The sequence below is a fragment of the Streptomyces sp. CNZ287 genome (assembly GCF_007827615.1).
Genome location: NZ_VISV01000032.1, coordinates 1 through 50,746, shown reverse-complemented (window position 1 = coordinate 50,746; position 50,746 = coordinate 1). Strand labels below are relative to the sequence as shown.

Here is a 50,746-nt window from a genome sequence, read left to right as displayed (position 1 = left end):
CCTCAACTCGGCGTTCTCCTTGCGGAGTTGTTTCAGCTCCTCGCGCTCGGCCGTGGTCGGACGGTCGTCGCGGTCACCGCCGTCCGCCTCGGCCTGGCGGACCCACAGCCGCAGGGCTTCCTTATGGATGCCCAGGTCCTTCGCGACGTGCGCGACTGGGCGTCCGCTGGTGCGGACCTCGCGGACGGCGCGCTCGCGGAGCTCGTCGGGGTACTTCCGTGGTGCTGGCACTTGCTCGTGTGTCTCCTTACGCCAAGATCATAGACCTGGCTTCAGGGACGCTACGAAACAGGGTGCAGCTCAAGTTCACCGTCGTGCTCCAGCCAGGCCGAACGGTGGGTCAGCCTCGGGTGGACCCGGTCCCATGCCTGGGCTTCGGCCTTGCCGTAGTTGGCGGTGTCGGTGATGGTGGTGATCGCCGCCTCGGGCCAGGTCTCGGGTTTAGCGAAGCGGAACTCCTTGCCGTGCTTCGGCGGTCGCCCGCCCTGGGGATAGGCCAGGGAGTACTCCTCGGGCGAGGGCTTCGGCAGCCGCATCACCCGGTCACTGCGGATCCGTCCGACCAGCTCGACAGGAAGATCCCGCAGGACCCAGGCCAGGCGGGTGACGTCGTAACCCGCGTCCATGACGATCGTGATGTCCGGGTCACCGGGCGTCCACTGGCCAGCTGAGATGAGCCGCTCGGCCACGGCACGGAGCTGGGCGGCGGTGACGGCGGTCGCATCGTCTTCGGGCCCGAGCCGGACCACGTCCAGGATCGATGTCCACGAGGTGGCTCCCGGTTCGAGGACGGCGACGAAGGAGTACGGCCAGCCCGGGATGAACTGGGACGCGGACTTCGCCCGGCCATAGACGTGGCAGAACAACCGGTCTGCCGAGCACGGCGCGTCCGAGCGCAGCCACGGCGACACGTCGACCGCCAGCACCAGGCGCCCGCTCTCGAACCGGGGCAACGGCAGCCCGGCGAGCAGGGTCCGCAGCCTCTCAACGTCGATCCCGCCCCTGTTGAGAGCTCCGTACAACGCGCCGTGCCCACGCCGGTGCTCGGGCACCATCGTCAGATCCACCGGCGAGGTGACCGGCCCGTCGACACACAGCAGCGCGTCGGTGAGTTCGAACAACTCATCCCGCCGGGCAGTCGGACACTCGTAGAACTCGCCCCGGAAGCGTGACGCTTCCGCGAACGCTTCACGCCGGACATCGCGGCACACCACACTCATGACAACGGCCTTCGGTTGATCCCGTATCTCTGTGACGGAGCACAGGATCAAGCGAAGGCCGCCCTCACGTCCGACGAATGCCCAGGTGAGCGACGCAGTTCGAGCCGCCGTTCGAGGGTGGAAGAAAAAGAACAAGCTCAGGACGTCGGCAGGGCGTCGAGCGCGAGCTGCTCGTCGTCCTGGTCGACGATGTCGACGGGGGTGGCCTCTCGGCGCCGAGCCACCGGCCGACGATGCCTCGAACACACTGACAGTGGCCGAAGCGTGACGGACGCGGATGCGGTCTGCGCAGGACTACTCGGCGTCGGTAGCTGCGGGCACCGGCAGGTGGTGCACCTGAGCCAGCGGCAAGTCCTCGATGTCGGCCACCGCCAGGTTCATCACCTTCGGCCCGGCCTTGTAGAAGCTCACGCTGCCCACGGTGTACGCGACCTGCAGCCATCCGTCGACGAGCAGGCGCTTGATGCTCTTCGACACGCTGCCGGGTGAAAGCTTCAGCTCCTGCGCGATCTCCTTGGCGGTCCGCCGGATCGTGTTCCCCAGCGGGGCCGCGGTCACGTAGTACGTCAGCACGCGGAAGTCCGCACCGGGCCGCTCGGCGGTCTGCGTAAGCATCTCGTGCATCAGCGCGGCCGTGACCGGCAGTTCCATCTGCTCATCAGCGGGAGAGGTCACGATGCCTTCCTTGTCGACTTCCTTCTGGGCGCGGCCGGCGCGGGGACCACCGGGTGGCGCGCGACCTTCGTGGCTTCCACCTGGGAGGTCGCCGAGCCGTCGAAGGCGGCCCTGGGGTTCACCGCGAAGAACCGGACCCGGCCGATCTTCTCCTTCTCCAGCAGCAGGCCGCCAGCGTGCAGGCGCTCAACCGACTTGCGTACGGTGTCCTGCCGGAGACCCAGGAGCTGACTGATCTCCTTGAACGTCATGCGCAGCGGGTCGCTGGCTTCCGGTGCGTGCGCCAGGAAGAAGCCGAGAATGTCCCGGTCGTTCTGGGTGTAGCCGCTGTCCTTGTGCCAGACCCGCGCCATCAGCGCTTTCGCTACGTTGACGTGCCGCCCCGGGTAGGGCCGCCAGTCGTATCGCACTGCAACAGGCGGCTTGCTGAGCGCGCCCAGCGCGTCTTCGCCCAACAGCTCCAGTTGCAGGACTTCGCCCGTCCGTACGTCCGCCACGCTGTGCCGTGCTGGCCTCCGTCGCTCCATTTCCCTCCTCTCCACGTCACCCGGTTGCCTATAGGCAACCGGAGTGTCACCACCCTACTCACCGATTGCCTATAGGCAAGTCACGTCGGCAACGTGTCGCGCTCCAACCCCAGCAACCAGTTGCCTATAGGCAATCGCAGTGAGCAAATCCGTAACTCCAATCACGCTTTCGTCCACTCCATACAGCGCCTGACCTGCGCAAACACCAATCTCCTCTCTATACAGGGTCCAGAAGCACCCACGGGCTGCGGCAGCGTCTCGTCGGCCCCAGGGGGCCGAACCGCCGCCCTGCGGGCGGCGTCGGGGGCTCCTCGCCCCCGAACCCCTCGCCAGCGCCCCGGCAGCGCTGGACCTGCCGCGCTGCCGCCTGCCCTCAAGTGCTCGACCGCTTCGCGGCCTGCGCGCTTGACCGGTCGGGCCCCGGAGGGCCCTCCCTGGGCAGTTGCCCCCGGATGGGGCCTACCGCAGGTAAGCGAGGCGACCGTAATGAGCAAGCCGTGAGGTGCATCCCCCCGGTACTGCTGCCGGGGTGTACCCGGGGTTGGCCAGGTCGGCGGGCGTCGGTCAGGTGGGAGGGTGTCCTGGGCAGCGTCTACGTAGTGGGCGATGTCTGTGCCGTAGCAGGTGCTGCCGTGGGCGAAGGTCGGGGTGAAGGCGGTGCGGCTACGCGCGGGAAGTCGGCTCGGCGGTACGCCTTGGGTTGATCGTCGCTGAGGAGTGGGCCTCGGCGACTTTGCCGGTGTCGTCGACGAGCACGAGCAGCACCAGGCGCTGGCGGCCGGTGAGGTGGAAGCGGTCGGCGGCTTTGGTGGCGGCGTCGGTGGGCAGCCCGGTGTCGTAGGTGGCTAGCAGCCGTACGGCGTCGATGAGCGGGTCGCCGTGCTCGGCCGGGGGCCCGGCGGGGCGTCAGGGCGGACAGACGCCAGCAGGGCACCATGCCGTCGTCGACGACCTCGTCCTTCCTCCAGCGTGCGGTGATACCGGACCGTGCCGCCCGTGAGGCCGCGCTCGTTGCTGCGGCCGAAGGCCAGCCGTTCGTTGGAGTCGCAGCGTGCCGTCGAGGGCGGTGTCAGCGTGCCGTTGGAGAATGCGTGCGGGACGGCGTCAGAGGGAGTTGATCTTGGCAGTACAGCCTCGCCCCGGTCAGATGATCAGCCTGGAGCCGGACGCGGCGCATGCGCCCGGCACGCCAGGCGCGGCAACCGTCCTGGACGGCACGCTGCAGGAAGCGGTGCTGGCCGGGCCTGATGCGGCCCTGGTGCACCAGGTGCGAGGCCAGGCCGAAGCCGGTGAGTTGTCGACCCGCCAGTTGCGACTGGTGCTCTTGGTCGTCGGCGACGGCGACCGCCACTGGCGCTCGTTGCGCGAGGCGGTCCTGACCGGCACGGTGGCGGAGCGGATTCCCCTCGCCCGCGAGATCCTGACGCTGCACACGCAGTTGGAGCGGTGGCCGGCCCTGGCGTTCCGCGAGGTGGACGTCGCTTCGACGGCAGCGGTGTTCGAGGCCTGCGCGCGGATCGGTCTGCCGGGCTGGGAGGTGCAGGGTCCGACGCGACGTGGCCGGTCGAAGCGCGAGGCGCGCGAGCGGGCATCCTTGAGCCTGCTAGCGCACCTCGCGGGCGTGGCGGATCCGCTGAGCCGCGGGACCTCTGCGCTGCCCTTGCCGCGGGCCGGCGGGCGCGGCGGTCCCGGGCTGGGCGTCGAGGCGTTCTCCGCGTTGCTGCAGCGGCGCCTTCAAGAGGCGGAGCCGGGGCCGCAGTTGGAGACGGAACTGCTGGGCCGGGCGGAGCGCGCGCAGTTGAACGCCACGCACCAGCGGCTCGTGCTGTGCGCAGCGACCGGCCCGGGGTGGACTCGCGTGCAGCAGGCTGTGCTCGCCGACGTCGCGCGCATCCGCGGCGCGCCGGCCGGATTGCTGGCGCGGCTGGCGGACAGTGGCGGGGGCGGGCCGCTGCGCTACACGCGGGATGATTTCGACGCCGCCTCGGGGCAGCACACCGTGGTCGCGGAGTGGCAGGCTGGCGGGCGGCTGGTCACCGGGGGCCCGCAGGTGGCCCGGGGCCGGAAGACCGCCCGCCACAACGCGGCGGCCTCCGTGCTGGCCCGGCTGCTGGGGTTGGAGGAGCCGGCGCCGCAGGTTGCCGACGAGCCGGATTCCCCGCCACGCCCTGTGGACCTGACATCCGGGAAGAACCCGCTGCAGGTGATCAACGAGCTGAAGATGCGGGAGATCATCACGGATCCGTTGTGGGAGGTCACAGGGCTTCCCCCGCGCAGCAAAGCAGGGCACGCCGGCTTCTCCTGCGAGGCCAGTTGCCGCGTGGACGGCGAAGAAGTGGTCACCGCGCACGGGCGGGGGAAGTCGAAGGCCGACGCCCGGGTTCAGGCCTCGGCGGCGCTGCTGAACAAACTGCAGCCGCGGCTGCAGTCCGCGCTGTCCGCGGCGGGTTTACGGCGGCAGGCGCCGGAGGGGGCCGCGCTGTCGGCTCCGTCACCGGATCGCGTGCCTGCCTCACGGCGCGCTGTGTCCGCCCGTACGGGCGGCGAAGCCCCGCCGGCCCCGGCACCGCGCCCTGCCCCGGCGCCAGCGGTGAGTCCGGTGCCAGGCGTGCGGCCCGCGCCGGCGGTGGAGACGGTGGCGGGGATGGCGGCGGCCGCGGAGGCGGTAGCGGGCGGATGCGCGGTCACCTACCGTCCGGGCACCGGCGGCGGGCCCGGGCGCATGCTGCTGTACCGGCCGGAAGGCGCGTCGCCCGGCGCGCACGCGGCGCCGCCGCTGCGGCCCGCGCGGTGGGATCTTGCCGTCGACGGCCCGCAGCACGGGGTGCGGGCGGCGGCACTTGCCGGGTGGGAGCTCGACGAGGTCCTCGTAGCGGGCCGGTTGCTGCTGTCGGCGCCGGTGGAGGGGATGCACCCGTCGGCGGTCGCGTGGCGGGCGGTTGCACGCCGCGGCCTGGAGCTGATCGCGGCCGGGGGCCTGGTCCCGGGGCTGGGCCAGGACGGGTGTGACCGGTGGCTGCTGCGGGCGCCGGCCGGGGAAGTTGCGCGGATGGCCGCGGCGCTGCCGCCGCAGGCGCATAACGTGCTCCTCGACCGCGGGGCGCTGACGGTCCCGGCCGCCGCTGACGCGGTGGCCGGGCTGTGGAACGACCTGGCCGACGCACTCGGCCGCTCCTCCGGCGCCGCCGCGCTGTTCGGCGACACGGCGTACGCCGCCGCCCCCCGGCCGGCGCACGTGCTGCAGCCGTGGTGCGACCGGGTGGCCGACGCGCTGGAGTCCGGGCCGCCGCCCGAACTGGTCCTGGCGGTGGTGCTGCCGGGCGACGAGGAGGGGGTCTGGGACGGGCTCCTCGGCGTCGAGCTCCTCGTGCGGCACAGATGGGACGGGCCTGCGGTGCCGGCCGGCGCCCCGGGCGTTGATCCCGGGGAGACGGCGCGGGTGCGGCGGATGCTGCGCCAGGCGGCCGAGGCCTGGGCGCCGCTGGCCCGGCTCGCCGCCGCCCCGGTACCGAACCGGCTGGACCTCACCTTGGGGGAGGCGGCCGGGCTGCTCGACGAGGACACGGTGGACGAGCTGGTCGCACGGCGCCTGACGGTGCGCTGGCCGAAGGGCCTGGGCCGTGCGATCACCTGCGGCACCGTCGTCGGCACCCACACCACGATCGACGGCCGCCTCGGTCTCGACCAGCTCATCGACTTCCGCTGGCAGATGGCGATCGACGGGGTGGCGCTCGACGAGGAAGAGCTGAACCGGCTCGCCGAGGCCGCCCGGCCGCTGATCCGCATGCGCGGCCGGTGGATGCTGGTCGACCAGGCGACCGCCGCCCGCGCCCGCCACACCGGTCTGGACGGCCTGTCGGCGCCGCAGGCCCTGGCCGCCGCGCTGACCGGCACCGTCACCGTCGACGGACACAGCTATCCCTGCCGCGCCGAAGGGCAACTGGCCTCCACCCTCGACCAACTGCGCACCGGCCAGGCTCGTACGGTGCCTGTACCGGCGGGGCTGAAGGCCGAGCTGCGGGACTACCAGCACCGCGGGCTGGCGTGGCTGGCGAGCCTCACCGATCTCGGGTTCGGCGCGGTCCTCGCCGACGACATGGGCCTGGGCAAAACGATCACGGCGATCGCGCTGCACCTCCACCGCCGCCCCGCCGCCGACCGGCCGACGCTGGTGGTGTGCCCCGCCTCCCTGGTCACCAACTGGGCCAGGGAGATCGCCCGCTTCTCCCCCACCACCCCCGTGATCCGCTACCACGGCCCCGGCCGCACCCTTGACGGCCTCACCCCCGACACCATGGTGATCACCACCTATCAGCTCCTGCAGCGCGACGCTGCGACGCTGACCGGCACCGGCTGGGACCTGGTGCTCGCTGATGAGGCGCAGCACGCGAAGAACCCGCGCACCGCAGCCGCCCGCCGGCTGCGCGAGCTTCCCGCCGCCACCCGCGTGGCGATCACCGGCACGCCGGTGGAGAACGGCCTTGGCGACCTGTGGGCTCTGCTGGACTGGACGAACCCGGGCCTGTTCGGCACCCCCGCCGGCTTCCGGACCCGCTACGCCCGCGCCGCCGAGAAGGACACCGCGAGCGCCGCCGCCCGCCAGCTCGCCGCGCTGACCGCACCGTTCGTGCTGCGCCGGTCCAAGTCCGACCCGGCGATCGCCCCCGAGTTGCCCGACAAGCTGCTCCACGAGCGGATCGTGCAGCTCACCCCCGAGCAGACCGGCCTGTATGAGGCGGCCGCGCGCGAGACTATGGCCGCTATCGCGGACGCGTCCGGCATCGCCCGCCGCGGCCTGGTCGTCAAGCTCCTCACCGCGCTGCGGCAGATCTGCAACCACCCCGACCACTACACCAAGCAGCCCCACCCCGGCCCCGGCGGCGCGGCCCGGTTCGCCGCGCGCTCCGCGAAGCTGACGGCCCTGGACGAACTCATGGCCGCCATCACCGCCCGCGACGAGGCCGCTCTGATCTTCACCAGCTACGTCGAGATGGGCGAGCTGCTCACCGCGCACCTGACGGCCCGCGGCCACGACCCGCTGTTCCTGCGGGGTAAGACACCCACCGCGCAGCGCACCGCGATGATCGACGCCTTCCAGTCGGGCCGCAGCCGCTGTTTCGTGCTGTCCATCCGGGCCGGCGGCACCGGGCTGAACCTCACCCGCGCCAGCCACGTCATCCACTACGACCGCCCCTGGAACCCCGCCATCGAGGACCAGGCCACCGACCGCGCCCACCGCATCGGCCAGCGGCACACCGTCAACGTCCACCAGCTCGCCACCGAGAACACCGTCGAGGACCGGATCGCCGCGCTGCTGGCCGCGAAACGTGCCCTGGGCCAGGCCGTGCTCACCACCGGCGAAGCGGCACTGGGCGACCTCACCGACACCGAACTCGCCGACCTCATCTCTTTGGGGAGCCTGTCCTGATGGCCCTGCCCTCCGCCGCCGGCACCCCGCGCACCGACGATGGCTGGGCCGCGGCCTTCACCACGGCCTTCGAGCAGTTCGTCACCGACCGCGAACTCCTCACCGCCGGACGCGCCTTGCTAGCCTCCGGCGCGCTCGAACGGCCCACCGTCCACGCCTCGCTGGCCTCGACCCGCATCTCCCTGCCCACCTCCACCTCAGTCATCCGCCCCACACTCAGCACCCCGACCCTGACCCCCACCCAATGGCAGCAGGCGGCCACGGCGCTCGCCGGGACGAAGCTGGCCGAGGAGGTCCTCGACGGCCGACTCCCCGCACCGCTCGCTGATCCGAGCCGCACCGGGGGCGTGCCGCTCCTCCCCCAAGCCGACCAGCTCACCGTCAACTGCACCTGCCCGAGCGCCGGCCGCTGCGCCCACACCGCCGCCCTCGGCTACGCCCTGGCCGAACACGCGAAGACCACCCCCGGCGTTCTGCTCACCTACCGCGGCCGCACCCAGCGCCGCTTCCGCACCCAAGTGCGCCTGGCCGCCCACGCCCTCGTACCCGGAGCTCTCGAACCGCCCTCTGCGCCGAGCACCACCGAGCCGTCGGCCCCGCCCCCCGCCGCCGCGGAACACCCCGCCGGGCAGCCGCCCGTAGCGGTCGACAGCATCACCGGGGAGGCGACCGCGGGTGTGCCGGCGCAGCAGGTCTTCGACAACTGGGCCGCCAACGGACACCGGCCGCCGCCGAAGCTCGCGCCGCCGGTCCGGCGCCCGCTGCTCACCGAACTCGACGAACCCCCCTCCCCCGCACCGCCGGCACCGGCCCTGCGGCTGCTCGCCGAGGACGCCGCCGCCCGCGCCGCGGCCCTCCTCGACGACCCCGCCGCGCCCCCGGGCGAGCACGGCGATCCGCTCATCGACGCCGTACGGCTGCTCGCCACCTACGACACCGGGCTGCCCGCCGACGCCGCCACCGAAGCCGCCGGCCGCTTCCACCTGACCGGCCGCCAGCTACGCCATCTCATCGTCGCGTTCCAGCACGGCGGCCCCGAGGGCGCCTACGTCACCGCCTACGACCAGCCCACCGACCCCGACGTCCTGGCCGCCGCCGAGCAGGCGATCCAACCGCTGCGCCCCGCCCCCACCGCCCCGCTGGAGCGCGACCACCACCGGCTCACCGACGCCGCCGCCCGCGTCCAGCTCCGCCACAGCCCCTCCGGCCACTGGTACCCCTACACCTTCTGGCTGGAGGACTGGCAACCCGTCCCCGGCCACGCCCCCAACCCCGCCACCAGCTACAAAGCCGCACTCCGCGCCCGCCGCTGAACCGGTCACCGCACGAGCCCGGAGTACCAAGGGCGAGACCAGACCCCCGACGCGGCACTATAGTGTCACTATGGCGACGGATAACACGACGATCCAGACGACCAGGGCGACCCGCGACCGGCTACGGAAGCTGGCCGCCGAGCGGGGCATGACGATGGGTGAGCTGGTCGAGGAACTGGCTGGCGCGACGCTGACCGAAGCGGAACTGGAAGAGCGAGCTCACCGGGCCAAGGCGGACCTGGAGTCGACGCTCGGGGTCACCGTGACACCGGAGGACCAGGCCGCCGGCCGGGCGCTGTGGGAGCGCATCGCTGCTCACCCCGGTGCCGGACAGCGGGGCGCTGCTGCGTGAACGTCGCCGTCGTCCTGGACCACACGGCGCTGCTCGCTCTGCACCAGGCCCACCCCGTTCTGCTCGGGCTGTACGTCGAAGCCGGCCGCGGGCACGGCAGTCTGCATGTGCCGGCGCTGTCGCTGTACGCCGCCCAACGCGACCGCCGCGGCGTCGGGGATTACATCCGCTCGCGTGAGCTGTTCACCATCGAACCGTTCGGCGCGGACGAGGCGCTCGCAGCCGGGGCCGTGTCCCGCGACTGGCGGATCGGCCAGGCTGTCGCCATGAGCCTGCCCTCGGGTCCCTGGCCGGACGGCAGGCCCGTGCTGTCCCTGGAACCCGGCCTGTACGACACCACCCCGATCACCCCGATCGATCCCGGCCCTCCCTCGTAGGCGTGGCGCTGTGCTGGGCGGTGTGAGCCGCCCGGTGTACAGACGCTTTCAGGCCGAGCGTCCCAGGCGTAGCCGTGAGCATCGCTTGACCGGGGCGGCCCGGTTCGCGGTCACCGAGCCCATCCCACCCGCCTCAGGCATGAAGCCGTGGTACTCGGGGCTACTCCTCGAACCACACGGCCAGGCGGACGTTCCGGTCGCCGTGGACATCGGCGAGGGTGCGCATGACGGTCCACACCGGCTGCCACAAGCCGTCGGCGGGTACGGCATCGCGCCGCCGTGCGCGTTCGACGCGGAAGACCAAGGTGCCGACATCCCATTCCGTGCCCTCGTCCCACAGCTCACCGACGCGGTCCGGATCGACGGCCCGGGTGTCGATGCCGCTGGCCCGCGCGAACCCGCGGCTCCAGTCGTCCCGGTGCCGCAACTCCAGTGCGCCGTCCGGCAGTCGGCGGTAGCGGGCGACGGTGGTTGCCCGGGGGATCGCCGGCTCGTCCCAGTCGATGGCGAGGACTTCGTTCCAATCCAGCCAGGTGGCGCCGAACGCGGCCTCACCCCACGACGCGTGCTTCGTGCGGACCTCCTCCGACACGTCGGCGGGCAGGCCCCGGCCGGAACTGACCGGCCGCCAGTGGCCACTGAGGTCCCGGACGCCGAACAGGCAGGCGAAAGCCTCATAGTCCCTGGTCACGCCCAGCATCGACAGCTCGATGGCCGGATACCACGCCGTCTCCCCGACGGCCAGGCCAGGACCCCACGTGCGACACTCCACGAATCCCCGGATGTCCGTCCCCACCATCCCGATTCTGCCGCGCCCACGGCTCGTCGGGTCAACTGCCGGTCGGAGTGCCGTCGCCTGCTGCCGGCGGCGTCGTATCGAGGCGTTCAACGGTCTAGGTGGTAGCCCAGAGCGGCCGAGCTGCGTGGATCACTTCGGCGTCACAGGCTCAGGCGTCGACCGGTTCGGCATGCTGGGCGGCAACAGCTTGCTGTTGCACGATGCGGCTCGGCTCGCGCCGGCGGACGGTGCCGGGGCCGCGGGGCGGGGCGTGCGGTTGACCGTGCGGTGCCGACGCCCTTTCTGCTGCTTGCTCATGCTTCGTTCAACGAGCCAACGGATGAGGCGCCGCGGTCCTTGGGGCCGGGCCACCCGGACGGATGCCTCCTGTCGTCCTCGGCACGGCACCGCGGCACCCGCGCTCGCGGTGCCGCGGCGCGGTCGCCACCGCGCTGCTGGTCGGGTGAGTTCAAGCCGTCGAGCCCGCGGCGGTGACCGTGGCCGGGCCCGCGGCTACGGCCTGTCGACGCGGAGCGCCCACGGGTCCGGCAGCTCGGCGTGCGGGGCTTGCGGCCGGTGGCCCCGTCTCCAGCAAGTGAGCGAGTGCGTAGCGAAAAGGCGCCGTCTGCTGCGCGAGAAGTATTCGCACACCGGGGTCGGCTCAGGGACCCGATGAAGAGTGCAAGACGTCAGCGATGTCTCTCGCTGAGGGTGAGGGATCAGTCGAGTTCTGATGCCTCTTGAAGAGGCCTGCGACCTCCCGCAGAGTAGCGTCCTTCCGCTGCTGGTAGGCGTTCCTAATCGCCTGCAGCGTTTCGTACTCCGCGCGCGGCAGATATCCGGGGAATTCCTCTTCCCATGGATTACCCGTGAGCGAGAATAGCAGCATCTTCCAGTCGCAGGTCTCATAGGAATTTGCCAACTTCCGGTACAGCCGCCTCTCGGCGGTCAAATTGATCCACACCTCGTGTGTCGCTGCGTCGAGCCGGCGCAGCCACACGGCTCGCGCATCGCCCTCTACCGGGATGGGCGCAAGCTCCGCAAGGCGAAAGGCCATGTCTTGATGGAGTATGGTCACGATGCTCGGCACACGCCGCAGAGCAATCCCCTTCACCGCCTCAATCTCGTCGGGAAGCAGTGACAAGCGGGGGTCATCACCAGGAACGATGTCGTCCGGGTGTGTTAGCGGCGGGGAGGGCACAAAGGCTTCCAACGTCACCTCTTTCATGACCAGTCATGCTGCCACACGACGGTCACTTCAGGAGGTAACGAGCACGGCACCGCTACGGATCAGTGTTGCAGACCCACAGCAGCGCATCTGCCGCTATGGAGGAAGGGTTCGAAACAGCCACTCAGCTTGTCCTTTAACCTCCGTCCCGACTCTCACGCTCCCCCTTAATGGGGTGATCATGACGGGCTGCTCCGACACACTGGTTCGATGCGGCACGATGATGAAGAGCCTCTGTCCGGCGGCAACGTCAGCGATGGTGTCGTTCGCGTTGGGGACACAGTTCGCCGTCCGGCCGGACCATGGACTCCCGCTGTGCATGCCCTGCTTGCCCACCTGCATGAGGCGGGATTCGGCGCGGCGCCTCGCCCACTCGGCATCGACGATCAGGGACGCGAGGTCCTGACCTTCATGCCCGGAGATGTGGTCTGGCCCGACCGGTTCTCACTGATGGAACCCGCTCGACGACTGGCGCGCGTTGCACGGCTGATCCGGGACTTCCACGACGCCGTGCAGGACTTCACGCCGCCGTCCGATGCGCAGTGGCAGACGCTGATCCCCGCTGAGGACAGTGAGATCATCGCCCATAACGACTTGGCCCCCTGGAACCTCGTGGTCGCAGGTGAGGCGCGGTGGGCCTTCATCGACTGGGACGCTGCAGGTCCCGGCTCGCGCCTGTGGGATGTCGCATATGCCCTTCACGGGTTCATCCCGCTGTCCGCGCATCCGGACTGGCAGAGCCCGGACGCGGCGGACCGACTGCGAGTCTTCGCCGACGCCTACGGTCTCGCCGAGTCCGAGCGTCGTCGGTTGGTCCCTGTGCTGGGGCGCCGCACGCGTTCCATGCACGACTTCCTGCGCGACCAGGCAGCCCAAGGAGCCCAACCCTGGGCAAGGCTGTGGGCTGAAGGCCACGGTGACGCCTGGCGAAACGACGCCGAATACATCGAACAACGCGAAGCCCAGTGGATGCAGGTTCTGCTCGCTGTCTGAGGCATCAGTGCCGTGCCTGGCTCCCGGCATCGAACGACATCTCGAACTGTCGGATTCACTGGACCAGATCGTCGTGAACCGCGGGTCCGCTCGTCCGGGTACGCCGATCTGCTGGCGGCCTACCCCCCGGGGCGGGCCGCCGCGTCCTCACCGCGCCCGTGGCCCCGTCCCGGTCCGCCAGGACCGCAGCCGGTCCGCGATGTCGTACACGTCCAGCCGCAGCGCCCGGATATCGTTGATCAGATCCCGCCACTGCTCGTACGACGCCTCCACGTTCTCCCCCGAGGCCTCGATGTACGCCACGGTGACGCCGTACGCGAAGAACTCGGTGCGGGCCGGCAGCGGCCGCAGCAGCACGAGCGAGTCCAGCAGGGCGGCGGCCCGCCAGTACGCATCGGGGTCGACGCCCAGCCGCGGGGTGTTCACCCGGTGCCGCGCCACCGCGGCCACGAACCCCGAGTAGTCGGTCACCCCCAGTTCCTTGCCGAGCAGGTCCTCCTGCCGGTCCAGCAGCCACCGGTGGTCGATCAGTAGTTCCACGGATCAAGCCGCCCGCGAGGTACTGGGCGCAGGCGCGCCGAAGTCGCGGTCGAAGCCGTCGGCGAAGCCGGGCCGTTCCACGGCGGCACGGAACGCCTCCGTCGCCCGGCCCAGGGCTTGCTGTGTCTCCGCCTCCGCGGCGAGTTGCTCGACCAGGCTCCGGATACTCATCCCCCGGGAGGCGGCGAGCGCCTGCAGCCGGTCCCGCGTCTCGGTACTGATCTTCACTGTCGTGTCAGCCATGGCGCGAGTATACGGAACAGAACCCTGCCAGGAATACCTCTGCTGTCCGGGGCCTGGTGCACCACCAGATCCGCGCCCAGTCCCCTGGACGGTTCCCTGTGCGGCGGCACCGCCGGGCCCTACCCGTGCTCGGCGGCGCGCATTGCGGCCCGGACCCGGTCAGCACCGCGCGCGTACGTCTCCGACACGGCGTCAGCGCTCCAGCCGGGACAGGCCATCACCCCGCCACCACCGGTGCCCGCCGCAGACACAACAGGAGCGCCGGCCGTGACGCTGCGGCGGGCCCGCAGCACGGCGATCCGCTCCTTGAGCAGCAGCTCGGCGGCCCGCCGGCGGGCCGCCGCGGCCGCGGTGGCGGCCTCCCGCAGCGCGACCTCGCGGTTGGAGCGGAGGTGGATGCTGCGCATGGCCGCGGCATACGCGAGCTCGCCTTCCCGGACGGCCTGGTCCGTGCGCTGCAGGTGCTCGACCGCGTCGCGCGCCCAGCCGTCGGCGGCGGTCTGCGCGGTCAGCTTGGCCAGCACCGCCAGCGTCTCCGGTACCGCTCCCTTAGCCCGCGCGGCGGTCTGCTGCCGCTCGACCTCGCCTGTCACCTCGGCCTCGGCGTGCTCAACGATCGCGTCGACGCCGGCGGGGTCATCCAGCACGGCCCATGCGGCGGCCGCGGTCACGGCCGCGGTGTCGATGGCCTCCCGGCAGGCGCGCTGCTGCTCGCACACCGCACACCACCCGGCCGAAGCCGCACGCCCGCAGCCGGTGCACGGCTGCGCCTGCCGCGCGGCGTCGGCCGCCGCCGCAAGCTCTAGGCGCCGGGCTTCTTCCTGCTCGCGCAGCCGCCGTTCGGCGGCGGCCTGCTCGCGACGCGCCTGCTCCCCGGCGAGCTGCTCCTCGACGAACCGGCGCAACTGCTGCTCGAACGCCACCCACCACTCCCGCGGCGTCGCATCAGGCAGCGCAGCGGCCACCTCCTGGGCGATCCGGTGCCGGTCACCGCGCCGGTCCGTGACCTTCCGCTCGCAGAGCGGGCATCCCCGGCCGGTATCCATCCGCATCCCGTCGTCGCAGCGGATGTCGCTGCAGGTCGGCCGGCGCACCAGCCCGCGGCCCAGGAGCCAGCCGACCGGATCGTTCACCGGCTCCCGCTGCTCCCGCCACCGCCGCGCCAACCGCTCGGCGAGCAACTGCCCGCCCGCCGCCGGGTCGACCCTCTCACCGATCCCGGCCAGCAGCCGGAGCTCCCGCCGAGCCGCCGTGACCACCACCGCCCGGGCACCGCCGCGGTCCAGCCGCTCCCACAGGTACATCACCGGCCCGAACACCCAAGCAAGATCATCAGGCGGGCGGGGAACCCCCTCCCGTAGCCGGCGGTTTGCGACCTGGCCAGGGGCCGGCCGTGCCCCGGCGTCGCGGATGAGCTCTCCCCCGGAGCCGCCCGGCGGCAGCGGGTCCGCAGCCCTGGTCAGCCCCGTGATGGCCTCGTTCGGCTCTTCCCCGCGCAGCGGGCCACCTGCGCCGTCGACCACCTGCGGCGATGAACCGGACGGGGCGTCGGCGGGAAGCTGGTCCTCGCGTACACGCGCGCATCCCGGCAGATCACCGGGCCCGCACGCGGCTGCGCCGGACAACCACAGATCAGCCGCACTCTCAAGAATTTCTGGACCCACAGTGGAGTGGGTAGCGTGAAGGGCTGCAGATGCCCCACCCTCAGGAACCGCCTCGTCACCCCGGCTGACCTGGAGTTTCTCTGCCAGGGCCGGGTTTTGATCCCCCCCTGCAGTTGCCGCACCACCCTCGGCGGCCTCACGGGACCCTCCGACGCCGCGCGGGCCGGGGACCCGGCCCGCCGCCCGCGCCGCCTGCCGCATCCGCCGGTACGCACGGGCGACCGCCGGTACCACCAGGCGCTCCCGCATCCCGGGCTGCCGGGCGAGAACCTCGTACGCTTCCAGCCGCGCCAGCCTGCGCGCCCCGGCCGCGCTGTCCTGGCCCAGCAGCCGCGCGAGCGTCGCCGCCTCCCGGCCGTGCCGGTCCACTGCCCCCGGGCACATCGGCACCGACCCGTCCGGCCGGCCGTGCAGCACCGCCAGCAGCGCCGCCAGCCGGTCCCCCGCCGCGTCGTGACCGATCCGGCGGACAAGCAGCCCGCCCGGCCTGCTGCCCCAGCCCGGCGCGAACAACTCCTCACACACGCGCAGCAGCGCCGTCAGCTCCGGGCGCGTCAGCCGCAACGGGTCATCCACCGAGCCGTGACGGCGCGCCTCGACCAGCCGCTGAACCTCCCAGCGGATGCTCGTGGTCCGCCGCGAACCCGGGGGCACCTCGTCGACGCTGAACACCACCCCGCGCTGCAGCCACGGCCGTACGGTGTGCCGCACGGCGCTGTCCGAGATCCCCAGCCACCGGCCCAACTCCCGAGCCGTCACCAGGGCAGCGAGGTCCGCCGCGTTCGTCTTCGCCATCAGCACCACCGCTGCGGCCTGCACGCTTTCCGGCGCACCGTCCAGGGCCGGATCCGCCAGCAGCTCCCCCACCGCGACCCGCAACCTGGTCCGCATCCGGTCGGTCAGCAGCAGCGGGTCCATCCCCTCCCAGACCGCTCCCGCGTCCGCCACTGGAACCCCACGGCCGCGCGAGCCACCCCGGCGCGGCCCCGGCGTTCGCACCCCAGCGGCCACCGCCGCCGCCGCGCTCACTGGACCATCCCGATCGCACGGCCCTTCGCGGCCTGAGCACACGCAGGGCCGATCCCGCTGACCCCGGCCGGCGACAGCGGGATCGCGGGGACAGCGGTCCCCCCCGCTGCAAGAGCGCCACCCTCGCGGAACAGATGGGCACCACAGCCGAGGAAACCCGAAGGCGCGTGCACTCCCTGCACGCGAAGGGGCTGTTCCTCATCGCCGACGACGGCTCCCTGTGGCTGACCGTCCCACCCGGCACCTCCGTCTCCGCCCCCCGCGGCGAATGGACCTTCGTGGAACAGAAAGCGGCCGCGCCGCCCGAGACCCCCACCTGACCCCCGCCCCCCGCATCCCAACCGCACCACTACCGCGGCGCGCTGGGCCCGCACACGATGCAGATGCCGCGAAGTGTGCGTGGCACGAGCAGGTACAGCGCCGCTAGCAGACGTGACGCAGAAACGGGATCGGCTTCTGTCCACCGAGGCCGGGACATCACCCGAACGTGTGACATCGGACACAGCCAACCGGCATACGAGCCGGTCGGCTGGCTGAAATTCCAATACGCGGGACCGCCAGAACTGGCGCCCCACCGCGGAGGCATGCAAAATAGACCTCGTTGTCTCGGGGGGCTCCCCAGACAGCACGAAGCCCCCTAGTGGCGCTTCGCTCGCGGGAAACGAACGAATGATCGAAACCGTCCGCCGGCGGGTAACCGGCGAGCGGCCTTCGGAGGATGTGGCGTCCTCCTGTGGCAGATGGGCACTTAGCCCAGGTGACCGCTAATCACCTGGTAGCTGAGTAGCCCGGGGCGGCGGACCGCCGCCCCCCAGACCTATCTCATCCGACCCCCTCAACGCCGAGGTGCGGGCCGGGCGTCGGCAACGCGAAACACCCCACCGAACCGGCCAGCGATCGCATGCAGCGCTGCTGGCCCCACGGCGGGGTGTTGTGCGTCTGTCGGAGGGTGCAGGTACCCTTGAGCTTCAAGTCGATCACCTGTCTGTGTTTACAGGGTGGCTCGGCTGGCCTTCCGACCCGGGCCAACGGGTCTTGGGCCAATAAGCGGCTCCCCTCGGGGGGCCGCTTAAAATTTGGATCATTGCTGGGGTCACCCTACCTGGTAGGCGATTCTTGCGATGCAGGCGTGCCTTACGTGTCGTCAGGCGGCAACTGTGCATGGTCGTTGATCCCTGAGGTGGTCTTGAGCGCCCGAGGTGACGAGGCATCATGGAGGCCATGTCCGGCATCACCACGTCCTCCGGGAGCCCAGCGCTCAGCTACGCGACTCCTGCTCGACAGCGGGGCTACATCGCCGCCATGCAGAAGCTCGCAGCCAACCGCGAACCCGGCCTGCCGGTAAGGGTGTTCATCAGCGTCCCGCCCATGGTCAGCGGACGGCCGCACTGGCCGAAGCGCCTGAAATGGATCTCCAGTCAGATGCGTGGCGCCGAGATCCTCACCTACGAGAACTCCCTCGCCGGCACCGACGGCGACAGCTACGTCGCTGCCTGGAGGGAGCTGGCTCCGCACCTCGACGGCCTCGTCATCGTCGGCACGAAGCCCAAGCCGCACGGCTGCGTTCACCGGATCGGCCGCGTCGCCCGCCGCGAGGTCATCGACCTTGTTGGTGCGGGGAAACCCGTCCTGATTCATGACCTCACCTACCGTCTGGTGCCCGTCGTCGACTGCCTCCCTCAGCGGGTCGGCCCGCCCGAGAAGCCCGCGCTGAAAATGACCATCCCCCGTGGATGGGACCCCGCCGCGGACAACCCCACCCTGTGCGCCGCGCTCGAAGCACTGCGGCCCGTGACACCCGCCGAGTCTGCGAAGCTGCAGCCGAGCCACCTGCACCGCCCCTTCTGCCCGGCGTAGCCGGCGCCCGAGAGGCTCCGAATCCTGACGCACGCGATGCCGAGCAGCAGCCGCTGGCGCCGGGGACCTGAGGCAGCCGGAGCGCCTGGGCCGTCGTGGTGAGCCTTATGACCGCGCCCCTCCGAGCTTCGACGGCCGCGACACGGCAGGGGCGGTCGGAACGACGTGCTGCTCGTCGTAGTAGCGACGAAGTACTGCCGATGCGCCAGTGCCCTGGGCTGTTGCGATGCGCTGGAATCTCGCGCTGCGCAGATCCCCGGCCGTCAGAATGCGCGGATGCTGCCCGCCTGGGGGCAGTACCCGTCCGGGTCGGCCTTGAGGTCCCCGGCGGGTACGGTCGGCCCGGACCCTGAACCGCAAGCTCTGGAAGCCGGATCCCTGCTCATGCAGTCCCATTCACGGAGATCTAAAGGCGTCCGGGCCTTGGATCCCGGTGGCGCACCGGGTTGCGGGGCGCTGGGCTACCCATCCGGAGCCGTAGGCGCGTTCGTCATGCACGGTGCGGATGTGGGTGAAGCCCAGGGCGCGGTAGTAGGCGTGCAGGGCCGTGTTGGTGGTCCAGGCATCCAGGCGCAGCCAGTGGGCGCCAGCCTGTGCGGCAGTGTCGCCGCACCAGTCGATGATCCTACGGCCCAGGCCGCCGCCACCGCCTGGCTTCGTGAGGGTGAGCTTGTGGACGTACAGCGCCGGATCCTGGATCTCCTCCGGCGTCCACAAGACGGGGTCCGCGAGGGTGTCCAGGGTGACCGTGGCTACGGGGTCGCTGGTGTCGTTCTCGTGGAAGAGGAAGACGTCGCCAGACGCGATGCTCGCGCGCAGGAGGTCCTCCGGGTAAGGGGTGGACCACTGATCGCTCCCGCGAGTGGTGAGCCATGCGGCAGCATCGCGTCGGAACTGCTGGAGGCGTTCGAGGTCGTCCGGAGTGGCTCGGGTGACCTTCACTCTCCGCCCTCGCGGAGCGGCCGGCGGCGTTCGTACACCACGGTGTTGCGCGGGCCGGGCAGGGTCAGCATGGTCACCTGGACCGGCATGTCCTCGCGGTCGAAGCCGGTAGTGACGATCTCTATGGCGTTTACAGAGTTGCCGAGAGCGAGGCGGCGGTTCTCTTCAGCGTCCGTGAACCGCGGCCTTAGCTCGTCTACGGCGCGCAGGAGTTCGTGGCCCAGCTCGGCGAGCACCTTGTTGGTGCCGCGCTCGACGTTCCCGGGGCTCATCCAGTCGGTTCCGTCGACGATGCGCAGCGGCACGAAGCTGTCGTCGGTGAGGGCGGGTACGCCGTCGACGACGCTCGTCCGCCGGCGTACTCCGACGTGCTCGCCTGGCTTCAGGCTGAGCTTGGCGGCGATGCGGTCGTCTGCCGGCTGGGCGGTGACGGAGTCGATGCGGGACTTGCCGTCACGGGCTGCGGCCTCGACGAGGCGGGTAAGCAGGTCGGCGTCCGGACGGGTCTGGGCTTCGAATTCTTGCTGGGGCATGAAGATGACGGGCTCCCACTCGCGTACTAGCGCGCCGCGGGTGCCGGGACGGGTTTCCACCAGGCCCAGGGCGCGCAACTTCGCGATCACGTGGTTCATGGCCTGCCTGCTGAGGCCGTACTGCTCCCCCAGAGTGCCCGCTGGCGGCAGCCGGCCTGGCGAGGTGACATCACGGCGACGGAACTCACCCTCGCGAATCCGTGTGGCGAGGTCGCTGGCAGCCTCTTCGACCGTCCATCTGCGGTCCCCGCGTCGGGAGCTAGGCGGCTTCGTCATGCCAGCACCTTACAAGGTGACAAGTCAGGTTGACTCTGGTTGCGTCGCTGCGTTACACGCGCTCGGAGGGCGCTGCGCTGCCTTCGCAGGTCCGGCTGTCAACCCTTCCCGCAACCTGACATGTCAGCTATTGACTGAGTCACGCACGGCCACTACGGTCGTACCCGTGGCAACCTGACATGTCAGGTTGGTTAGCAAGTTCACAGCGGATGTCACCGCTTCGGCGGCGGCAAGGGGTTGAGCCCGCGCTCCCCCGGCCGAGGCACCCGTACCGAATAAGGAAGCACTCACCCGCACTTCGGAACAGCGTGCTGCGCTGTCTGTGCGCCAGGCCGCCGGGCGACCGGCCGGCCTGGCGGGCAGAGGGAAGCAGCACCTGCTCCACCCGCTCTGCCGCTGCCAGGAGGATCCGATGGCCCGTACTCGCCCCGGCCGGACTCGCACGAGGCGCACCAACCGTCGCGAGCCGCTGCTGCTCAGCAGCATGGACCCGCAGGACTTCAATATCCGTGTGGGCGAGGCGAAGTCGATCGTCTGCCCCGGCTGCCGGACGTGGCGCCGGCTGATGGGCAGAACCACGATCAAGATCCGCGATCACTGCGTCTCCGACCGGGTCCCCGAGGGCCAAAAGCACCAGCGCTGCGGCGGCGCCAACCAACTCGTCATCATCGACGTCGACGTCAAGCGGTGGCAGCGCACCGTCGACCGGCTGCTGCGCAACGGCGCGCAGCCCGACCAGCTCCGCGCCGCCCGGCAGTTCTACAAGCCGCTGCCGAAGCCCCCGCCCCCGGTGCACCGGGTGGTCCCGTCGGCCGCGGTCATCGTGGAGACGGTACGCCGGGCGTACGTTGACCACCGCGAACAGTGCCCCGAGTGCAGCGACCACGCGACCTGCCCCCGCGGCCAGCGCCTGGCGGTGACCGTCGCCCAGGAGCGACACCGTGAACCGCTTCGCCAACTGGCCCGGACCATCGACGAAGAGCAGCGGCACCGCCGTGAACGCCGCCGGCGTCAGCGCCGCGCTGAGAACGAATGGGCCCCTGTCGAGGCAGCGGTGAAGCGGGCCGACTCTCAACGTCTACGCGGCTTACGCGGTGCCGTTCCCGGAATCAACGGCCCCAGCCTGCCCCTGCTGCCGCGTCCGTCGACGAGCGGCAGCCCAGAGTTCGCCACCCGCCGCCCGATCGAAGTAACTACGAGGGGGAACATGATGGACCGGCAGCAGATCATCGACGGAGCGATCGAGGCCCTGGAGAAGGGCGAGGCGACAACGCCGGACGGGCAGGACCCCCACGCCCACGCAGAGATGCTGCGCACCGCGTACGCGCGTGGCGGCCTCGGCGGATACGCCGCCTTCAAGGCCGCACAGCGGATCCTGGCCATGTAGCACGCCATCGACCTACGACGAACGCGCTGACCCGCGCCCCGCACGAACGTCCACGGCCCCGTCCAACCACCCGCGGTTGGACGGGGCCGTGGCTGCTCGTACGAGCCGACGACGGCCCACCGCCTGAGCAGGGGAGGCCTACGCGGACCCCCCCGCCACCCCTACGGAGAAGGGCAGATCACATGCCTACCACCATTTCCTCTGCACCATCTGTCCCTGACCGGCCATTGCCGGATCGCCTGGACGGGATCCGCCGCCGAGCCGATGACGCCACTCCCGGCTCATGGCTGGTCGCGGATGGCTCCGACGGGGCACCGATCGTCTACGTCGAGACCGACTCCGGCCCCCGGGCCCTGTTCCGCAGCGCTGAGACCGAGGCTGACGCGCAGTTCGTCAGCACGGCCCGTGAGCGCATGCCGCAACTGATCAACGAGGTGGAGCGCCTCCGCGCCGAGATCACCTCGCTGCGTGCTCAGATCGCTCAGGAGGATCGTGAGCAGGACGCCCTCATCAACGAGCGTGACCGCCTGCACGAAGTGGCGGACAACCTGGCCTACGCGATCGCCCCGGTCGAGGTGATCGGCGAGCACTCCAGCGGCAACGACCCGTGGCAGAACGCCCTCGACTACATCGCCACCCGCAGAGCCGTTGAGGCGCACGCCGCGCAGGCGGGTGAGGGGCGGAAACCGACGCCGTGCAGCCCGGACGGCTGCCTGTACGAGCCGTGTTACCGGCACGAAGGCGAGGCCGCACACGCCAAGGGCGATCACGCCCTGTGCGGCGACGACTGCCCCGCGCAGACGGGCGGTGCCTAGCTCTTCGCGACACCCGATCGCCGGCCGGGCTGCCCCGCCGGGGACGCACCAGCACTTCGCATCGCGCTGCCCAGTCGCCCGCCGCCCGGCCTTCGCGTCGGTCGGTGGGCGGTGGAGAGCGCGGTGGACACCCGCTCGAACAACCGCGACAGCCCCGGCGACTTGGAACCCCCCGGGGCTGTCCAGGACCTGACTGGAGGACCTGTGCAACACATCATGACACGCCCCGCCCCGACCGGAACCAGCACCAGACTCACCCCCGACACCGCATTCCACCGGCTGGTGGCCGCCCTGGTGGCCGACGGCGACCACCGCGCCGAGCAGGCCGGCCGGCGGGCGCGGCGCACGCTCGCGGAACAGATGCCCGGCCTCGTGCGTCAGCCGGTCCTGTACATGACCCGCCCGCTGACCTTCCACAGCGAGCCCCCAGCGACTCCGCGCACCACCGACGAGGTCGCCGAGGTGATCACGTGAGTGCGTGTGGGCACCCGCCCCGCCTCGTGACGTACAACTGCGTCGGCGCGGATGGCAAGCCGTACAGGAAGGTGGTGCACGAGCCGTGCACATGCGGCGGCAACCAGAAGTAGCAGCCACCTGACGGCCTGGACCGCCCATCATCAGGCGGTCCAGGCCGTCAAAGGCGCGCCTCCCCCTGCCCAGTTCGACGTCTCCCGCTGGCCCGCGGTGTCGCCGCGCGCCCAGCCTCCCCTCTTCCCCCTTCCCCCTGGTCTTTATGGCCGGGTGGAGCCCGCGGGTCCCCGGCCCGGGCCGTCCACGTCGCCCGCCGCGCCCAGCCCCTGCGCGGCGGGCGGTGGAGTCAGTCCGGATCCACCAGTCATCGACGGTTCCTGCGCCGCCCGTCGCCGCCGCCATCTACCGGGGCGGCGCCGGCGGGGAGCGTACGACGAACGACCGACGGCCCCGGGGCCTGCATCCCGGGGCCGTCTGGTGCTCCAGCCCAACCGGACAGATCAGGAAGGAAAACCGTGCTGTACATCATGACATCCCCCGCGCCGCCCGGTGGCCCGGGCGACAGCGACCCGGACATGGACGGAGCACTCCGCCGCGCCCGCGAGGGCCGACGGCGGTGAGCGCCGCAACGGCCTCCGGCACCGGGACCATGTACCCGCTCCCGGAGGACCTGACCACACCCGGGATCTACCTCCGATGGCGCCCGGGCGGGGTCACCGCCTGGATCACGACATCCCCGGACACGCTGCGTGCGGTGCGCCGGCTGACCGCTTCGGTACTCGCCGTCCGCGGCGTCGGCCGCGACGCCGTCGACGCTGCCGAGCTGGTCGTCTCCGAGCTGGTCGGCAACGCCGTGCGCGCCCTCGGCGCCCACGTGCCGCTGGTGGTGGAGGCGTACCTCGCCGACGGCGTCATCACGGTGGCCGTGCACGACCCCGCCCCCGACCTGCTGCCGCAGCGCAGCACCACGGAGCCGGACAGCGACCAGGCCGAATCCGGGCGGGGCCTGCCCCTGCTGGACCTGATCGCTCCCGGCTGGACCGTGGAGCGGTCGCCGCTCAGCAAGGTCATCTGCTGCCGCCTCGCGACCTGACATGCACACCGCCGGGGCGGACACGGAGGAAGGTCAGCCCGCCCACCCGGGCCGGGATCACCTCGACGTCCGCTCCCGGCCAACCCCTCTACTTCAACGACGTACGGAGGACTCATGAATTGGCGTCATCAGGCCGTGTGCTGCCTGTTGACCGAACTAAGTACGTAGTTTTCCCAGGTCAGTGACCAGATGACGGTCTCTGCGTTAGCCCGTTCGTGAACTCATCTGAAGTGCTCCGCAGGGACCTGACGAACCTGACCGTGCCCCAGATCGGCCGCCTGCAGAAGACAGGCAAGGCAGAGGAGCCGTACAGGCTGCTCGACCCTGCAGACGTCGTCGTTGAGCCGGTGGCAGAGTGGTTCGCCGAACTGCAGGCGTGCTCCAAGCCGCCGGCCACGATCCGGTCGTATGGCATGGACCTGCTGCGGTGGCACAGGTTCTTGTGGACGCTCGAGATTCCGTGGGACAAGGCGACCCGCGCCGAAGCCCGGGACTTCGCCCGATGGCTCCAACTCGCGGACAAGCCAGTGCGGTTGCACTGGCGCTACCAGAAGTACGGGCTGCCGCCCGGTGGGCTCCCGAAGCAGAGCCGACCAGATCGCGGCACGCCGAACCCGCTGACAGGCAAGGCGGGTCCGGGCGAGAAGTACGCGCCGACGACCAGGGCCCACAGCGAGACGGCCATCCGGCTGTTCTACGACTTCCACTGCGAAGAGGGCACCGGGCCACTGCTCAACCCATTCCCGCTCGACCGGTCCCGCCGCTCCCGCCGAGCTCAGGCGGCGGCACGACCGAACGCCCACCACAACCCGATGGAGGTCTTCCTCGACGAACGAACGGGCCGCTACCGCCCGACCGTGCCCAAGCGGATCCCGAAGCGGATCCCCGACGACCTGTTCAACGCCCTGTTCGCCGCACTCAACCACAACCGGGACCGGGCCCTGCTGGCCTTCTGGGTCTCCACCGGAGTCCGGGCCGATGAACTCCTCGGCAGCCAGACCAAGGACGCACTCCCGGGCCAGCAACTGATCGGGGTGACCCGCAAGGGCACCCGCGAATACCAACAAGTCCCCGCCTCCACCGACGCGTTCGTCTGGCTCCGCCTGGCCCAGGAACAGGCCTGGCGAGGCGGGGTCCCCCGGGGCCGCAACCAGACGCTGTGGTGGACGCTGAGGGAACCCTGGCGCCCGTTGACCTACGACGCGGCCCGCATGATGTTCAACCGGGCCAACGATCTCCTCGGAACGAACTGGACCCTGCACGACCTGCGGCACACCGCCGCCTACCGCATGGCCCGCGACCCCGAACTCTCGCTCACGGACGTCCAGTGGGTCCTCAATCATGCACATCTGTCCACCACGGAGATCTACCTGGCGGCCAGCCAGGACGAGATCGTCGAGCAGTTGCTCGCCCACCACGCCCGCCAGGCCGCCGGAAAGCTCCCAGCGCCTCGGCCGCCAGCTCCCGGTTACAACACGGCGAGCCTGGACGTCCTGTTCGGCCGGTCATGACGAGCACGGCACTGCTGGCCAAAGTGCCAGTTCAAGGCCCTGTTCTCGCGTTTCACGGCTCGCACTACAAGGCCCTGCAGAAGGCTTACCCGCCGCGGCCCGTCCCGGAGACCTGGCCGGAGACCGCGGTCGACAGCGACACCGTTCTCGACGTACTGAACGAGATGTTCAAGAACGCCAGCAAGAACACGCGCTACACACGCTGGCGCGGAGCCCGCAACGTGATGCGATGGCTCGAGCGCTTCGATGGCGAGACCTGGCAACAGCGCTGGCGCAACAGCCCGTTGGACAAGCACCTCGCCCTCGACCTTCCGGATCTCGGACCCTGGGTCCGCGAGCACGCGGACCCCATCCCCGACGGCGTCCTGCGATCGGGCATCCTCGGGATGGCCTGCGCTGACGTGATCCGGCCCGACCCCAGCTGGCTGCTGACCCGCCGGTCACGGCACATGCGTCAGATCGTGGCCGAGTGCCGCGACCCGGACGGCTTCGCCGCCCTGGAGGCCAAGGCCGCCCCGGGTGTCTGGGACGCCAAGCTCGGCCTGCAGGCCCGGAACCACATCTCGACGATCATCCTGGCCAAGGGAGGCAAAGTCGCCGACATCACGGTCGGCGACTGCCTCGAGCTGCGGGGAATCGAGCACGAGACCATGGCCACGGGAAGCGGCCGATCGCTGTTCTACCTCTGGCTCAAGGAGCTGGAAGTCTTTCCCCCGGAAGCGCCGGCCACCCTCCGTGACTTCAAGCGGCGGGCCGGGCAGGTCAGCGTCGAAGAGCTCGTGGACCGCTACCAGCTGCAGTGCCGCCCGGTCCGCGACCTGATCGTCGACTACCTCACCGAGCGCCAACCCGCCCTGGACTACACGTCGTTGGAAGGGCTGTCGCGCAACCTCGCCCAGCTGTTCTGGGCCGACCTTGAACGCCACCACCCAGGGATCGACTCCCTGTGACTGCCGAAGAAGGTCGCGACCGCATGGAAGGAACGCATTCGCACCAAGACCCGCCGCAAGCGGCAACCGGACGGCAGCTACATCGAGATCACCACCGAACGGCAGAGCGCCATCGCGGTGCTGAACATCGTCCGGGCCTTCTACCTCGACATCTCCCAGTGGGCCGTCGAGGAGCCGGGCCGCTGGGGGCCCTGGGTGGCGCCAAGCCCGGTCAAGGAAGCCGAGCTGAACTACAAGAAGCACGCCCGACGCCAGAAGGCGAAGTCGGACCAGCGCACCCGGGAACGCCTGCCCGTCCTGCCCTCCCTCGTCGAGGCCGCGGACCGGCAGCTCAAGGAAGCCCGCACTAGGAACGAGGCCGCCCTCGCGGTCACCCCAGGCGCCGCCTTCTCGGTCTTAGGCAAGAACTACACCCGCATCCGGCACCCCCGCTGGGCAGACGGAATCGCCGCCAACACCGTCTATGACGAGGACGGGCGACGATGCACTTTCGGCTATGCCGAGAACCGGGCCTTCTGGGCCTGGGCGACGGTCGAGTTCCTCCGCCACACCGGCGTCCGCATCGAGGAGATGCTCGAGGTCAGCCACCACAGCATCACCCAGTACACGCTCCCCACCACCGGGGAGATCGTCCCGCTCCTGCAGATCGCACCCTCGAAGACCGACCAGGAGCGACTCCTGCTGGTCAGCCCCGAACTCGCCGACGTGCTCGGCGCCATCATCTGCCGAGTCCGCGACGCCTCCGGGACCGTCCCGCTTGTCCGCTCCTACGACACCGGCGAGAAGGTCTGGAACCCGCCCATGCCGCTGCTGTTCCAGTGGCGCACGGGCGGCCAGAACAGACCGATCTCCGAGACCACGATCCGCCGGGCCCTCAACGAGACCCTCGACTTCGCCGGCCTGACCAACAACAGCGGTCAGCCGCTCGACTACCAGCCGCACGACTTCCGAAGGATCTTCATCACCGACGCCATCATGAACGGCCTACCACCCCACATCGCGCAGGTCATCGCCGGGCACGACGACATCTCAACCACCATGCGCTACAAGGCGATCTACCCCATGGAAGCCATTGAGGCCCACCGCGCCTTCATCGCGCGGCGACGGTCGACCCGTCCCAGCGAGGAGTACCGCAGGCCAACCGACGCCGAGTGGGACGAGTTCCTGGGCCACTTCGAGCTCCGCAAGGTCTCGATTGGCACCTGCGGACGAGCCTACGGAACCTCATGCATTCACGAGCACGCCTGCATCCGCTGTCCGATGCTCCGCCCGGACCCGCGCGAGCGGCGGCGCCTCGTCGAGATCAGGGACAACCTCGTCGATCGCATCGCCGAGGCCCAACGAGAAGGCTGGCTCGGCGACGTCAAGGGCCACGGGACCACCCTTGAGGGGGCCAAGGACAAACTCGCTCAGATGGACGCGCAAACGGCAAGAACCAGACAGTCGATCTACCTAGGAATGCCCTCGTTCGGCGAGATCGCCGCACGAGCCTGAACCCGTGGCTTCGTCAATCGGACGGCGTGACCGGGGACCGCATGCCGAGCCACTGCTCGGCGTCCCAGGCGTGGTATCGCTCTACCTCGGTGAACCCCAGCTTTGCCGCGAGGCGCATCGAGGCGACGTTTGCGGTCTGGGTGGCGAGCACTACCGGCTCGCCGGGAAGCTCGCCACCGAGCCAGTCGAGTGCCGCCGCGCATGCTTCGAAGGCATACCCGAATCCCCATGCCCGCGGCAGGAACAGGTAACCGAGATCGGGCTTCCCCGCAGCAGCCGGGCGATGCTGATCCGGTGCTCTCCTGAGCAGGATCTGGCCGATCATCGACCCGTCGAGATCGACGACGAAAATGCCGGGCCGCCGCCCAGGCACCTCAGGCACCTCGCGCTCGAGTTCGTCACGCGGCCGGGGGCCGCCGAGGTAGGTGTGAACCTCCGCCGAAGCGTGCAACTCGATGAACGCCGCACGGTCCCGGGCCTCGGACTCACGGAGCACGAGCCTCTCGGTCCTGATCGGGGCAGGTGGCCAGGCGACGTGTCCGAGCTCAGTCATGCCAGCTAGCCAATCAGCAGGCACGGCAGCGATCAAGACTCGCAGACCGATCAAGCCACCGGCCCAGGCCCCACCTCGCCAACGGGCCGGGCCTTATCAACCACGGCTCCGCCAGCGCGCTGGCGGAGCCGCTTCCATGAGAGGAGCTTCCGTGACCAGCACTCTTTCCATGCTTGGAGAGCTCGGAGCGTGCGCGACTTCTAAGTTCGGAGAACGTGAGGAAGACCCCGAACTGTTCTTCCCGACGGGCACCGGCGCGCTGGCCACGCTGCAGGAGGCGGAAGCCAAGGACGTCTGCCGCCGCTGCCCCGTGATCGAGCAGTGCCTGCAGTGGGCGCTGGAGTCCGGGCAGGAGGCCGGCGTCTGGGGCGGCATGACCGAGCAGGAGCGCCGCAGCATCAAGCGCCGCGCCGCCCGCCAGGCCGCGAAGGCCATGACGGGGACGGGGGCCGGGGCATGAAGTTCCGCCGCGAGCTGCCCGCCGACTGGACCCCTGCCGACTTCGACTCCTTCGAGGTCCTGGCCGCCATCGGCCGCCGACACCCCGCGCGCCGCGTCTCCCGGGCCCACACACCGCGCGGCCAGCGCACGGTGCGCCGCACGGTCGCGGCCGCGCTGCGCGCCACCCGGCCGCGGGCCGGGCTGCACTGGCCGGCCCGCACCGCGCCGCCGAGCGAGCCCGACACCGGGGCGATGACCCCGGCCGCCGTCGCCTGGCTGCGCCAGCACCTCAAGACGGACAACAGCACGCTGCCCGCCCGTCCCTGACCACCTGCTCACGCAGACGGCCCTCCGAGTCCTCGGCATCAGAGCTGCCGGGGCCTCGGAGGGCCTGGTCATGACCCTACCGACCCGCGGCGACCTCTTGCACGAGGCGCCGGAAAGAGAGGACATCCCCGTGGCCAACACCACCACCCGGCGCAGGCGGAATGCCGCCCCGCCGGTGAAACACCAAGGGGCCGGGCGCGCCAAGGCGACCAAGCCGCCGTCCGCCATTCCCGCCCAGGCCGCCGCTCCCGAAGAGACCGCCGTGCCGCTGGTGCACCCGGAGGCCGACCCGGTCCTGGCCGATGCCGCCGACCGCGCTGCCAACCTCCGGGACCTGGCCGCCGACGACGCGACCCATATCGTCGCCGACGGCCAGGAGCGCGCCGCCGAACTGTTGGACGGCGCCCGCGCGGAGGCCGCCTCGTTCACCGAGGCGGTCAACGCTGAGCGGGCGCAGATCATCGCTGACGCGATGAAGGAAGCCGACCGAGTCCGCGAGGAGGCCGCGACCACCGCAGCCGCCGACGCCGATCAGGTCCTGGCCGACGCCGACGCGAAGGCCAAGCAGTTGCTCGCCGACGCACGGGCGGAGGCCGACCTGGTCCTGGCCGACGCCCGCCGCCAGGCGGAGGAAGTCACCACCGCGGCGGCCGCGCGGTCCGACGAGGTCCAGGCGGAGGCCGCGCAGGCCGCCGCCAAGGTCCTCGCCGACGCGGAGGCCGCGCGCACCGAGCTGCTCGCGGCGGCGGAGCGCACCGCGGCGGAGACCCGCACCCAGGCCACCACCGACGCCGAAGCTCTCCTGGAGCGGGCGCGTGACGAGGCCGACCGGCTGCGCGAGAGCGCGGCCGGCCAGGCCGCGCAGGTGCGGGCCGGGGCGGAGAAGCTGGCCGCCGGCCTCCGCCAGGACGCCGACCGCGCCCTGGACGATGCCCGCACCTCTGCTGAGGAGCTGCGGGCCGCCACGGACAAGGACGTCGCCCGGCTGCGGGAGCAGGCGGAGAAGGACGCGACGTCGGCCCGGGAGGCGGCGGCCAAAGCCACGGCCGATCAGGCCGCCGCCGCGCAGGACCGAGCCGAGGCGGCCCGGGTCCTCCAGGCGGCGACGGAGCGCACCGTGCAGCGGGCGAGGCGCCGGGAGATCCGGACCGAGTCCCGCGCCGCGCGGCGCAAGGCCCGCAACGACGCCCGGCCCGCCGGCGGTGTCCCGTCGCTGTCCGGGCAGGAGCTGGTCCTGGTCGCCGGGATCGTCCTGGCGGCCGCGGTCGTCTCCACCCTCGGTCTGCTCTCCTCCTACACCGCGCTGGAGACCAAGGCCACGGGGTGGGGTTGGGAGTGGCCGTGGCTGCTGCCGGTCGGCATCGACGTCGCCATCCCGGCCTTCACCGGCGCCAACCTGGTCCTGATCCGCATGGGCATGGAGCTCCGGTGGATCCGCTGGGTGCCCCGGGCGCTGACGGCGGTGACCGTGTACCTCAACTGGAACGCCTCGGACAGCATGGCGGGGCGTCTCGGTCACGCCGCCCTCACGCTGCTGTGGGTCGTCTTCTCGGAGATCGCCTCCCACGTGTACGCCACGCGGATCGGCGCGGTCACCGGCAAGAAGCGGATGGAGACGGTGCGCCGCTCGCGCTGGATCCTCGCCCCGATCCCCACCGCCCGCCTGCGCCGCCGGATGATCCTGTGGGAGATCACCTCGTACGAGAAGGCGCTCACCCGCCTCCAGGAGCAGACGTACCTGCGAGCGCAGCTCAAGGAGGAGTACGGCTGGCGGTGGCGGTGGAAGGCTCCGCTGGACCAGCGGATGGCGCTCAAGCTCGACACGGCGCCCGCCGCGCTCGCCGACACGCTCACCCCCGAGGACGCTCACACCGTCGAACGGATGGAGGAGACCGAGCGCGCTCACCCCGACATGAGCGCGCTCACCCCGGGAGGGGTTCGCCGCGAGCGTGAGCGCCCGGCGCTCACCTCCGGCGCTCACGAGAGTGAGCGCGCCACGGAGGGGACGGACGCTCAGCGAGCGGAGGGCGCGCTCACGCGCAGCGAGAGCGACGCGCTCACCGAGCGCCGCCACGCTCGTATCCGTCTGCTCTACACCGAGCTCGGGCGCCGCCCGCAGTGGACGGAGATCCGCGACGCGCTCACCAACGCGGGCCTGTCCGATGAGCCGGTCTCCCGCCCGACCGCGCAGCGTCTGCGCGCTCAGGTCGAAGAGGCCACCCCGGGCGCGTAGGTGAGCGCCCGGTGAGCGCGACGCGCTCACCCCCCCCCGGCCCTCCTGCCGCTCATGGTCGCCCCTGGCCCGCGCCCCACGCTCCCGAGCGTGAGCGCGGGCCGGTGACGGCCACGGACGGCAGGCCGCTCGCCCGCACCCAGCCCCGAGCGGGGACAGCGGGCCAGGCGCGAACCGAGTACCGCCCCACCCGCGCAACGCCTCGGGGACACGGACTCTCTCCCCTTCCCAACCCCCGAGACCTGGAGGTCTTTTCGCATGACCGAGACCAGCACATCGTCTCCGGCACGTCCGAAGGCGGTGGCCCCTGAACGGCTTCAGCAGGGCCCTTCGCCTTCCCCCCGCCTGGCGCCGCCGGAGGTCATCCCGCCGGCGCTGGCGATCTGGGCGCCGGACCCTCCGACCTGGGGCCAGCGACTGATCCCGAAGATGGTCCGGGCCGGAATGGCTGACCTGGGCCTTTGGGTGGAGCCGCGGCCCTTGAAGCCCTCGTTCCACCTGGTCCAGGTCATCCAGGTCCTGGAGCGCTACGGCTGGTGCCAGTCCTTTGACTTCAGCCCCACGGGAAAGATGTGCATTCGCGGTGCCCAGACGTTTCTGGAATCCACCGGACACGTCTCACCTATCGGCCGCGGCAAGGCCGTCAATTACCTTCAGTCCGCCCTTCATCAGCAGGATGTCGACATGACTTTCTGGGCCTGGAATGACCTTTCTCATAACACCTTCGAAGGCGTACGGGCTATGATCTCCCACGCCTCTGATATCGCACGGAAGAACGGAGAATAAAATGACTCCCGAAGAGGAGGCAGCGTTCCGGCATATTTCCCAGGGGATCAACCAGGGGATGGCCTTCGGGGACGTCGATCCGTACGAGGACGTCAACGCGTACGGAACCCCGGTCGTGAAGACCCAGAAGGCTGGCCTGACGCGCCGCGGAAAGGTCGCCATTGCGGCGGCGGGCGCCGCGATCGTGGGCGGCGGAACCATCTGGTGGAACGTCCACTCTGCCGGTGTGGAGGCCGACCGTAAGGAGGCCGCGGCCCTGGAGGTCCAGATGAAGAAGCTTGAGCTTGAGGAGTTGCGGATCCGGAACGAGGCGAAGGTGAAGGACGAGGAGGCCGACAAGGCTGCCGCCGCCGCCCGCCAGGCCAGCGTGGACCAGTGCGTGAAGGACTCTTCCGACCAGATCGGCGAAGGGCTCGGATCGCCCTCGAAGTCCGACGTGATCGCGGACTGCCAGCAGCAGTACGACGCGGGCGTGGACGGCTCCGACATGACCGCGGCCGGCTCCGCGAAGGACGACGGCGGAGGCGAGGGGATCAACTCCGCCGCTCTGCTGGGCCTTGTTGCCGGTGGGGGCCTGGTGATCGCGGTGGCCGCGAACAAGGGCAGGAAGGCCGCATAGTTACGCAGAGTGCTTACTTACTTCCTCCCGTTCTGGCGGAGAGTGCCGCAACCGGACCTCATGGTTCGCTCAACTGGCACTTTCCGCCGGGCGGTAAGGAGTAGGTAACTACGGAGAGTGAGGAATCTATGGCGACCGATACGGTGTCTCCTGCGGTCCCCGGGCCGCCGGATCCGCCCGCGACGCCGGCCGCCAGCGGTGGGCCGATGACGGGGACCGGGGCCGGGTCCACCCCCGGCTGGCTGGCCGCGATCGAGCCGGCCCGGCCCACCACAGGCCCCTCCGCCGCGCGGCCGGCTGGCGACGATCCGGTCGGCAAGACGGACGGCACTGTGGACGCGGACGGCGCCCTGGACCGGTCCGCGCCCGGGGCTTCCAGCGCCACGTACCGCACCGCCGACGACGTCGTCGGCAAGGGGTCCGACGGGGCCGGCATGAAGTATAAGCGGAGCGTGATCAAGGAGTTCGGTCTGGCCATGGCCCAGCGCTGGGCGAAGGGCGGCGGGACCGCGAACAAACGCCTGGAAATGAGGAAGGCCCAAGCGCAGGCGTACCAGGTGAAGGAGGCCCGGACCACGACGGTCATGAAGTCGGGCGGACTTCCTTCCAGGAACAACTCCACCGGCGGCGGAGGTGGCCGGAACTCCTCCGGTAATTCCCAGGGAAACGGCCGCACGAATTCCGCCGGGAACAATTCCGGGGGCGCTGGCCGTGGCGGTACCGGCGGCGGTCGCGGGGGATCCGGAAGCAACGGATCTCCCGAGGGCGGCGGAAAGCATCAGGGCAGCGGCGGTAAGGACAGCGGTTCCGGTAAAGGCGGAGGAAAGGGCGCGCCCGGCTCCTCCGGATCCAGCAGGGCCGGAGGCCAGAGCAGCATGGGCAAGAGCAGCGGGACCGGGAGCGGAGGCAAGAACTCCGGCTCCTCCGGCTCTTCCGGCTCCGGTAAGGGGCCAAAGAACAACGGAGTCGGCTCGTCCGGCGGGAGCGGGAAGGCCGGCGGATCCGGGAAGGACGGTGCGTCCGGCAAGCAGGGCGCGACCGGCAAGGACGGGGAGGCCGGCTCTTCCGGCTCGTCGGGCGGCGGCTCCGGGAGCGGAGGCGTCGGCGCAAAGAAGGCCGGCAAGGGGGGCAAGGCAGGCAAAGACGGTGGGGCTGGCTCGTCCGCCTCCGGGTCGGGCGCCGGCGGGAAGAGCCCGAAGGCCAGCCACGGCCAGGACGGAGTCGACCGCCGCACCCCGTTGGAGAAGTCCCGGGATATCGGCCACGGTGACGGAGGCGTGATCCGGAACGGTGTCGACCACGTCAAGGCGTACGCGAAGGGCGCCAAGGACGGATGGGACGACAAGAAGGCGGAGAACGCGAGGGAACACGTACGTCTGGACAAGGCCCGCGACGATCACCGCAAGCACCGGGCCGGGAAGGACGGCCAGCCGAAGCCGGAGTACAAGGCGAAGGCGACCCAGATCACCGCGACCCTGGGCGACGGCCGGACCGTCGTCATCACGACCGATGAGGGAGACGACGGAGTGAGCACCGACGTAAAGCCGCTGATGGTGAAGGAGATCGACGCCAACGCCCTGACCCTGGGCACCGATGGCGCCCGCCGGTCGGTCAGCCGGAAGGAACTGCGCACCTTCAAGCAGTACGAGCGGAAGCTGGAGGCCAAGGAGACCCACCTGATCAAAATCGCAGAGGCGTGCAAGCAACTGCAGCGGGCCGCGGAGAAGGAAGCCGAGGACTGCCAGAAGCTGATGGAGCAGGCCAGGAGCGTCAAGGGCGGGGAGAACGTCGCGCAGAAGCTGTCCAAGCTGGTCGACGCGGCGAAGAACCAGGCGACGGAGGCCGCCGAACTCCACAAGCAGGCGCAGCGCGCCGCGGAGATGTGCAAGGTCGTGCGGACCAACATCGCCACCCGGTACGCCCCGCTGTACAAGGCCGTCGTGGACTCCGACGAGACGAAGCCGGCCGAGTTGCGCTTCTACAACGACAAGGGCTCGTACGCGCCCGCCGCGTGACGACCGACAGGAGCTGATCATGGCGGAACTGACGTACAAGGCCCTCGTGGCGAAGGTCGGGGCGAAGGAGAAGGCTCTGGCCCGGAATGCGGAGTCCGTGAAGAAGGCCGCGGACAACATCACGGAGTTGGCGGACGACACCGGGAGCGATGCGGAGGCCCTGGCCGCGAAGTCGGTCGACCCGGACTCCCGCTCCGAATGCCAGGAGCTGGCGAAGGTCATCCGGGGCGTGTCGCAGGGCGCGATCCAGTACGCGGCGAGGGCTCAGGACACGTCGAAGGCGGCCGCCGCGGCCGGCGACCAGGCCCGCACCACCCACGCCGGCTTCCAGGAGGCCTTCGACCGCTCGAACGTGACCGACCTGGAGAACGTCAGCCGCGACTGGCTGGAGCAGGAGTAACCGAGCACCACCCCGCCCCGCGCGCGCCCGTACCGGGACCGACTTCCGGTGCGGGCGCCCTTTTCTGTGCACCGCCCAGGAGGAGTGCCCTCGATGTCTACGACCCTTCGGACCGTGCCGAACGCCCAGCCGGCGGAGCGCGCCGCGGCCATCGCCCAGGTAGTCCTCCCCCTCGGGGCCGGCCTCCTGGCCCCCGCGCTGGACCCGAACGCGGCGGCCGCGGCCGGCGCCGGCTTCCTGGCCGGCGCGACCTTCGCCGGCGCCAACTACATGAACCGCCTGGGCCGCTGGGCGAACGCGCTCCCCGGCATCGACATCGCCCGCGCGCACCGCGACACCATCGGGATCTCCACGATCACCACGGGAATGTCCCTGTCGCTCGGCCTGGCCGAAGGCACAGAGGGCGTCGCCATGCTGATGGGCGGCGTCCTCGATCCCGTCTCCGTGCCCGGGATCCTCTCGCTGGGCTGGTGGGCCGCAGTCGGCCTGATCGGGTACCGGCTCCGCCGCGTCTTCGGCAAACACCAGGTGGTGGCCGTCCAGCAGCAGGCGCCGACCACGGGAGGGAACACCGGGGCGCCGGCCCCGCTCACACCGGCGGAGAAGATCATGGCCGCTTGGGAGCGGACGATCTCCGACCCCGACAAGGGCCAGCACCGCCACCAGATCCTCACCGACGTCACGGTGTACATGACGTACTGGACCGGGCGGATCATCGCCCCGGCCGGCGCCTCCGTGAACGTCACGAAGGAAGCCGTCTCCAGCGTGTACCGCGTGAACCCCGCCTGGATCACCATCCGGCACGGCGACCACGCCGGTGAAGCGCTGATCACCGTCTCCTACGTCCAGCCCACGGAGCTGGACCCCAACACCCTCCAGGGCGCCTGGGAGCGCGTGAAAATGCGCGTCCTTCCCAAGACTCACCTGGCCAGGGTGGAGCACGACCCCAACACCAAGGGCCAGTCCGCCCTTGTGGAGGCCGATGACGACCTGGACGCGCTCCCGCGCACCGTGGACCTGGGCGCGCTGGCCGGCGCGCTCCGCCGCTCCATCGACCTCGTCTCCTACGAGCCCAAGCGCAACCCCCGCCAGGCGATCGTCCGCGTGATGGACTCCAACCCGCTGGAGGCCGGCCACCTCTTCGAGGGCCTGGAATCGCTGAAGGCGACCCCGGGCGGCTGGGTCAACGTCGGGAAGATCGTCTCCGGCTACCCCGCGCGCCTCCAGCTCTTCGACCCGAAGCTGGGCGCCCTCCACATCGTCGTGGCGGGGACCACCGGCTCCGGCAAGGGCGGCGGCCTCCAGATCATCTCGCTGGCCTACCACGCCAACGGCATGGCGCAGATCTACGCCGACCCCAAGGGAGCGTCCAACCCGGCGATCCCGCGCATGGCCGCGTACTCCGGCCTGGGCAACTACGACGCGCTGGGCGCCATGCGCCTGTCCTGGTGGGTCCTCCAGCACCGGGTCGAGGAGGCCGCGCGCCTGGAGCTGAAGAACTTCCAGCCCTCGAAGTCGCGGCCGTACTGCGCCACGATCCTGGACGAGGCCGCCCAGATGCTGGGCCCCGGGGCCGTCACCCGCAAGGAAGCCGTGAAGATGGTCAAGGACGGCGCCAGCCTGGGCCGCTCCCTGGGTCTCCCCTGGGTCCTGGCGAACCAGACCGTCAACCTGGACCAGATCGGCGGGGAGCAAGCGATCCGCGCCAACCTCCTGGCCGGCGGGAGCTGGGTCATCCTCCGCACCGACAGCGACCAGGTGAACCTGGGCGACCTCCCCGACGGCTTCGAGGGCCTGGACCCCTCCCTGATCCCCGCGGTGTGGGTCGACGAGGACGATTCGCTGATCTACGACCCGAGCGTGGAGGAAGGCGACCCCCGCCGCACCTTCGGCCTGGGCTACGTCGCGGCCCCCGGCGGGCGCGCCGGCATGATGCGCTTCGCCACCCTTGAGGACGCCACCCCGCACATCCGGCCCGACGAGATCGCGGCGCCCTTCGACGTCCCGTGGTGGGGCGACGAAGCCGAGATGGAGGAGCGCGCCAGGACCCCCATCCCCGGCTTCGAGGAGAAGGGCGAAGGCGACGAGGACGGCCCGGAGACGGGGGAGGCGGGGACCAGCTTCGCGGGCTTCGATCTCCCGAAGGCGAAGGAGCGCACCGCCGCGGAGAAGATCCTGCACGCGCTCCGCGACGAGTCTGACCCCCTGTACGTCGACGCCCTGACCGAGGGCGAAGAGGTCGACCCGCAGGACATCGACTACGTGGACCGCAGCCAGCTCCTGGCGGCCACCGGCCTGAAGGAGTCGACCTTCGCCAACAACCTGAAGTCCCTGGAGGCCACAGGGAAGATCCACCGGATCGCAGAGGGGAAGTCCTCGAAGGTGGCCCTTGGTCCGGCGCCAGCCGCCAGCGACGAACCGGCCGCGTAACCACCTTCACATAGCGGTGCACTTCTCCCGCTCGCCGTGAGCGAGCCACACGGCGCACGGCGCCCCGCCGACCCTTGGCGCGGCGGGGCGCGGGCATTCCGCCGCCACTTCGGCCTCCGTCGACTCAGCGCACCCAGCACAGGAACGACCCGTTCGCCGGGAAGTGGGCTGCGCGTCGAACGCAGCACCTACAGCGGCCGCATCTCCTACTACACCTGCCGCCGCCCTCAGGGCTGACCGGCGGGCACCGTTGCCGCCCCGCCGTCCCTTCCGGGTGAGGGCGGTGCGGTGCCCGCCGGACCAGGCGCCCGGCCCACGGAGATGGAAGCCGACCAAGGCTGGATCACCGACCTGACCCGGAAGTCAACTACCCGCTACCCACACCCGGATCTTCCCCGGCGTCGCCCGGCCGCTGTGCGCGGCCCTGCTCATCCGCCGCCGCGGCCCCCGCCCTGACGAGAGCCAGCCAGAGTACGGAAGGCCACTGTCAACGGCAGCCGCCAAGAGAAGATCCAGCGGATCAAGGAACTGCTCTCACACACCCTGCCGCCGGACTCCGCCGCAGGAGATGAGCCAGCCAGTGCCTGCCCGCCTGACAGAACCAGTACAAACCCGCAGCTCCCCTGGCCCCAGGGACGCCACCGAGCCCAGCCCGCCTCTCCGGTAGGGCCGAACGGTCACAATGTCCGCCACCTCGACGCCGGGAGGCCACCCCCGTGTCCCTCCAGACCGCCGTGTTCATCGACTCCTTCGGGGCCCGCTGGCAGGACCCGCCGCCGGCCCGCTGCCGCGCTGCCGTCCTCAGCGTCAACCTCACCGACCGCCTCCTGAACCCCCCCGACGACACCGACGTCGGCGACGACCTCGTGCACCAGACCGGACGGGACCCGGCCGTACGCCACTACGTCCTGGGCACCCCCAGCGCCGTACGCATCATCACCGACGCCACACACGAACTCCTCGCGCTACGTGCCGCTTCCCCCGACCGACCGGTGCAGCTCCTGGTGTCCTGCTGGTATGGGAAGCACCGCGCACCCGCCATTGCGGAAGCGGTCGGCCGCGAGCTGGAGCGGGCCGGCGCCCGTGTCCAGGTCACCCACCGCCACATCAACCGGCCGCCGGTCCCCCGCAAACACCCGCGCGACGACTGCCGGATCTGCCGCATCCTCCGCGACGAGGTCCATGCCGAGGTCATCCACCGATGGGGCGACGCTCTCGCGATCGCGCCCCGCACCAGCGTGTGCACCGGCGGCCACGTGCTGATCCTCCCCCGCGGCCACGTCGCCGACCTCGCAACCGACCCCGTCGTCTCCGCCGCCGTGCAACTGCGCGCCGCGGAGCTCGCTGGCCGCCTCGACGGTCCGTGGACCTACCACACCGCCTGTCCGTCGAACGCGGCGCCGCCACACCTGCACGGACACCTCGTGCGGCACACCGCCGCTGACGAGAACCCCCGCCCCGCCGACCCCCGCATCACACCAGGAGAGCCCGCATGACCCACCCGGTGACCACCACCTCGTCCTCACCGCAGTGGCGGGCGCGCCACGACCGCACCGCCGTCCCCATGGACCGCTGGGGGACCGACCACTGGCTGGTGCTGTCCATGCTGGAGGACTTCAACACCCTCGCCGGCGGCGCCGTCACCTGGGACAGGCTCACCCTGTCCCGAAGGAACTGGTCGGGGCTCTACTGGGCCCGCTCCCACCACCGGATCATCCCCAACGGGCCGGACGCCGCCGACGCCTTCGGACTCCGTGTCCTCGACGACGACGGCAACGGAACCACGATGTACGGGTATTGTCACGCCGACGCGCTGGCAGACATGGTCGAGCAAGGCTTGGTCGCCGTGAAGATGCCGTCGGCCGACCCCGACGCTGGCGTCTACCTCACCCCCTTCGGCCGGCCGGTGCCCGACAGCCCACACCCCGCAGCACCCCTGGCCGCCGAGGATGAGGAGCGGCTGATGGCGTACGCCCGCTATCGGCTCACCCGCCAGGGCTGGGACCTCGGGCTGCTGCTGCGCGAGCACCGAGCCGACGGCGGAGACTTCAGGACCTTCACCGCGGCGGGCGGCGCGCATGGGCGTTGCGGACGGGCTCGGGCAACGGGCCTTCCCTGTCCGGATCATCCGCCGCACGCCAGCCGAACGAACCTCCCCGGCCCGGCTGAGGGAAGCGCGGTGACCATGCAGGTGCAGGAGAACTCCACCGGGCACTGGCGTGAGGCACACCCGCCGCGCACCGAGTGGCTGCCCGAGACCCGCACCGCCGGGACCAACTGGTTCCGCGCGACGTACCCGCGCCCGACCCGAGCGGAAGCGGAGGCGTTCCTCGACACCGAACTCGACTCCCGAGTCGACCCCGACAGCGCGCAGTACCGGCTCGTGGAGCAGATCACCACATTCCGCGTCGCGACCTCCGACGAGCGGCCGACGGCGCCCGCTGAGGCCGTCACCGTGCACCCCGCCAGCCACGCCCGCGCGCTCGCCGAGTACGTCCGCCAGATTCACGCCGACGTGTACGAGGACGCCGGGCAGCGCACCGCCGAGGGCGTACTGCGCGCCGTCGCCCGGATCGAGGAGTACGCGGCCCGGATCGAGGAGTCAGCCGCGCCCGAGTGCCCCGCGGGCCGGCTGCCGCTCGGCAGCGCGCCGATCGAGCGGTGCGTCGTACGAGGTCCGCACATGGTGCACGAGACCGCCAAGGGCCAGCGGTGGACCCGCCCGACCGATGACGAGGAGCCGTGACCACGGCCCCTTGGCACGGCCGGGCGGCTTGCCGCGGCACCGACCTCAAGCTGTGGCTGCAGACCTGCCGCGGCCGCCCTGTACGCGCCGAATGCCTCGACGAGGCGTTGCAGCACGAGGCGCAGACCATGCGGAGTCTTCGGAGGTCCGGTCGAGACCGCACCAGCCGGACCGTAATGCTCGACGCCGACACGATCGCCGTGCGCGTCGGCAAAGGCGCCGCCGGCAGGGGGGCTGTACGGCTGCACCTGGAACCAGTACCCGCAGTCGCGGACCAGTGCCCTTCCCGCCGAATCCGTGGAGGCGTAGCCATGTCCGAGAACACCACAAGCACCAACCCGACACGAGACGCGGCCCGCGTGTGGGCCGAGCTCATGCGCCACCACCCTGCCCTGGCCGCGGCCCTGGCGGTGCACCTGCGTCAGATGCCCGATGACTGGCCGCTGCGTCTGTTCGGCGCTGGGCGGCCGGACGCTGCGTTGGACCTGCCGCCGACGCCCCCTGGGCGGCTGCCGGAGATCGCCCCGGTGGATCCTGACGCCTCGATGGAGGACTGCCCGGCCTGCGGTGAGCGGATCGAAGCAGACCTTCCGGCCTGCCGGTATCACGCGGGCTGGAACGCCGGCTACCGCCACCTCAAGCAACCGATGGTCGAAGCCGTCCGCATCGACCCAACGGTGACGGTGCGGGCCCTGCTGCGCCGCCTCGCCACCGCAGACGAAGCCGCCGCGCGCGGCACACTCGCCGCCGCCGTCGATGCGCTGCTCCGCGACAGCCGCCCCGAGGAAGGAGAAGACACCAAGTGAAAACGACTGACCGAACTCCCCAACACCGCGCCCCTGGCGCTCAGCCGAAGCCGAGCACCGGGGCGCCATGCCGACTCCAGATCAAGCCCGCGGGCGTCAACGACCCTGCCCACGCCCGCGCTTCGAGCCGCGCGGCGAACTGCGGCCAAGAACTCAGCGCTGTGATCTACGAGCCGCTGCCGGCGGCTGATCAGCCAGCCAACGCCCCTCCCTCCGCCGCCCTGACCACGGCCAGCGGTACTGGCCCCGCCCCGAGCACCCCCAGGACGAGGAAATGCCATGACCTCACCCAGCACCCTGACCCCTGCCCCCCCACCCGCTCCCCTCCCCCGCGCTCTACGTCCTCGTCGGCGCCGCCGGAGGAGGCAAATCCTCCATCGCCGCCGCGTTCCCCCAGACCTGGCGGCTGTCACGAGACGACTGCCGCGAACGAGTCTCCGACGACGGCGGCGACCAGAGCGCCACCCCAGACGCGATGGCCGTGTTCGACGCCGTACTGGAAGGCCGCCTCATCCGCCGCCTGCCGACCGTCATCGACTCCACCAACACCGAAACCGACAGGCGAACCGACCTGGTCGACCGCGCCCGACGCCACGGGCTTCCTCCCGTAGCCATCATCGTCCGCACCTCACTGGCCACCTGCCTCGCCCGACAACAGCAGCGCCCGGCCAACCGCGCGGTCCCGGCCTGGGCGGTCATCCGCCAGCACCTCGGCATCCCCACCACGAGCCAACTACTCAGCGAAGGCTTCGCCGAAGTACACGACGCCGCCGAACTGGACCTGCTCCACTCCCTGCTGCACCGCGCCGCGCACAACTGCGATCCCTACGCCGGAGTCCGGCACGCCTTCGGAGAACTGGCTGACGTCTTCACCCGCAACCCCGACCCGGACGCCCCCCACACCATCCGCGGACACTTCGCCATCGCCGGCCACGAGCTGGCAATTCGCTGGCACAGCGACGGAGACCCGTACGACCACGGATGGCAGGCCCGCATCGACGACCAGCGCTGCGAGGACTGCGGAGCCACACTCTGGGCCACCGTCCACGACGCCCTGGACCTCCTCGACGCGTACACCGGCAAGATCCCCGACGAAGCCGTCTGCATCACGTGCGACACCACAGCCTCCGCGGACTGACGCGCTGCCCGATCCACCCGCCCTACCGAGGGCGGGTGGTGAGGAGAGCCGGACAGCCCATACGAACCGGCAGACCCCTGAACCCCGAGAGGCGCACCCCTGCCTGGACAGCTCCGGGTGCGCCTCCCCTGAACCTCGCCCCGTGAAGAGGCGAGATCGGAGACTCCATCATGCCCGCCCCCATGCTCTTACGTCAGCCCCGTACGCCCCGCGCGCTGCTGTGCACCGCGGTACTCGCCCTGGCCGCCGACTACATCCGGGTTCGCCGCGAGCGCGACATCGCGCGCCGACCTCACCGCGACCCGCTCACCGACCTGCCGCTGCGCGACACCCTCACCGACCGCAGCCACGCCCTGCACGCCCGTCACCCCGACGGACTCCTGGTGGTGATGGCGGACGCAAACGACTTCAAGCAGATCAACGACACGTACGGACACGAAGCCGGTGACCAGCTCATCATCGCCATCGCTGACCGACTGCACCCGTGGGCGGCCGACCACGGCGGGATCGCGGCCCGCCTCGGCGGCGACGAGTTCGCCGCCGTCGTGCCCCTCCCCCACCACCAGGCCGCGAGGCAACTCACCGCCCTCGCCGACTACGTGAACCGGCCCGTGCCGTACGCCGGCGAGCTGCTGCCGCTCACCGCCGCGATCGGCGCGGCTCACACCGCCGACCTGCCCGGCCGGCCCGTCAGCGACTTGATGCGCGCCGCCGATACGGCGATGTACCGCGTCAAACGCCGCCAGGCCACCGTCCCCCACCTCGGCTCCACCGCAGACGCCGACACCATCGGTGTTCGTGGCCGCCGACCTGGCCGGCCCGGCGCCCACCTCCCCGTCGCCCAGCTCAAGCGATGAGGGTCGTCGAACTGCTTGTCTGGCGCGACAACACACACTTCGAGGTCCGCTACGGCGAGCCGCACCAGCGTCCCTGCGTGCTCTGCGGCAACCCCACACCTATGCGCTCCCACCGCGGAGAGCCCGCACACAAGGTCTGCGCCGAATCCTGGAACGCGGCCAACCACGACCAGCTCAAAGTCCGCTTCGTGTCCGACGCCAATCACCAGAGCCGCCGGAAGCGCCGCGACGACCACGCCTGAGCACACCTCCACTCCCCCAGCAGCCGGGCCCTTCTGAGGGCCCGGCTGTCCAAGTCTCTGGAAGGCCATCATGGCGACCCCCGATAGCGACCCCAACCCTCAGCCACCCCCATTGGACTTCGTGGGAGACGTCGCGCTGACCCTTCTGCGCGATGGCTACGCCGCCTGCACGATCCGCATCCGCACCGGCATCGCCGCCGACACCCTCTACGCTCTCGCCGCCGCACACGGCATCACTGCCCCATGCGGCACCGTCGAAGGGCACGGCTGCCACCTCGCCCGGGGCGAAGAACCCTGCTGGGAGTGCACCACCGCGGAAGGCAGAGCGCAGGCCCGACTCGCTGCCACACGACGACGCACCGCCCGCGTCCGCCCCATCCGGAAGCCGCGGGCCCGCCACAACGCGGGGCCCGGCCGATGAATCAACCCCAACCCGGGACCAGGACCGGCGCCGGCCGCGTCGTTGACTGCTCCCTCGCCCCGTTGCCGCGGCTCACCCAACGAAGGCCCGTCCCCCGGTCCGTGACCGGGGGACGGGCCTTTCGTGTTTTCGGGATCTGCGGCTACCCCTCCGTGACCTTCGGTCAGGGAGTTTCATAAATGAAACGACTTTGATCTTGGTTGCAGTGGCGGCGCTGCTCGGACATGCCGCCCCTTCCTGGTGGCTACCTGCGCCAGCGCTTGAGGGAGAAGTCAGGGAGTGCCTCCTGGGCGAGGACCTGGGCAACCTGATCGAAGCTCTTCGCCGCAGGATGCCCGGGAGCCCAGTAGTGCACCGGCTCCTGGGCGCGGACACTCTCCGCAACCTGGACAGTCTCGGGGATCGTCGGAAGAACCATGTCCCCGTAATACTCCTGCACCTCCTCGACAAGGTCGGAGTAGAACTTGCCACGATTCTCCGGCTGAGTGCCGTTGAGGAGGACGTACCGGAGCTCTGCGGAACCACCGGCGAACTCGTAGTTGGACCGTGTCTGATCGATCAGCGCCTTCAGGTTCTCCAGTGTGTCGTCATCCTTGGAGTCCGGCTTAACGCAACCGATCGCGTAGTCGGACCCGGCGAGGATGCTCTGCTCCAAGGTGTCGAAGGTCCCCCGACAGTCGATCGCGAGGACGTCGAGCCCCGACTCTTCCGCGACGGCCCTGCGTAGCCACGTGTCGTGGGCCTTGCTGCGAGGATTCTTGATCTCATCGGACGCTTGGGCCATCTCCCGCGATCCGAGAACGAGGTACAGGTTCGGGATGGTCGCGAACGCGTCGTCGTCGTCGCCCTCGCCAATACGGGTGCGCGCCGGCAGGAGCGCCTCCTTCAAGGACGCATTGCCGAAGACAAGGTCGTACGTGTTCGTCATCGACGCGAGACGGCTGTAGACCCGCTCCGTGCGTTCCGGGTCGGCCTTTCGGTTGGCGAGGCCGTAGCCAAGGTAGGCGGAGGCCGCCATGGTCTGGTCGGTGTCCATCACGCCGACCACCCAGCCCGCGTGTGCCAGGGAAACACAAGTGTTGACCGCGTCAACGGTCTTGCGGGTGCCGCCGCCTTCGTTGCACATACAGATCACCAGCGGGCCGTTGCTGTAGCGACGCCGCAGCGGTGGCAGGTTGCGCGGTTTCAGGTGCGGAGGGGTCTTGGGGCCGGACACAGGGCCTCCCGGAACGGTCTGACGGTAGAGGTCTCAGCTAGCTGCGGCCTGGGCCGCGGCCTTGATTGCTTCGTCGTCGGCCGGAATGTAGCCGCCGACCTCCTGAAGCATCTGCAAGTGGGCGCGCGCACGGACGTCCAGCACGCCACGGGAATCCTGAAGCGCCCGCACGTGGATCTCGTCCGAGGCGAGAGCGATGACATCGGCGGCGCGGATCACCCAGACAGCATCGTCTGACTCGGCGATCTGCGCCAGCAAGACACTCGCACCCTCGCCAGTCTCCGCTTCCAGCCCCAACAGCGAAGCCGCCAGGTCTCGGGCAGAGACCGAGGAGGACTGCACGACCGCGGCGGCAAGGCGCTGGGTCACCTCGCTCGGCGAGCTGTACGTGCGATTGGCGACGATCCTTCGGCAGGCTTCTACGCGAAGGAGGTGTCGTTGATCGAGGGGCGAGGCCGCATCCCCTCCGGCGCTCTGCCGCGGGAGACTGCGCTGCTGCTCCCCTTGCAGTTCCGGCTTCGCCTTGCCGCTGGCTCCCGGCCCGGTCGGCGCCGCCGAGTTCGGCAGCGGCTTGGCGGGGGCACCCGGCCGAGCCGGAGGATCAGCCGGTGGCGCGAGACGCGCAACTGCCGCCTCGGCCGACAGCCCTTCGGACTGCATCAGGCCGTACGCCTCGGTGATCTTGTCGATTTCCTTGAGCTTGGACACGAGCAGGTAAGCCGGGTTCGGCTTGAGCTCGCCAGTGCGGATCGCTCGTCTCACCTCACCGTCGGGCAGTTCAGCGAGCCGGACACGCTTCGAGATGTCCGAGTTCTTGACCTTGCCGCGCCCGCCGGTGGCACCCAGCTCGTCAGCGATCTGGGCGTACGTATAGCCGTCCTCTACGGCCATCCGCTTGAAGAGGATGCCCTCCTGGATGGGGTCGAAGTTCTTGCGGTAGTTGTTCTCGCTCAGCAGTGCCAGATCCCCCTTCTCCAGGAGGTCGTTCCGCAGCACCGCTGGGATCTCAGAGTCTCCGCGTGCGTGAGCAGCACGTACACGCCGCTCGCCAGCGAGCAGTACCCACGCCACATGGTCCTCGAAGTGATCTCGGTAGGCGGGGTACTTGGCTACGTACTTGGCGACCGAGCAGACGGCCGGGTCCTGTACTCCGCCTACCTTCTCCAGGTTGTTCTGGAAGTCGGTCCACTCGGAGGAGTCGTCGCTGAACTCCCACTCCTCGCGCAGGTTCCGGGGGTTGTAGGCGACGGTGTCCAGGTCGGCTTTGAAGCGCTGCCCCTCGGCGACGGTGAAGTTCCCAGACACCCCCAGTCCCCTCTTAGCGGGGGAGCCGGACTTGGATGTGGAGGGCGGGCGTCCAGACCCTTTTCGCGGCATTGATCACTCCTGTGCGGGTGCGTAGGCACGAGCACCATAGCGCGTGATCTTGATGGGGGTATCGTCGGCCGCCGCGCCACGAGCGTTTCATTTCTGAAACGAGCTGCCTGCCTCCACCGGGGGTAACCGCGGCTCTGGGGCCGGCGCGAACCATGCGCTACCCGTTTCATTTATGAAACCCGGCAAGGGGTGGAGTCCCGCACTTCACGGCCGCGCCGCGCCGCTCTGCATGAGGTGCGACTACCGACCGGCTCTCCCGTGCATGCCGCTGACCTGCACCGGTTCATGCCCACCGGCCGATCCTGCCGAGAGCTTCGGGATGGGCACCGCTGGATGCCCTCCGCGACCGACATAGAGGGGGGGATAGACTATCCCCCCCCTCTATGGGTGCCGAAGGGAGTGTGAGGCGGATGCCGCGCGGCTTCCCCAAGCCACCCGAGCCGATCGACCTGCCTGCGCTCCTGACCCGAATGTGGAAACGCCATCGTGCTGCTGACGACTCCGGGCTGGAGCTCTTCCCCGACCCCGAGGCGCCTGGCGCTGCCTTCCTCGCCCTGCTCTTCGCCCGGAGCCGTCGACGTGCACTGCCGCTCGCAGTGCGCCGCGAGGAAGAACTCGACCGCCTCCGGTTGATTCGCCACCTGCGCCAGATGCTCGACGCCGAAGAACTGGCGACGCACAACGACGCCCACGCTGACGGCCTGCCGGCCGTCGAGGTCGGCAAGGTACTCGGCATCTCCAAGGACGGAGTGAAGAAGCGCCGGAAGCGTCTGCGAGTCGCCGTCGAGCTCGGCCGCCACGCTGTGCGCAACCCGAGGGTCCTCAGCGAGCATCTTGCCCAGGAAGAGGCTGTCGCGGCGCGACCCCGTGACTGGCTCGCCAGGCGAGTCGGCGATGTCTACGCCCGGAGCAGTGAACTGCTCGCGGCGCGAGTCCACCTCGCAGGGAACGAGGACTCGGAGTGGCTGGACGATCTGCAGCGACTCCTCGCCAAGGAGGACGCAGACCGCGACCGCGACCACGATCACACCGTGCTGGCCCATCTGCGATTCGCCGTCGAGGAGCTCCACGAAGCAGCAGCAGAGCACCCCGCCCCCGCCTCGGATACCGAGGACCCCGACGCCCTTGGCGCTCCTCAGGTCCTCGCAGCCGCTATCGAGCTCGTCGAGGACTACCTAGGCCGGAGCTTGAGTCAACCCGAGCCGTGAGCCGTCGGCCGACAGCGGCGACTTCCGCGCTGGCAAGCCGGGCCTCGGCACTGATGACTGAGTTGCACTGAGTTGCGGCGGCACCCGAGCGTGACCCGGCTCGGTAAGTCCTTGGCGGACCGACACGCCCTCGATGGGCCGCCTTGCTCTGCGGAACGATCGGACGGTGCGGCGCGCCGTGGTCCGGGGGAGTCCGCCAGGACGTAGAAGTGGTGCGTGCTGATGCCGTCGATCTTGCCGATGCTCGCCGAGTCGCGGCCGGAGTTGCCGGGCGACGGGGCGCTGCCGGGCGGGCTGGCGATGGAGCAGAAGATCGATGGCTTCCGGAGCATCGTCTTCGCCCGCCGCGCCGGCCGCGCGTTCATCCAGTCCCGCCACGGGACCGACCTGGCGCCGGCTTTCCCGGACATCGCTGCGGCCGCGGCCGCGGTGGGGGAGGACTTGGTCTTGGACGGTGAGCTCGTCGTGCCTGCCGAGGGTGGCCGGCTGGACTTCAGCGCGCTGCAGCGGAGGGCCCGCCGCCGTGGCCGTACGGCAGTCCAAGCAGCCGCGGCCCAGCCCGCGTACCTGATCGTCTTCGACGTGCTTGAAGCGTCCGGGACCGAGCTGCTGGATCGCCCCTACCGGGAGCGCCGCGCGCTCCTGGTGGACCGGGTCGGCGACGGGCTGCTCCGGCCGCCGTTCATGCTGTGCCCGGCTACCGGAGACCGGGCGGCGGCGCAGGGCTGGCTGGACCCCGCCTGGGGGCAGGTCGGTATCGAGGGTGTCGTCTGCAAGGGGCTCGCACAGCCGTATCTGCCCGGCCGCCGGGCGTGGATCAAGGTTCGTACGCGGGTCACCGCAGAAGCCATCGTGGGTGGCGTGACCGGCTCGCCGTCGGCACCGAGCACGCTGCTCCTCGGCCGGTACGACACCGGTGGGAAGCTACGGCTCGTGGCGCGCAGCACGCCGCTGACGTCTTCCACCCGCCGCGCGGTCGTCGAGCACTTGTCCCCCGCCGACCCGGATCACCCGTGGCGCGGCGTTCGCTTCAGCAGCGGCTGGGGCGCGCGCGGCACGTTGGAGTTCACGCCCGTACGGCCCGATCTCGTGGTCGAGATCCTCGCGGACACGGCCGTCGACGCCGGCCGCTACCGCCATGCGGTCCGTGTCCTGCGACCACGCGATGACCTGTCCCCGGGGCAGGTGTCACCCTTCCTCGCCTGACAGCGCATGCAGTTGGTCGGCACCGCACACCGTGCACGCGGTTGCGCCCGGCTGGGCGAGGGCCTGGAGCGCCTCGGCGGTGGTCAAGGCGCGGGACTCGGTGCCGACCCAGCATCGGATGTGGTGCACCTCGGTGGGCGATGGCGGGGGAGCGTCGGCAGCGAAGAGCGGCGTGTGGACGTACCAGCGGTCCGTGTCGTCGCCACGGACCGGCGGCCAGTCCCCTGCCTCTTCTTCTGGTTCAGGCGCGGCCGCGGGGGCCGGGGTGCGGGTGGGGGAGCGGCCGGTGCGGGCGCGTACGAGGGCGGCTCGGCTGCGGCGCACAGGGATGGGGCTGTAGTCGGTGCCGTCGACCGGGCGGACGTGGGTCGCCGGCACCGCGAAGGACACGTCGTACGGCTCGGAGTGGACCTTGGCGCTTCGGGAATCGTGGACGATTGACCACAGACTCACGGACACCTGGTAGTACCAGGCACCGCTGTCGGACTGGAAGCGGTCGCTCAGCCGGCCGAGGATCTGCTGATCGTCCGGCAGCCGGATCCATATCGGCGCGGTGACCGGTTCCTCCTGAGCCCCGTTCTCGTCGAGCCCCGCCTCGCCGAAGTCGCCGGCGCGGTCCATCACTCTGGCGCGTCGGCGGTGTCGGCACCCGCATGGTCGTCGGTGTGATCCCCGGTGTGCTTGAGCTCTGTTCGGGCTGCGACTCTTTCCGGCCCTTGAAGAGTGGCCCAGAACGGATGCACGACGATCTGGATCGACAGCTCGCGCAGACGGGCGAAGAGATCGCGCTCCTGCCGGAGCTGCTCGTCGGTGTAGCCGGGGGAGGGGGGACGCCGAACCGTGTCCTCGGCGGCGGTGCCGCTCTTGATGGTCCAGCCGTCGAGCGGGACGACGCTCGACGGGAGCGTCGCGCACAGGGCGTCGTACTCGGTGCGGGTCTTGTGCAGCTCACGCTGCAGGTCCAGCAGTTCGCCGGGGAAGGTTGTGGTCACCACACGCCTATCGTACGTCTGTGCGAGCACAGGTGAGGGGAGGCGCGCGGTAACCATCGGAGCGGCCCTGTCCAGCGCGGGCGCCCCAACCGCACAGCACCCGGCTCGTGACCTCACCACCAGGGTTACCGCCATCACCTGATGCCAGGCCGTGATCTCGATTGCCGCCCGTGGTGACGAATCCGGTTACCCCGCTCTGCTGTGCTGCCCCTGCCGCCCATCGACGGCGCCCGCGGCAGAGCCGCACGAACCCCACACCCCACCCTCGCCTCGAACCAGACGGCCCTCAAGGAAGGAGGCGCATCATGCCCTTCACCCCGATCACCGCCGGCCGCAGCCTGCGTGCTCGTCGAGCCGCGCACGAGGCTCGCCAAGAGCCCGTACCGCCGATCGGCTCCCTGATCCAGATGGCCCAGACGGTGGACCTCAACGAGCGGGCCCGCATCCGGCGCCAGGAGTCCGAGCAAGTCGCCGCAGCCCAGGCTCGCCTGGCCATGGACTGGGTCTTCGAAACCGCCCGGCCCTTCATGACGCAAGCCGCCTGGCAGGGCTACGCCGCGACCGAGTACGGCGAGGCCTGCGCCGTGGCCTGGCTGGGCACCGCGAGCAACGGCGGAAGCTGGTGGCTGCACCACCAGCGCATCGACGACGAGGGCCCGCGGCCCGGCGACGCGGTCTTGCTGATCGCCCCGTGCGCCTGCGGCGGCTACCGGAAGGTCCGCATCCTGTACGAGGACGACCTGTTCGAGGTGCTCGCCGAGCTGCCCTCCCCGCAGGCGCCAGTGCCGTGCGACCGGCGCCAGCGCATCCACCCCGACGCCATCTGCGGCGCGGCCAACCCCGCCCGGCGCAGTGCCGTTTCGCCGCCTGGGCAGCCCGAGGGCTGATCGCTTGTGCGACTGCTGCGACGAACTGCGACCGAAGTGAAAGACTGTGGCACCCGTGATCGCCAGCGGAGAGGGAACGGCGCGTGGACAGGGCTCCTGCGATACGCATGAACCGGACGCACCGCATACTCATCACCGTCGTCGTCCTCG

At 70.6% G+C, this 50,746-nt stretch carries 47 protein-coding genes and 2 pseudogenes; 32 read left to right on the top strand and 17 right to left on the bottom strand.

Going from position 1 to position 50,746, the window contains the following annotated elements; genetic code table 11:
* The 4 genes and pseudogenes from FB457_RS34255 to FB457_RS34240 all read right to left on the bottom strand — a co-directional run.
* On the bottom strand, window positions 1-231 hold a 231-nt coding region (locus FB457_RS34255; protein ID WP_145784592.1), incomplete at its 3' end, for a transposase.
* Window positions 232-296: 65 nt separating this feature from the next.
* A pseudogene (locus FB457_RS34250) lies at window positions 297-1,220 on the bottom strand (transposase); the annotation flags it as partial.
* A 294-nt stretch (window positions 1,221-1,514) separates the two neighbouring features.
* Window positions 1,515-1,895: a MarR family transcriptional regulator gene (locus tag FB457_RS34245; protein WP_145784590.1), complete on the bottom strand. Its 381-nt coding sequence runs from the start codon at window positions 1,893-1,895 to the stop codon at window positions 1,515-1,517.
* Complete coding sequence (locus FB457_RS34240; protein WP_486589258.1) at window positions 1,892-2,392, bottom strand: MarR family transcriptional regulator; 501 nt, start codon at window positions 2,390-2,392, stop codon at window positions 1,892-1,894. Before FB457_RS34240 ends, FB457_RS34245 begins: the two co-directional genes overlap by 4 nt.
* A 1,150-nt stretch (window positions 2,393-3,542) precedes the next feature.
* Between FB457_RS34240 and FB457_RS34235 the strand changes: the two genes are divergently transcribed.
* The 4 genes from FB457_RS34235 (at window position 3,543) to FB457_RS34220 (ending at window position 9,892) form a co-directional block, all read left to right on the top strand.
* Window positions 3,543-7,850: an SNF2-related protein gene (locus FB457_RS34235; RefSeq protein WP_145784586.1), complete on the top strand. Its 4,308-nt coding sequence runs from the start codon at window positions 3,543-3,545 to the stop codon at window positions 7,848-7,850.
* Window positions 7,850-9,163: a hypothetical protein gene (locus FB457_RS34230; RefSeq protein WP_145784584.1), complete on the top strand. Its 1,314-nt coding sequence runs from the start codon at window positions 7,850-7,852 to the stop codon at window positions 9,161-9,163. The genes FB457_RS34235 and FB457_RS34230 overlap by 1 nt, the downstream gene beginning before the upstream one ends.
* A gap of 70 nt (window positions 9,164-9,233) precedes the next feature.
* On the top strand, window positions 9,234-9,515 hold the full coding sequence (locus FB457_RS34225; RefSeq protein ID WP_145784582.1) for a hypothetical protein: 282 nt from the start codon (window positions 9,234-9,236) through the stop codon (window positions 9,513-9,515).
* Window positions 9,512-9,892, top strand: a complete 381-nt coding sequence (locus FB457_RS34220) for a PIN domain-containing protein (RefSeq protein ID WP_145784580.1) — start codon at window positions 9,512-9,514, stop codon at window positions 9,890-9,892. The genes FB457_RS34225 and FB457_RS34220 overlap by 4 nt, the downstream gene beginning before the upstream one ends.
* 160 nt (window positions 9,893-10,052) lie before the next feature.
* Here the strand turns inward: FB457_RS34220 and FB457_RS34215 are convergent, their stop codons facing one another.
* Together FB457_RS34215 and FB457_RS34210 are read right to left on the bottom strand one after the other, a co-directional pair.
* Window positions 10,053-10,664 carry a hypothetical protein gene (locus FB457_RS34215; protein WP_145784578.1) on the bottom strand — a complete coding sequence of 204 codons (612 nt, stop codon included), beginning with the start codon at window positions 10,662-10,664 and terminating at the stop codon, window positions 10,053-10,055.
* Between the two features lie 667 nt (window positions 10,665-11,331).
* Window positions 11,332-11,898, bottom strand: coding sequence for a hypothetical protein (locus tag FB457_RS34210; RefSeq protein WP_145784576.1), 567 nt, complete (start codon window positions 11,896-11,898; stop codon window positions 11,332-11,334).
* A gap of 210 nt (window positions 11,899-12,108) precedes the next feature.
* On the opposite strand from FB457_RS34210, the gene FB457_RS34205 reads away from it, so the two are divergent.
* The gene (locus tag FB457_RS34205; protein ID WP_145784573.1) at window positions 12,109-12,891 is read left to right on the top strand and encodes an aminoglycoside phosphotransferase family protein; all 783 of its coding nucleotides are present in this window, start codon (window positions 12,109-12,111) and stop codon (window positions 12,889-12,891) included.
* A 147-nt stretch (window positions 12,892-13,038) separates the two neighbouring features.
* Here the strand turns inward: FB457_RS34205 and FB457_RS34200 are convergent, their stop codons facing one another.
* The 3 genes from FB457_RS34200 to FB457_RS34190 form a co-directional block, all read right to left on the bottom strand.
* The gene (locus tag FB457_RS34200; protein WP_145784571.1) at window positions 13,039-13,431 is read right to left on the bottom strand and encodes a toxin Doc; all 393 of its coding nucleotides are present in this window, start codon (window positions 13,429-13,431) and stop codon (window positions 13,039-13,041) included.
* Window positions 13,432-13,434: 3 nt separating this feature from the next.
* Window positions 13,435-13,674, bottom strand: coding sequence for an antitoxin MazE7 (locus FB457_RS34195; RefSeq protein ID WP_145784570.1), 240 nt, complete (start codon window positions 13,672-13,674; stop codon window positions 13,435-13,437).
* A 119-nt stretch (window positions 13,675-13,793) separates the two neighbouring features.
* Window positions 13,794-16,286: a hypothetical protein gene (locus FB457_RS34190; protein ID WP_145784568.1), complete on the bottom strand. Its 2,493-nt coding sequence runs from the start codon at window positions 16,284-16,286 to the stop codon at window positions 13,794-13,796.
* 248 nt (window positions 16,287-16,534) lie between these two features.
* Between FB457_RS34190 and FB457_RS34185 the strand changes: the two genes are divergently transcribed.
* Window positions 16,535-16,687 carry a hypothetical protein gene (locus tag FB457_RS34185; protein ID WP_186462100.1) on the top strand — a complete coding sequence of 51 codons (153 nt, stop codon included), beginning with the start codon at window positions 16,535-16,537 and terminating at the stop codon, window positions 16,685-16,687.
* Window positions 16,688-17,588: 901 nt separating this feature from the next.
* Window positions 17,589-18,224 carry a hypothetical protein gene (locus tag FB457_RS34180; protein ID WP_145784564.1) on the top strand — a complete coding sequence of 212 codons (636 nt, stop codon included), beginning with the start codon at window positions 17,589-17,591 and terminating at the stop codon, window positions 18,222-18,224.
* 105 nt (window positions 18,225-18,329) lie between these two features.
* Here FB457_RS34180 and FB457_RS36635 read toward each other — a convergent pair.
* The 3 genes and pseudogenes from FB457_RS36635 to FB457_RS34165 form a co-directional block, all read right to left on the bottom strand.
* Window positions 18,330-18,574 (bottom strand): annotated as a pseudogene (locus tag FB457_RS36635) (pyridine nucleotide-disulfide oxidoreductase); the annotation flags it as partial.
* A 46-nt stretch (window positions 18,575-18,620) separates the two neighbouring features.
* The gene (locus FB457_RS34170; RefSeq protein WP_145784562.1) at window positions 18,621-19,166 is read right to left on the bottom strand and encodes a GNAT family N-acetyltransferase; all 546 of its coding nucleotides are present in this window, start codon (window positions 19,164-19,166) and stop codon (window positions 18,621-18,623) included.
* Complete coding sequence (locus FB457_RS34165; RefSeq protein ID WP_486589257.1) at window positions 19,163-19,798, bottom strand: UTRA domain-containing protein; 636 nt, start codon at window positions 19,796-19,798, stop codon at window positions 19,163-19,165. The genes FB457_RS34170 and FB457_RS34165 overlap by 4 nt, the downstream gene beginning before the upstream one ends.
* A gap of 589 nt (window positions 19,799-20,387) precedes the next feature.
* Here FB457_RS34165 and FB457_RS34160 point away from each other — a divergent pair.
* The 7 genes from FB457_RS34160 to FB457_RS35765 all read left to right on the top strand — a co-directional run bounded on the left by FB457_RS34160 (window position 20,388) and on the right by FB457_RS35765 (window position 27,696).
* Complete coding sequence (locus FB457_RS34160; RefSeq protein ID WP_145784558.1) at window positions 20,388-21,362, top strand: hypothetical protein; 975 nt, start codon at window positions 20,388-20,390, stop codon at window positions 21,360-21,362.
* A gap of 182 nt (window positions 21,363-21,544) precedes the next feature.
* Window positions 21,545-22,177, top strand: coding sequence for a hypothetical protein (locus FB457_RS34155; RefSeq protein ID WP_145784556.1), 633 nt, complete (start codon window positions 21,545-21,547; stop codon window positions 22,175-22,177).
* Between the two features lie 216 nt (window positions 22,178-22,393).
* Complete coding sequence (locus FB457_RS34150; protein WP_145784554.1) at window positions 22,394-22,651, top strand: hypothetical protein; 258 nt, start codon at window positions 22,394-22,396, stop codon at window positions 22,649-22,651.
* Window positions 22,652-23,264: 613 nt separating this feature from the next.
* Window positions 23,265-23,741 (top strand): ATP-binding protein, encoded by a 477-nt coding sequence (locus FB457_RS34145; protein WP_486589256.1) that lies wholly within the window; start codon window positions 23,265-23,267, stop codon window positions 23,739-23,741.
* Between the two features lie 215 nt (window positions 23,742-23,956).
* On the top strand, window positions 23,957-25,252 hold the full coding sequence (locus FB457_RS34140; RefSeq protein ID WP_486589255.1) for a tyrosine-type recombinase/integrase: 1,296 nt from the start codon (window positions 23,957-23,959) through the stop codon (window positions 25,250-25,252).
* Window positions 25,249-26,202 (top strand): hypothetical protein, encoded by a 954-nt coding sequence (locus tag FB457_RS35770; protein ID WP_222439534.1) that lies wholly within the window; start codon window positions 25,249-25,251, stop codon window positions 26,200-26,202. Before FB457_RS34140 ends, FB457_RS35770 begins: the two co-directional genes overlap by 4 nt.
* Window positions 26,203-26,319: 117 nt before the next feature.
* On the top strand, window positions 26,320-27,696 hold the full coding sequence (locus tag FB457_RS35765) for a site-specific integrase (protein ID WP_486589254.1): 1,377 nt from the start codon (window positions 26,320-26,322) through the stop codon (window positions 27,694-27,696).
* A gap of 13 nt (window positions 27,697-27,709) precedes the next feature.
* Here the strand turns inward: FB457_RS35765 and FB457_RS34130 are convergent, their stop codons facing one another.
* A complete protein-coding gene (locus FB457_RS34130) occupies window positions 27,710-28,249 on the bottom strand; it encodes a GNAT family N-acetyltransferase (RefSeq protein WP_145784553.1) in 540 nt (179 codons plus the stop codon).
* 169 nt (window positions 28,250-28,418) lie between these two features.
* On the opposite strand from FB457_RS34130, the gene FB457_RS34125 reads away from it, so the two are divergent.
* From FB457_RS34125 to FB457_RS34055, 15 genes are all read left to right on the top strand, one after another.
* Window positions 28,419-28,709 (top strand): WhiB family transcriptional regulator, encoded by a 291-nt coding sequence (locus FB457_RS34125; RefSeq protein WP_145784606.1) that lies wholly within the window; start codon window positions 28,419-28,421, stop codon window positions 28,707-28,709.
* Complete coding sequence (locus tag FB457_RS34120; protein WP_145784551.1) at window positions 28,706-29,017, top strand: hypothetical protein; 312 nt, start codon at window positions 28,706-28,708, stop codon at window positions 29,015-29,017. Before FB457_RS34125 ends, FB457_RS34120 begins: the two co-directional genes overlap by 4 nt.
* Before the next feature lie 70 nt (window positions 29,018-29,087).
* Window positions 29,088-31,250, top strand: coding sequence for a DUF2637 domain-containing protein (locus FB457_RS34115; protein ID WP_145784549.1), 2,163 nt, complete (start codon window positions 29,088-29,090; stop codon window positions 31,248-31,250).
* 258 nt (window positions 31,251-31,508) lie between these two features.
* Window positions 31,509-32,036, top strand: a complete 528-nt coding sequence (locus tag FB457_RS34110) for a DUF6197 family protein (RefSeq protein WP_486589253.1) — start codon at window positions 31,509-31,511, stop codon at window positions 32,034-32,036.
* Window position 32,037: 1 nt separating this feature from the next.
* Window positions 32,038-32,655, top strand: a complete 618-nt coding sequence (locus FB457_RS34105; RefSeq protein WP_486589252.1) for a hypothetical protein — start codon at window positions 32,038-32,040, stop codon at window positions 32,653-32,655.
* 128 nt (window positions 32,656-32,783) lie between these two features.
* Complete coding sequence (locus FB457_RS36630) at window positions 32,784-34,670, top strand: hypothetical protein (protein WP_486589251.1); 1,887 nt, start codon at window positions 32,784-32,786, stop codon at window positions 34,668-34,670.
* Between the two features lie 19 nt (window positions 34,671-34,689).
* A complete protein-coding gene (locus tag FB457_RS34095) occupies window positions 34,690-35,070 on the top strand; it encodes a hypothetical protein (RefSeq protein WP_145784547.1) in 381 nt (126 codons plus the stop codon).
* Window positions 35,071-35,163: 93 nt separating this feature from the next.
* A complete protein-coding gene (locus FB457_RS34090) occupies window positions 35,164-37,500 on the top strand; it encodes a hypothetical protein (protein WP_145784545.1) in 2,337 nt (778 codons plus the stop codon).
* A gap of 716 nt (window positions 37,501-38,216) precedes the next feature.
* The gene (locus tag FB457_RS34085; protein ID WP_486589250.1) at window positions 38,217-38,996 is read left to right on the top strand and encodes an HIT family protein; all 780 of its coding nucleotides are present in this window, start codon (window positions 38,217-38,219) and stop codon (window positions 38,994-38,996) included.
* Window positions 38,993-40,246, top strand: coding sequence for a hypothetical protein (locus tag FB457_RS34080; protein WP_145784543.1), 1,254 nt, complete (start codon window positions 38,993-38,995; stop codon window positions 40,244-40,246). The genes FB457_RS34085 and FB457_RS34080 overlap by 4 nt, the downstream gene beginning before the upstream one ends.
* A 311-nt stretch (window positions 40,247-40,557) precedes the next feature.
* Entirely contained in the window at window positions 40,558-41,052 is a 495-nt protein-coding gene (locus FB457_RS34075) for a hypothetical protein (RefSeq protein WP_145784541.1), read from the top strand.
* 304 nt (window positions 41,053-41,356) lie between these two features.
* Entirely contained in the window at window positions 41,357-42,190 is an 834-nt protein-coding gene (locus FB457_RS34070; protein ID WP_145784539.1) for an ATP-binding protein, read from the top strand.
* 182 nt (window positions 42,191-42,372) lie between these two features.
* Window positions 42,373-43,047, top strand: coding sequence for a GGDEF domain-containing protein (locus FB457_RS34065; protein ID WP_186462098.1), 675 nt, complete (start codon window positions 42,373-42,375; stop codon window positions 43,045-43,047).
* Window positions 43,044-43,289, top strand: a complete 246-nt coding sequence (locus tag FB457_RS34060) for a hypothetical protein (protein WP_145784535.1) — start codon at window positions 43,044-43,046, stop codon at window positions 43,287-43,289. The genes FB457_RS34065 and FB457_RS34060 overlap by 4 nt, the downstream gene beginning before the upstream one ends.
* A 70-nt stretch (window positions 43,290-43,359) precedes the next feature.
* Window positions 43,360-43,710 carry a hypothetical protein gene (locus tag FB457_RS34055; protein WP_145784533.1) on the top strand — a complete coding sequence of 117 codons (351 nt, stop codon included), beginning with the start codon at window positions 43,360-43,362 and terminating at the stop codon, window positions 43,708-43,710.
* 244 nt (window positions 43,711-43,954) lie between these two features.
* Here the strand turns inward: FB457_RS34055 and FB457_RS34050 are convergent, their stop codons facing one another.
* A complete protein-coding gene (locus FB457_RS34050) occupies window positions 43,955-44,926 on the bottom strand; it encodes a ParA family protein (protein WP_145784531.1) in 972 nt (323 codons plus the stop codon).
* A gap of 33 nt (window positions 44,927-44,959) precedes the next feature.
* Window positions 44,960-46,231, bottom strand: a complete 1,272-nt coding sequence (locus tag FB457_RS34045) for a hypothetical protein (RefSeq protein WP_145784529.1) — start codon at window positions 46,229-46,231, stop codon at window positions 44,960-44,962.
* A 455-nt stretch (window positions 46,232-46,686) separates the two neighbouring features.
* Here FB457_RS34045 and FB457_RS34040 point away from each other — a divergent pair, with 455 nt between their 5' ends.
* Window positions 46,687-47,511 carry a hypothetical protein gene (locus FB457_RS34040; RefSeq protein ID WP_145784527.1) on the top strand — a complete coding sequence of 275 codons (825 nt, stop codon included), beginning with the start codon at window positions 46,687-46,689 and terminating at the stop codon, window positions 47,509-47,511.
* A 222-nt stretch (window positions 47,512-47,733) separates the two neighbouring features.
* Window positions 47,734-48,717 carry an ATP-dependent DNA ligase gene (locus FB457_RS34035; protein ID WP_486589249.1) on the top strand — a complete coding sequence of 328 codons (984 nt, stop codon included), beginning with the start codon at window positions 47,734-47,736 and terminating at the stop codon, window positions 48,715-48,717.
* Here the strand turns inward: FB457_RS34035 and FB457_RS34030 are convergent.
* Both FB457_RS34030 and FB457_RS34025 read right to left on the bottom strand, forming a co-directional pair.
* The gene (locus FB457_RS34030) at window positions 48,700-49,338 is read right to left on the bottom strand and encodes a DUF6233 domain-containing protein (RefSeq protein WP_145784524.1); all 639 of its coding nucleotides are present in this window, start codon (window positions 49,336-49,338) and stop codon (window positions 48,700-48,702) included. The two genes, FB457_RS34035 and FB457_RS34030, sit on opposite strands and share 18 nt — an antisense overlap.
* Window positions 49,338-49,712: a hypothetical protein gene (locus tag FB457_RS34025; RefSeq protein WP_486589248.1), complete on the bottom strand. Its 375-nt coding sequence runs from the start codon at window positions 49,710-49,712 to the stop codon at window positions 49,338-49,340. Before FB457_RS34025 ends, FB457_RS34030 begins: the two co-directional genes overlap by 1 nt.
* Window positions 49,713-50,014: 302 nt before the next feature.
* Here FB457_RS34025 and FB457_RS34020 point away from each other — a divergent pair, with 302 nt between their 5' ends.
* Window positions 50,015-50,596, top strand: coding sequence for a hypothetical protein (locus FB457_RS34020; protein ID WP_145784523.1), 582 nt, complete (start codon window positions 50,015-50,017; stop codon window positions 50,594-50,596).
* Window positions 50,597-50,746: the final 150 nt, after the last annotated feature.

Excerpts from the sequence above, each read along its gene's own strand:
- FB457_RS36630 (WP_486589251.1), top strand. The coding sequence starts at position 32,784 with ATGGCGACCGATACGGTGTCTCCTGCGGTCCCCGGGCCGCCGGATCCG.
- FB457_RS34160 (WP_145784558.1), top strand. The coding sequence starts at position 20,388 with ATGGCCCGTACTCGCCCCGGCCGGACTCGCACGAGGCGCACCAACCGT.
- FB457_RS34125 (WP_145784606.1), top strand. The coding sequence starts at position 28,419 with ATGCTTGGAGAGCTCGGAGCGTGCGCGACTTCTAAGTTCGGAGAACGT.
- FB457_RS34225 (WP_145784582.1), top strand. The coding sequence starts at position 9,234 with ATGGCGACGGATAACACGACGATCCAGACGACCAGGGCGACCCGCGAC.
- FB457_RS34165 (WP_486589257.1), bottom strand. The coding sequence starts at position 19,798 with ATGAACCACGTGATCGCGAAGTTGCGCGCCCTGGGCCTGGTGGAAACC.
- FB457_RS34155 (WP_145784556.1), top strand. The coding sequence starts at position 21,545 with ATGCCTACCACCATTTCCTCTGCACCATCTGTCCCTGACCGGCCATTG.
- FB457_RS34210 (WP_145784576.1), bottom strand. The coding sequence starts at position 11,898 with ATGAAAGAGGTGACGTTGGAAGCCTTTGTGCCCTCCCCGCCGCTAACA.
- FB457_RS34080 (WP_145784543.1), top strand. The coding sequence starts at position 38,993 with ATGACCCACCCGGTGACCACCACCTCGTCCTCACCGCAGTGGCGGGCG.
- FB457_RS34075 (WP_145784541.1), top strand. The coding sequence starts at position 40,558 with ATGTCCGAGAACACCACAAGCACCAACCCGACACGAGACGCGGCCCGC.
- FB457_RS34195 (WP_145784570.1), bottom strand. The coding sequence starts at position 13,674 with ATGGCTGACACGACAGTGAAGATCAGTACCGAGACGCGGGACCGGCTG.
- FB457_RS34030 (WP_145784524.1), bottom strand. The coding sequence starts at position 49,338 with ATGGACCGCGCCGGCGACTTCGGCGAGGCGGGGCTCGACGAGAACGGG.
- FB457_RS34115 (WP_145784549.1), top strand. The coding sequence starts at position 29,088 with ATGACCCTACCGACCCGCGGCGACCTCTTGCACGAGGCGCCGGAAAGA.
- FB457_RS34055 (WP_145784533.1), top strand. The coding sequence starts at position 43,360 with ATGGCGACCCCCGATAGCGACCCCAACCCTCAGCCACCCCCATTGGAC.
- FB457_RS34095 (WP_145784547.1), top strand. The coding sequence starts at position 34,690 with ATGGCGGAACTGACGTACAAGGCCCTCGTGGCGAAGGTCGGGGCGAAG.
- FB457_RS34020 (WP_145784523.1), top strand. The coding sequence starts at position 50,015 with ATGCCCTTCACCCCGATCACCGCCGGCCGCAGCCTGCGTGCTCGTCGA.
- FB457_RS34110 (WP_486589253.1), top strand. The coding sequence starts at position 31,509 with ATGACCGAGACCAGCACATCGTCTCCGGCACGTCCGAAGGCGGTGGCC.
- FB457_RS34035 (WP_486589249.1), top strand. The coding sequence starts at position 47,734 with ATGCCGTCGATCTTGCCGATGCTCGCCGAGTCGCGGCCGGAGTTGCCG.
- FB457_RS34105 (WP_486589252.1), top strand. The coding sequence starts at position 32,038 with ATGACTCCCGAAGAGGAGGCAGCGTTCCGGCATATTTCCCAGGGGATC.
- FB457_RS35770 (WP_222439534.1), top strand. The coding sequence starts at position 25,249 with ATGACGAGCACGGCACTGCTGGCCAAAGTGCCAGTTCAAGGCCCTGTT.
- FB457_RS34150 (WP_145784554.1), top strand. The coding sequence starts at position 22,394 with ATGACACGCCCCGCCCCGACCGGAACCAGCACCAGACTCACCCCCGAC.
- FB457_RS34090 (WP_145784545.1), top strand. The coding sequence starts at position 35,164 with ATGTCTACGACCCTTCGGACCGTGCCGAACGCCCAGCCGGCGGAGCGC.
- FB457_RS34205 (WP_145784573.1), top strand. The coding sequence starts at position 12,109 with ATGCGGCACGATGATGAAGAGCCTCTGTCCGGCGGCAACGTCAGCGAT.
- FB457_RS34230 (WP_145784584.1), top strand. The coding sequence starts at position 7,850 with ATGGCCCTGCCCTCCGCCGCCGGCACCCCGCGCACCGACGATGGCTGG.
- FB457_RS34180 (WP_145784564.1), top strand. The coding sequence starts at position 17,589 with ATGTCCGGCATCACCACGTCCTCCGGGAGCCCAGCGCTCAGCTACGCG.
- FB457_RS34065 (WP_186462098.1), top strand. The coding sequence starts at position 42,373 with ATGCTCTTACGTCAGCCCCGTACGCCCCGCGCGCTGCTGTGCACCGCG.
- FB457_RS34060 (WP_145784535.1), top strand. The coding sequence starts at position 43,044 with ATGAGGGTCGTCGAACTGCTTGTCTGGCGCGACAACACACACTTCGAG.
- FB457_RS34040 (WP_145784527.1), top strand. The coding sequence starts at position 46,687 with ATGGGTGCCGAAGGGAGTGTGAGGCGGATGCCGCGCGGCTTCCCCAAG.
- FB457_RS34120 (WP_145784551.1), top strand. The coding sequence starts at position 28,706 with ATGAAGTTCCGCCGCGAGCTGCCCGCCGACTGGACCCCTGCCGACTTC.
- FB457_RS34130 (WP_145784553.1), bottom strand. The coding sequence starts at position 28,249 with ATGACTGAGCTCGGACACGTCGCCTGGCCACCTGCCCCGATCAGGACC.